Origin of the sequence: Pedobacter sp. P26, from assembly GCF_050632135.1 — a bacterium.
GTDB lineage: Bacteria > Bacteroidota > Bacteroidia > Sphingobacteriales > Sphingobacteriaceae > Pedobacter.
The window spans coordinates 57,672-115,342 of sequence record NZ_CP192574.1 but is presented as its reverse complement, the minus strand read 5'-3'; the positions used below and the strand labels follow the sequence as shown (position 1 = coordinate 115,342).

Sequence of the window (57,671 nt, the reverse complement as noted above, 5' to 3'; positions counted from 1 at the left end):
AACAAGACTGCAGCCAAAAACCTGTACAATCAACGAACATTTCTGACACGGGACCTGATCAATCAGTTTACATTGCTACAGGGTGAAAAAATTACCTATAGGGTACCATTAGGTTCAATCCTAAATTCAAGTAACAGTACTTTAGGTGTTCATTCTGCGAGGGCCCAGCTCAGTTACAACAAACAATGGAATAAACACAATATAACAGGGATAGCTGGTTTTGAAGTCCGGGATGGCAGCACCAAAAGTAACTACGACAGAACATATGGTTACGATGAAAATACACTTTCGATCTCGGGCGTAGATTACATTACCAATTTTACAAAGTACGGTAAACTTGGTACTGGAAGAATCCCCTTCAACACAGGGTTTACCCAGCTTGAAAACCGGTTTGTATCGATGTATGCCAATGCCGCATATACCTTTAAAGAGCGATATATCCTATCAGGGAGTATAAGAAGAGATGCCTCCAATATTTTCGGCGCCAGTACCAATAATAAATGGAAGCCCTTATGGTCATCCGGATTTGCTTGGGAAATCAGCAGGGAAGGATTTTATAGTATCGGTTTTTTACCTATGCTAAAGCTACGGGCCACCTATGGAGTCAGCGGCAATACCAACAACAGCATATCGTCCATCCCTATACTTTCTTATTCTTCAGGCGCGAACAATATCATCGCCAATTTACAGAATGCGACAATCCTCTCAGGCGGGAACCCCAACCTGACCTGGGAATCTGTTAGAACATTGAACTTAGGTTTAGATTTTTCTATGACCCAGAGCAGGGTTTCCGGAAGCATTGAATGGTATAGCAAGAGAACTGACGATCTCATCGCGGGCCAGCTTATAGATCCGACAACCGGTTTTGGGGGTATTTCTTCGAATAGTGGCGGAATGTTGGGCGAGGGGGTGGATATCACCCTTAATACGCTTAATTTAAATGGAGCCTTCAAGTGGAGTACAACACTGCTTTTCAGCAGGGCTTCTGCCAAAATCACAAAAATCAAGAACGATGTGTCAAAGCGCCAGGGCCTCGACTATGCCCTGGGGGACGGCTCATTGATCCTGCAGGCACAAGATACGAATCCTTATGCATTATGGGCTTTCAAATGGGGTGGTCTCGATAGTAAAACAGGTAATCCCATCGGTTATCTCAACAGCGAGGCCAGTCAAGACTATACAGCTATTCTGAACGGCACACTTGTAGAGGACCTGGTTTACAAAGGCACTGCGCTTCCCCTTATTTCGGTTCCCTACGAAACAGTTTCAATTATAAGAATTTTGGTCTCGCCATTAACATGACTTATAAAATGGGGTATTATTTCAGAAAAAAAACCATTTCTTACTATAACCTTTACAACAATGGTGCTTCCTCTCCGGAATTTTCTAAAAGATGGCAAGTGCCGGGCGACGAGTTAAAGACTAATATCCCTTCAATGATATATCCGGCCATCCCGGCAAGAGACTCATTTTATCAGGGCTCAGAGGCCTCGGTATTAAATGGCAACCATATCCGTATTCAGGACATCAGTTTGAGCTATGATATGGCACTGAAAAGAAAAAGTGCCTTTCCGGCAAACAGTATATCATTTTATATATACATCAATAATGTCGGTATCCTGTGGCGGGCAAATAAAGAGGGGCTTGATCCCGACTACAACAATGAGAACGCTGCATTCCCTTTACCAAGAAGTATATCAGCAGGATTAAAAATAAATCTTTTATAAAATGAAAGCAACATATTTGATTTTACTAGTGTCAATCGCAATGAGCTTGGCTTCGTGTAAAAGTTCCTTGATGAAAAACCGGACAGAAGCCTTTCAACCCCTGATAAACTGCAGGACCTCCAGGCACTGTTGGACGGGGCCGCGAGAATGAACAGGGCCGCAATCGCCCCTATGAATGCAAGCGATGAGTTTTATTTGCAACCTACTGTTTGGACAGCATTGCCAAAGCAATTTGATAAGGACTGCTATGTCTGGTCCCCTGAAACACAGAATGACCAGGACTGGGAGGCACTTTATATTATTGTATATTATGCAAATACGATTCTGGACAATATTGATCGCGCTGGTAAAAACGGAACAGCCGCTGAATACAACAGCATAAAAGGTTCAGCATTGTTTTTCAGGGCCCATGCATATTATCAGCTTTCACAGACCTTTGCAGCACAGTTTGACCCTAACACAGCAGAAAGCACTAAAGGTATTGTGTTACGAGGGAATTCAGACTTTTCAATACCTTCGAAAAGGTCCACCATAAAGGAAACCTTTGAACAGATATTAGGGGACTTAAACGAGGCTAAAACCCTTTTGCCTATTGATGTACTTTATAAAACAAGAGTGAACAGGGCCAGTGCCTTTGCGCTGATGGCAAGGACATATCTTGTTATGGGCGACTATGACAACGCGCTGAACAATGCATCATCTGCTCTGGAATTAAATAACCGATTGCTAGACTTCAATACCCTGGATGCTAGAGCTACTGCGCCTTTGCCTCTGTTCAATGATGAAGTAGTATTTTACTGTAATACCAATCTACCCCTAGTCTCAGTTTCTAGCAGAGCCATAATTGACACGGCCTTATACAGGAGCTATCAAGATAATGATCTTCGAAAATCTGTCTATTTTTCATCTAATGGTAAGGGGGGATACTTTTTCAAGGGAAGTCTAAACGGCTCTACCTCCAATACTTTCAATGGAATTGCAAATGATGAGCTTTATCTAATTAAAGCTGAATGTGAAGCCAGGACGGGCAATGTACCTGAATCAATGAGAACACTTAACACCCTGATTCGAAAAAGGTTCAAAACGGGAAGCTTTACGGATTTCTCGGCCGAAACCAGTGACGAAGCACTCCAGCTGATCCTCGCCGAACGTAAAAAAGAGCTTATTTACAGAGGATTACGATTCTCGGATATTAGACGTTTAAATATGAAAGGTGCCGCGATATTTCTCACTAGAAACCTGGATGGTAAAATTTATAGGTTGGAACCTAATGATAAAAGATTTACTTGGCTCATCCCTCAGAAAGTTATCAGTTTAACTGATCTTGAACAGAATGAGCGTTAATAAAACTAAATAGGGTACCGTAAACTTACAGTACCCTATTTACTCCTATAAATTACCTATCTTATTTAGTCCACTTTGAAGTGTACACTTTCGCTTTGCTCAGGAAAAGTGGTCGGAGATGGAGTTCCCGGATTCTCAGCTGCCAAAAGGGCGTTTAAATCTGTTTGACTTAAGCCGGTTGTTGGATCCTGAGATGGATTCTCTATATAAATCTCACATAACGAAACATCTCCGCTACATCCACCACCACTAGGATTTCGGGTATAGCTTGCCGCTGAGTTTTGACTTCCAGACGGATTATAACTAAACCAGGTTGCGTCGTATTTTTTTGCTGGTTTAAATGCAAAAGTCAAACCCATGATTGCTACAAGAGCAAATGTAAACATAGCTCCAAGCCATGTTTTTTAGTATTAAATGATTTGGTATACATACCGTTATTGTTTAAATTTAAAATGATTTAATTATGGTCGCCCTTGTGGCGGGCATTCCGAAAAGGACTGTTCAGCTTTGGACAGCCTTTTTCCTTTCAGCAGGCCTTACGGCCTCGCCGGGAACAGCGCATATTTTCGAACATGTGGAAAATAAACAACTACTCTCTTTTGGGCATGGTATTTATTGGGCTCACTTAATGCAGGCGAACCTAATTTTGCCTCTACATTAGATAAAAATTTAGTAATCATTTTAAGGATTAGCGTTGCAAGCATAGAAGGGTCAGTTCGGAAAATTATTTCCGATATCCGATCAATCCATGTAGCTACCCTTAAAGTTTTCATAATTCCTGTTTTTGCCTAACATTTACCCTTTTACAACAACCTGGCTGTTGCATGCCCATTCTAAAAATATACGCGCGTATCGCTGCGACTGCGTCCCCTGTATAAAGTCCGGTCAAAACTTGCGAGCACCTGCCGGTTTCCGCACCAATAACCTAATCAACTTCTGGGCAGATTATCTTAGCGCTTTGTACTTAACGCCCGGGAAGGGCGGCTGAAAACAGGTGCTACCCACCATATTTCAATATTTTTTCCCAAATCAATGGGGGCTGTTTTCTTTTTTGGAACGTCGTCTTTTCTCTTGCTCAAGCTTTTTGAGGAGCTCTTCCCTCTTAGCGGCACAAATAATGACACTCTCACGTTCGCGCTGATAGTGCATGACCTGTTTATTACCTTCACGAGCCAGTGTTTCCAGTCGCAGGTCCGTTATCTGATCCTCGCATGTGCAATTTTTCTGAGGAAATAGTGCTGCCAGTCCAACCCCAATGACAACTGCGATAATGCCAAAAAGGCTTTGATAAACTTCTCCGCGTTCCGGCTTTTTAAATCTCATCCAAAGAAATTTATACTCTTTTTTTCAGGGCCTGACGGCTGTTCATTGAAATCATTGTTCATTGCCTATCGGATTACTTGAATAAATTTAGGCCTATCCTTTCAGAAAAATAGAGACAAAAAGAACGTTTTTCCGTCAACTGCACCAAATTCGGAGGTGAACTGTCCCTTACTTTGATGAATTGATCCCAATGACTGGCCATTAAAAAGGTCTTTTTGTATTTTTATGAAACTAATAAGACAGTTTATGCATAGCAAGAAATCAGATGGCAAAAATCTTCCAGATTATTTCAGCTTTGGCTGGATGATGCTGATCTCGCTATGCATAACGCTTTGTTTAAACTGGCCAACAATGAACTCACGGTTTTGGCATACCTTCATCCAAGATTGGTATCACATTGCATGTGCAAATACATTTGCAACCGTTTTCATCATGATAACCTTTACCAATATTTTCACAAGTTATCTGGATTCAAAGTGGCTCTGGGAGAATGATTTATGGAAACGGCTTGTTTTTCAGATTCTATTAGGATTTATGGCACCTATACTGATCTGTTATTTTTTCAGTTGGGTTTCTTTTTATTTCCTCAACGTCAATATCAGCTCAACAAGGTATATCCGGAATATGTCCAGCTTACTTGTGCTCATCTGTATCATGATCAATCTCCTGCATATGGTGTATTATTATATACATAGATCTTCAGAATGGCTAAGTAATAACCTTGGAAAACCAAAACCAGCGCCAGTTTTGTATCTATTTATCCCTGATGGGAAGGGAGAGAAGAAAATTGCAACCGCAGCTATTGCCTATATATATGTAGAAAACGGGACAACCTATATCCAGCATCATAATAGTGAACTTGATGTATGTTTTATAGCTTTAGACAGTCTCTATAAAAAACTAGACGAAGCATCCTTTTTCAAAGCAACAAGAAGTTATATTGTCTCTTCTGCGGCAGTAGATAGTTATGTAAAGATTCCACACAAAGGCCTTAAAGTAAGACTACGACCAGAAACCCCAGAACCTATAAACGTCAGCCGTTCAAAAGCCCCTCGATTTATAGACTGGTTAAAAACCGACTCTTAGTAAAGTTTTTAAACACACAGTCCAGGTAAATCTGTTGTTTAAAATGACTAAGACTTTTAATCGGGCCTAGCTGTACCAATCATTTTGTTTGGATTACCAACCAAAAGGGATAAGATTTTTTCAGTAGAAGCAAAAAGCAAACGAAGGGAAGGCCCAAGGGTGGGGTTTGCAGGCCGCAATTGTGTGGAGGGCAATCCAACTGATTCTTACTGATTTAGTTTCCAAGAAGTTTTTGCTTTATCCTATCACCGCTGCATACCCTGACCATGCTTTCTTGACTTTTTACGCCTTCTCTTTTCAGCTTCTTCAACAGTATCAGCCGCAATGTCGGGAATATAAATAGGCGCTATCAATACCTCTAAAAAGTCTCCAACAGATTTACCTGTTACTTGCAACATATCTCCAACAGAAGAAAACAATCCTTTAGCTACATCACGAGCAAGATCATTGGCTACCGATCTACTTTGATAGCTTTTTGCAGCACCCTCCAGCAGAACATCCAGCTGCTCCCTTTGCTGCAAAGTACCGTTTTTTAATATATTGGCATAGGCCAGCGTATCTTTCAGGTTTCGCTCAAAGCCAAACTGCTCATCAAACAAACGCTCACCACATTGCTTAAAAGTCATCCGGTCGAACTGCCCCATTTTTTTAGAGTGCTCAGCATTTCGTCCTTTCGAACTGTTCATGGGACTGAGCTTTATTCTATTGGTGATATCCCTGCGGCTGACGATCACTTGTATATGCAGCTGGTTTCCACTCTTTTTTTCTCCACGCTTCCGGCTACCATCTTTAACCGCTGCATCCTTATGGCTATAATACCGGTTATGCTCCACTTTGCCAAACCAGAGCAGACCCTTATTGCTGTTTATCCCAGGGCGTCTGAAGTTCTTTGCATATTCATCCATTACTTTCTCTGCATATGTTTTCAGCACATTTTTCATAGCAGGATCCCCAACCGATTTCCTTAAATGCTCCAGTTCCTTTTGGCTTGGGCTGATGTTGATCAGGAAAAACTTGGCCTCATGTCGCCCCAGTTTTGCATTGTTTCCATCCAGTGCCCGGCGTACTTCATAGGCCTCCACATCCTGACGGCTTCCATTGAACCATAGTTCCGGCTGCTTTAGGTCCTCAGTCCGGTTCTCCTTTTCCAGGTAATTTACCAGCCCTCCACTGCTGCCCTTGTTACTCGCTTCCTTATTGTCCGTAATATTGATATACATGTTTATAAAAGATCAATCTGGTTTCTGGTTATCCTGGCCAGGCCCTCTTTCTCCCTAGCTGAAGTCATCATACCAAAGGCATCCCTGCTTTTGATGTAAGTGCCGAGTATATAGTGAAACTGCTTTTTAAGCTGCTCCCTCGTCGATAGTTTCACCAGGATGCTTTTGAGTATCTCATTTGTATTCAATAGTTTGCTGCTGTAATTCTTTCCAGCCGATAAAAGTTCACCTTGCCCACTGACCAGGGTAATGTTCTTTTTCTCCAATTCCCTTAAAAGATTATTGATATCCTGTTGGTTACCCGTCATCCGATCCACCTCTCTTTTTATCGGAATAAGCAGGTCATTTTCCTGGGACCTAATAAAACCAATGTAATCCTTGTGCTGTTTGAGCAGTGTATTCTTTAATAGCTCATCATTGATATCAAGCGGATCTTTCTTACTCCGAAAGAAGTAATCTACCATCTGCGCAAAAACCAACCGGTTCGGGCGGCCAAGCTTTTGCGCGATCCTGTCCATTTTGAGCGCGGTCTGCGTATTATATTTTATAGTTCTTAAAGTTTCCATTTCAGCTTTTCCTTGTTCGTTAAGTAACTTGTTATGTATATCGCTATATATATTACCCTATAGATATACAGCTATTTATGCATATACATATCTGTATATGCCAAACCCTCACCAGGGTTCCTTTTCATTTAATCTTACCGCGGCCAGCGGCCAAGAGAACCCCTGGAGGGTTCTCCAAACAGCCTTTACGCTAGCGTAAGGCTAAGATGGTGAGGCTCTGCCCAACCACCGCTTGCTCCTTTTTTCTGGAAATGAAAAAGGACCTTATGCATGTTGCTTTAACCCCTCAAAGTTTTTTAGTGGAGACCGATCCCAACAGATCTCTCATAAGAATTATTCAAAAAAACTATTTTAAAATGCTCAAATTATTATGTTACACTCACAAAATCCATAGTCATCTTGAAGATAAATTGCAGCTCAACACAGCTTCGTCTTCCAGGTTCCAGGATACCCGGCTTCCAAGAAAAGGATTATAGGAAGGGCTATAAAAGATATACCCAAAAGCCTGAAGCTCACCAATACACTTGTGATAAGTTGAGGTCGAATAGATCTTGGATGAGCGCATCAGCTTGCTCCGGCTGACCTGAAAAGGGTGATTCAACCCAGAATTTTCCGAGGCAAAGATCAGCGCAGCCAAAAGGCTCACGTGAAACGCCGAAAGCCTTTGATCCGCCTGAATCCGACATTTGAGATAATCAAGGTTTTTATTTATGTTCCTCATGTGCCTCCCCCCGAAATAATCGTTTGACAACCGCATTCTCAGGCGTACCATTCCCCAGGATCCGCCTAATATCCTCACGACTAAAATATACAATGCGGCCAATTTTGGTAAAGGGTAGTTTGCCGCTCACCCTTAGATGCAAAAGGGTACCGGCAGAAATTTTCATCAGTTTCCTAACCTCAGAACTTTTGAGGTACTCATCAGGCGTTGCCATTTGGAGCGGAACAATTTTTTTGATCTCTTCGATCAGATCGCTTTTTAGTTCAAGCAGATCACTTTTGGTAACCAGGTCTAAATTCATGTCTCTTAAAATTTAATGATCAATGCTCTCCAGCTAGCTATAACAATAAGCTATCTATTTGGAGATTTCACATCAAAAGTGAGAACAGAAACATGTAATCAGATGCCCAATGGAAGTGTTTGGGCATAACTGCGCTTTAAAATAGGCTAATGTCGATTAACAGGTTTAACCGGAACGATATCAAAAGCTCGATCCTTATCAGATATGAAAATATATTTAGAAGAGTCTTCAGAAGAAAAATAATTCTGGGCGGTCGCCAATGGTATTGACTTATCTCCATGTACAAAATTCTTGGCAATCATTTTATACCAAGGGCTGAAACCTTGAGTGCTCAATAACCTTTTCTCATTTGGCAGCATAAGCTTTTGTAATTGGCGCATGAGATCCATAAATGCCGCTAAATTCCCGCTGTTAATTACTATTTTTTCACTCGCCTCATACTGCAGGATTTCATCGAGCTGAGCCTGTAAACCTGTCAGATTTCTTTTAAGTTGCGCAATTTCTGCATCCCTTTGACTCAGCATCTTTTCTGTCGAAGTGTTTACATTCCATTCATCAATGGTATTTAAAAATCCTTGGAAGGCTTCTAATTTATCGAGATTCGCCGAGTGAATCTCATATACGGATCTGAACGGATCCTTAGCTGAATAAAAAGTAATTCTTCTTTGAATGCTACGGTTTACTTTACGAAAGAAAGCTTCCTTTCCATCCGGATTCTGTTGTAGATAATGATTCTGGTGAAAATCGTAAAAGGCTCGGTATTGGCAATCGGGCAGGCTATAAAGTTTTAGAGCAAAGAAATTATCCTCTAATTTTCTGTTAGGGAATATTGGATTACCGATCTCATATGGGTGTGGAGAAAAGTCAAATCTCCCCCGAAATTTAAAAAAATGTTCTGCCATGGTAAATATTAAGTGATCTGTTCCATCGCTAATCTGAGAGGGAAAAACTATCAAATACTTTCAATATACAAGTCTTTAAAATAACATACAAGCACTTTTGGATCAGTCAGACGATTAGAAAATTGACTTGGCGTTGGATAATACCATATCTCAAAAAATAAATACGAACAAATACTATTATTCGATTTTTTAACTTGAATTGCATATGTGTATGTTGATGCTATGATATTTAAGGTCAATTCCAAGGAAGCATTTCGAATGACGAATATTGATTAATTGTTAAAGGGTATTCATCCAGGTCTTTAAAATAGCCCAATTCCATTATGCACGCATTTTTTATCTCGTTAGAACGGTTGTATTTAGGCGGCTCAAAATCAACTTCTGCCATGATTAAATCCTCACTAGTCAAGGAAATATTCAAAGTATTAATAAATGTATCACAAAATCGCATAATCATGTTTTGAACCTCGGAATTATCAAAAAAATCTAAATCACCAGAGTCCATGTAAATCACCGCATTTACTGAGTTATACGGCCTCATGATGCCAGATTTTGCCCCCTCATACCTAGCAACAATAGGTATTGTTAGTATAGTTTTAGGTGAATATTTTGTGTCGTAACGACGCATTACATTGAACAGTGACATGAGTTTATCAAACTCTTCCTGGTCTGTATTTTTTACCCATAATGGTTTTCCTGTGCTAATCGTATATCCGATGTTACCCCTGTCGATTTCATAAATCGTTCCCACCTTATGATCTTTTTTTATATCCAGTGAGTAGTGGTGCATATGGAGTTAGCATTTGATAATATAGATCACCGTCTATACTTACTACTCGGTGCATAGTGACCCGTAAATCTTTTTCTTCGTTATAGTGTTCAGCAAGAGAACCACCTAAAATATCGATAAATACGGAACACAAGGATTTTGTCTTTTTTGACAAATGATGCCGTCTCCCCGTTTCTTTGAAATAAGTGTTAAAATCATCCTTTCCCCAATTGGGTTTTATTATTCCATGAGCAGCGCTTTTATTCTGAATTTCAGCAAGTTCACTCAATCGCGTTGCCTCATTTTCCGTAAAATTGGCACGCATAATCACTTTTTCCTTATCGGTACCAACTCTGGGTATCATTTTTCTTGGAGCACCAATAGGCTTTCCTCCAGATTTTGGATCATTTGGATTAAGATTTGTTCCGTAAGAAAATTTTTTAAACGAAAATAAGACATATGCTATAAATGCGTTGATAAAAGATATCTTACTGTAATCAAGTATCTTATGAAAATCATCCTTTAATCCAAAAAGATATACATTGACAGATGCATCAAGTTTCGTGAACAACTTTTGCCTATTGTATTCATCGATGATATATTCAAATTCACTTGCAGGGATCTCCATGAATTCATTTTCATACAGGTCTTCTATTAATACTCTACTTTTTATGCGTTTATCACGAATTTTCACCAATTTTTGGAATAGTTTCCTGCCGGCAGGATTCGCATGTAAAATTTCCAAAAAAGATTCGTAAGAAAAATCTCTAATCAGGATGTTGAATAAATCTATCAGCGCGCCATCGCCTGTACCCTGAATAATGTAATTGCATTTAGAAAGGTCATCTTGTTTGATTGATGTATCACGCCAATAGGATTCAGATCTATTATCTTCAGATATTAGCTTTTCGATCCCATATCCAATTGCATAGATGATCATGTCGGCTCGCTTGTGAATAACCTGATCCCCATACCGACTTACTGTAGTCCCGTTGATTTCAAATTTCTTTCCGGTATCTCTTTCCTTGACTTGCAATTCTTTAACATTACAGTACTCCACATAAGAATTTGATGCCAATTCGAGCGCTTCTTTTCTGATATCACCAAATTCTTTTTTTATAAATCTAACAACATTCGCTGCCGTATCGTGATGCCAGTTTAGGATTGGAAGGTTAGTCCTTGTTTGTGTGGAATGTTTTTCCGGCCAATCATATAAATAGGGATGAATGTCTCTGATGTTACACCCTGCTTGAATGTTGAGTGTTTGAGATCCTTCTTCAATAAGTATTACTTTGCACTTGGATTTTAATGACGCAGCAGCAAATGTCAGGCCTGCAATCCCTCCACCAATTATTGCAATAGTGAATTCTTCTTCACCTTCGGGAATCTTCTTGGTCTTTTTCAATGCGTCAAAGATGTTCAACGCTCTAATCTGTTGTTTGTAAAAAGTTATACCACTTTCAAAAATGCCAATGATGTATTTATAATCACTGATTCTAAATAGTTCGAGGTAATCTTGAGGCTTATTTGGTTCGGATTTGGTCATTAAACTTAGGTTATACATAGATAGTTATTTTTAATAAAAAATAAAAACCTATTTTCCTTTAAGAGAACCTGTTATCTTACGTTTATATTTTACGCTCCCATACCATCACTATCTGCTTAAATGCTGGATGTTCTATGTGTTTGAAACCAGCTTCTTCAGCTGCACGGATTGAACCAATATTCGATTTACGTGTATGCATGTACACTTTATCTAGTGCACTTTCGAGGCAAGCGAGTTCATATGCATATCGTCCAATATGACGTCCTTGAAATTGTTTATTAATAAAGATGTCCAGAGAAGGGTGGTTCCCTAACACTTCATTTTCCTTGAAGTCAATGTAAATTTTCCCAACACGCTTGTTTCCAAGCATTATATGCCAGTATTTCCCCCTTATGTGGTCATGCAAATTCTGACCGCTCCCCTGTTTCAGATAAACATCACTTGCTTTGACCGGATCATGAATTTGTTTATTGGTCATTTTCTTTGAATTTAAGGTCAATGATTGCAGTTGCTTCGTCCCAAAATTCTACTGGAAAAAACCCTGGCGATAACGCAATAGAAACGTTTTCCAATTGAGATCTTGGAATGGATCTTAAAATACATCCGAAAACTTCAGAGACCTGATCTAAGACACGCTCTTTTTTTGGATCATGAATTACACTGTGCATTTGCCAATCCGAGTCCCCATCAAACCTATTGTTAAAGTAATCCATATCGACATGCAAAATAACCGGAACGTCTGTAGGAATATCAGCCATAAATGTCGTCAAATCTGCCGTCGGATAGTACATTTTGCTATTTTCTGTTTGATCTTCAAAAATCATATTGGGCCGATCGCATTCCGGGCAAAGCAGGTCATCCTTCTCAAAATCTATTTTGATGCCTCCAACTTGATAAGCTGTAGCCATCCGGTGGGTTGGTAAAAGGTGCCTGAATTCGATATTCGGAATATGATGGAAGAAAATTGGCATAAAACTCCCAACAGCAATTGCTCCACTTTCTATTGCGGATATAATCGATTCCGGCTTGCTCATTGATACCGGTTTTCCGGTCAAAGGATCAAAATAACTATTAGTTCCTTTTGCAAACAAAAGTGGCGACATACAATCACGGTGGTCATCTACATGAAGTATAATTACCTTTTTGACATCTTTACCTTTCTGCACTTTTGCATCAAGCCATTTAGACCATGCATGTAGGGTCCAGTTATCATTAAGAGAAAATTGGTAGAAAGGCTTTTCCTGAACAGCGTATGGTATGCCGCCAACTGTCAGCTTGTTGCCCCACCATTTTAGACCATCCTCTAATTTCTCATCAATGTAATATAATTCATTCTTTGGCCAGGTTAAATGAATGTCAACCATTTCCCCTATAAAATCTAATCGATATTCCTTACCGGAAAAATAGTCCGCTATCATTTGATGCCGGTCATCGGTTGATTCAGGAAGTTGTTGTAAGGGAAGGGTTATTTTCATACTGTAGCGTTAAGTATCTTGTTTGTAATATACTTAAGATATTCCTTCCGTATGCGGTCAAGTCACATTTTTCAACAACATCGAAACCTGTTTGCAACTGTCCTCTCACACGTTTGGTTTCAGTTTGTGCTTTTATTTGAACTTCTTTGTCTGGGCTGTGTTTTAAAAACATCCAAAAATCAAGTAGCTCGACAAAGACAAATAGGGCATGGAATAATCCGGAAGGGGGTCTTAATTCTTCCCTCCAGGGTGATGCTACCAATGGGTAGTCCGAATTGACAATAGGAGCCACTCGTTGAAGCATATAGAGCTTCTGATGCCGATGTTCATGTATAATGGAATCTGAGAGATCTTCCGGAGCGATCATGTGGTTTCCTCGCATCAGTTGAACATATAAGGCGCCTGGGACGCTGTTGTCACTAAACGATACTACCTTGTCCGGATGCGCGCTCAAATCACGTATATATTGAACCTCCGGTGAAATCAAATGCATTTCCTTGATTAACAAAGGCTTCCATTCTAAAATTAAAGCCAGAGCTCTTTGTAGTGTATCAATACCTGCATCCGAAATATTTTTGTTTTCAAAATAAATTTTATCGCCAAACGGCGCTCTAAGCCACACGCTTTCATTTTGAACTTTCGGCCAATCTATATTATTATCTTTTGTCAAAGAAGCGATTTCACTAATATAATAGGGATCCGGTAAAATAGTCTGCCCTGATATATCGTGAACCTGAATCCCTGACATATCTTTTTGCATTACGTCCGTCCATGTTACTACTTCAGGTCGAATTACAATCTCTCCTAGTTCATTTGGACTCAAACAATTTAGATGTTTAATAGGTTCGGCTAATATTGAAATATGGATATTATCAATTACTGATCTAAATTTCGCAGTTTGAGCTTGGATAAAATCCCCTCGAACTATTTGTAAAGCAGAATTATCTTCACTTACAGATTCATATTCTGGCAATAGGTCAAGTGGAAAATAGGTTGAAGAACTTTCTTGATGGTCAATCTCACTCTGTATCTGCTCCATAACACGCTTATTGGCATGTTCAATCAACCCTTTGAGTTCGCGACAATAAATGCTCGGATTCTGAAATCCGTTTTCGCTAAAACGATGAGCAACAGCGCCACCTCCGCAGATATCAACAACAGAACAAGCTTGACAGATTTCAGTTAGGCCCTCTTTTCGTAACAAAGCGCGGTGTTTTGCAACCTGCTTTGACTTAAGTGCTTCCTCAATGTCATTAAAATACACACTGCCATTTATAAGGTCCGTACCCTCGCCGGTAATCTTTAGCACATCAAGGTCATGATAGCTTCCGTCGGTCTCTATAGTAATCAGACTGACGTCACCCAATCCGAAGCCGTCAGTTTCACTTGGCACTCCCATCAATGAGGCTAAGATCGCATCAAACGTTCTTATTTTCATACTTGGGTAATTATCAAACCAAGTATCGAAGCAGGTAAGGAGCCAGTTTAAGTATCTATTCGGATTTTTATTGATACCTGGAGGAACGGTTGCGTAATTAGCATCTGGTAACAAAAAATCAAGCTGTGGAATACTGCGCTGAGCAAAAAAATCTAATACTTCCTTCGGATCGTTATCTGCGTCGATCACGGCAATTACACCCGAAAATACCTTGGGATATTTTTCTAAAAGGGTTAAGGCCTGTTCTGTTCCCGCATAACTCGACAAACCCCTGTGGTCAAGACGATGACGGTCATTTGCATCAGCAGGGCCATCAAGACTTAACGAAACTTGAATGTCGGCATCCTGAAATTTTAAAATGTCATCTTCTTTAAGTAGTACGCCATTTGTTTGGAGCGAGAATTCAACAATAACATCAGGAAGCGAATTCTTTAATGACTTTGCATGAGCAACCAATTTGTCTGTTGACATTAGTAGCGGCTCTCCTCCGTGGTAAACAATTGCTATCCGATCTAATCTTTTGTGTATCGCATATTCTTGGATACGTTGAGTAGTCTTTTCGAGCGTGTTGTCTGACATGAGTTTTGGCTGCGACTTCCAGCTTTGGTCCAAGTGGTTGTACATGTAGCAATAATCACAATTGATATTGCAACGCGACGCAACCTTGAGTAAAAAGCAACGGATAGTAAAGTCGGTCAATAACTCAGGCATATAAAGTTTGGTTTAGGATTAAGAGAGACCAAAGTATTATGTCCTCTTAGCAATCAAAATTAAGAACGGTTATGGCGATGGTGCATGCGGTCGTAAGCGGTAATTGCTTGTACCCCTGAAGCCTGCATCATTTTAGCGCGCATACGGCTTAAAGCAGGATGTTCTGGGGTGATTTGCTTCAATTTTGGCATTAACTCTTGATTGGATGGCTGCTGAGACGCAGCAACTAATTGGTTTTCCATAATTTTTATTTATATTTTTTTAAAAATAGCAATATTGTATTTGAAACTGAAATAAAATTTTAATGACTCTTCAATATACTAAGATTATATCTATTTAATCAAATCTCGCAGATAATTATCGATTTCATATTTGATAACCGTCGGATTGTTGTCAATTGCTGCAAAAACATCCGTCAAAAAAACGCCAGGCGTGTTTTGCATTTCTTTTTTACTCCGGTTAGGAATCAAGGAGAGAAAAAATTGAGTTAGGTTGTCCCCTTGCATGTCCTTATTGCCATTCAGCGTTCGACCAACATGAATCGGCAGGATATAAAAAAGTCCTATGATATGGAGTATTCTAGCGAAAACGGGCTCACTAAAACTTACTACATCGACGTTTTGAAGATTCACTGCATCATTGTTTTCCATCCATAAAATCTCCCACCCACTTTCTCTGGGAAAACCAGCGGTAGCAAAATGCATTGAGGGATTTTCAACGATTTTTCGTTCTGAATGATATGCTTTAATCGATCCTATATTCCTTTTTTCTGCCCCCGTAATTTGTCCTTTCAAAAACAACCTTGTAGTTTCCGCAAAGATTTCGTTTCCGTTCGAAGTGTATTCCCTTGTGTGGCCTCCCCATTTTATATAATCACTCAGCCAATAGGCTACTACTTTGTCGTCAACAATATAGTCTTGTAATTTTAGAAACAGTTTCTCATAATGAGCATCTGTTTTTTCCAAGAGATCAATGTAGTTATTATTCTCATGTCTAAACTCAGGCGTGTAATCGACGCAAGCTTCAACCAGAAAGTTTTTCCCATACTTTTCGGCCGCTGCTTTCATTGATTCAACATAGAAGTATGGATAAATAGTGTCGGCATCTACCTGTAAGATCACAACATTGCTAATATTGATACCAATTTCACCGCAAACAAAAATAGCATGTTGATTTCCGCTTTTTCTAGCAGGAATAAACCCTTTTTCTTTTTCAAAAATAATAAAGACATGATTTGGAGGTGATGAGTTTTGAATTTCCTGGGCGACCTTCCTAGTGGAATCCGTGGAATTGTTATCAACGATAATTAGAAATGCCGATAAATTATAACATAACTCTCCAAGGCCAAAACCAAGCGAATTGCAAGCTTCGACCATACTTGCTTCTTCATTTAAGCACGGCATTACAATCACAATTTGAGAGTTCATCGATTCAGAGTTTGATTGAGTAAATTACGAAGGAAAACTCATAAATCAAATTACACTTGTAATTGGTTCATTTCAAAATGCTGTGTTTTCCTGGTGTTATGCTTTGCTAGCTTGGAGAAAAGGATGGGATATCCTGTTGGACTACGCTAAAGTGAGGGCTCGCGGGAGAGAAGAAATTTGAGGCTGGTGATCCTATGCGTTCGGAGGGAAAGGGACAATTTAGGCAGTTGCCCGGCAATCAAATTCGCGTACAGTTTGGCCCGAAAGGGGCTGACCAATTTAGGGTTCTTCCCCAATTTTGGTGGTCAATAATTTTATTTAATGGACACAATACATGTATTAAGTAGTACCCAAATCCGTAAATTGAGGGTAATGATTATTTAAGAAATGACTCGGCTTTTTCGGGTCGAAAGGAAATCGCCAATTGTTGTTTGCGTGAGAAAATAACTGTATCGGGAGCATCCTAGCCAATGCATTTTGTTTAGTAAGTTAGAGTACTCAGCGGAAAAAACCACCAAAATTGGGGAAGAACCAATTTAGTTGAAATATACAGAATTGATTATCTAATAAGTGAGTTGCAGTTTGACCCTATATGTAATTATGTTAGATTCAATAACAAACGGGAAAATTGTATTTATAATTTAGAAGAATTTATGATGAGATTAGAGTGTTTGAATTTAAGGGGAAGTTATTAGATAGAATATTTGAGTGCTATTTTATACCAATCGGTAGTGAAATATATTTAGTATTCGCATATAAAGGATATGAATTTGTTATCAATTTGGCTGGTTCCAGCATTGAAGGTTACAAAAATTGGCTAATCCTAAACAATGATATCAGCCCACTAAGTTTAAAACCTGATTCACCAAAATTTGATTAGAATAATATTGTCAAAGTAATTCTCTTATATTTAAAGAAATAAGATTAACTAAATGTTCAAAAATATTGCTTTCGTTGGAGGGATTCATGGTGTTGGAAAAAGTACCATTTGTAAAAAAATTTGTGACGAGCTAAACATCACCTATCTTTCCGCAAGCGATGTGCTTAAATGGAAAGCCATTAAGAAGAATTATAAGGATAAAAAAGTCGAAGATATACCATATACTCAAAATCAACTTATACTTGGATTAAAAGGTTTAATAAAAGATAATCAATATTACTTATTAGATGGACACTTTTGTTTATGGGATAAGCAAAATAATATCTCCAAGATTCCAAAAGAAGTATTTCAAGAGATTAATCCTCTATGCCTAAGTGTTGTGATTGATGAGGTATCGGAAATAAAGAACAGGTTAGAAAGACGAGATAACTTGCCCTATGTCTACACAAAACTAGAAGAAATGCAACTAAGTGAAATTGAACACGCCAAAACCATTGCAAGCCACCTTAAGACCTCTTTTTTCTAGTAAGACATAACGATTATTCAGAAATTAAAAAATGTCTAAAATTAACACTTAATAAATAAACACATCCGACGCTCTCAATGGAAAACACCTTTTTTTATGCAGTAATAAGGACGACAAGATCAAATTCGAACGCTTTCACATTTGTACTTGGGAATTTAGCAGCAATAAAACGCTAATTGAATTTGGAGGAGAAATAAACAAAAGCTCTATTCAAGGCATGGACATCTTGCATTTAGAACTATTTATTCCTTGGCTTAGTAATGGCACTAAAATAACAGATTTATACAAACAGCTTTGCGAGACCACAAATAGCCGATTTATTTTTAATGATTCAGTTAATGGTAGTGATAACTTAGATGGTGGAGCAAATAAATTGGGCATTATTCATAAATTTCAGAGCCGTGACCCATTATGTATAGTTCCTTTCACCTCTAGTATTGAAATAGGTAAAAAATTGATCATTACTGTGGATTTAAAGCCTTATAATAATTATACTAGCGAAAAGCCCAATATCTATTTTAGGTTTTGTATCCAACTTAAGGGAGTTTATTTATCGGCCCGAAAACTAGGAATTAATAAGTCAACTATTATCTACGATATAAAAATAAACGAAAAGAGAAATATACCTTTAAATCAATTGCATGATTTCGCAGATAAAGAGTTTTGTGAAATAGAAGATTGTTTCAGCTTTAATATTTTACCAAGTAGTTACGATATGGTGTTCCCAGATTCGTCATTAAAAAATGTGCGGACCCTTGAGCATAATTCGTTCACAAGTTATCTTGGGGAAATTATAGATATCCCAAAAGATGAATTGATGGTGGTTTTTAATAAAAGAAAAGAAACCTTTACTTTTTTTCTATTTATACCCAAGAAAGAATCGGTCCGGCACAATTTGCTGCCGCTATCCTCATAAATATTATTTGTGGAGTGCTCTTATTTGTTCCGTCTTATAGAAAATCATTCGATCCCGAAATCGCACTTAAAGATGTTTGGTGTAATCTCCCTTTAGAAATATACATATCATTATCATTCGCTATTTTAACATTAGGTTATTTTATGTGGCTGACATGTGTTCACTACACTAAAGCATTTTTTTCGTGGACTAACAAAATATTTAGAAAAAAATGAAAGCACTCTTAGACACAAACATCATAATTCATAGGGAAGCGGGGCGAGCATCTAACCAAGACATTGGAATATTATTTAAATGGTTGGATAAAGCAAAATATCAAAAATGTATACACCCAGCCACCGTTCATGAGATAAACAAAAATCCGAATAAATCCACAGTAGATGCATTTAATATAAAGATGGAAAGCTATGAACTACTACAAACTATTGCGCCGATGTCTCCTCTAGTCGCAATGAGTTCACAAAAGTTTGATGTCAATGAAAACGATAAGATCGATTCCATTTTATTGAATGAAGTTTTTAATGATAGAGTTGATTTATTAATATCGGAAGACAAAAAAATTCATAGGAAAGCACTAGAACTGAAAATTTCAGACAGAGTTTATTCAATAAATTCGTTTTTAGAAAAAATATATGCTGAAAATCCAGAATTAGTTGAATATAAGGTTTTAAGTGTAGAGCAAAAATTATTTGGGGACCTAGATTTAACTGATCCCTTTTTTGATACGCTCCGTGAAGATTATACTGGTTTTGATAAATGGTTTAATGGGAAGGCAAATGAAAAGGCATACGTTACCTTTAATAAAGAAAACAATAAAATCCTTTCATTTCTTTACATTAAAAAAGAAGACGAAACTGAGTTGTATTCAAGCTTTTTACCGTCTTTTACTCCAAAGAAAAGATTAAAAGTTGGAACATTTAAGGTTGTAAGCAACGGAGTTAGACTTGGTGAAAGGTTTCTTAAAATCATCTTTGATAATGCTTTATTACAAAAGGTTGAGGAGATATATGTTACCATATTTGATAAAAGAGATGAGCAGAGAAGACTTATATCATTATTAGAAGAGTGGGGATTTAAGGCATTTGGTCAAAAGGGGAGTGATAATGAATTGGTTTATGTAAGAGATTTTAAACCCAGTTTCAATCTGAAAAAACTTAAAGAAACCTATCCATTTGTCGGATTAGAAAAAGATATTTTTTTAGTGCCTATTTACCCAGAATACCATACTGAATTAATGCCCGATTCTATTTTGCATACTGAGGCAAAGGCAAATTTCATTGATAATGAACCTCACAGAAATTCGATTGGTAAAGTTTACATCTCTAGATCAAGAGAAAAAGATATCAAAACTGGAGATATTCTCGTTTTCTATAGGACTGGTGGATTTTATAAAAGTGTTGTAACAACAATTGCAATAGTTGACAGTGTTTATTTTAATTTTGAAGGGGAAGATGATTTCATAACTAAATGTAGAAAAAGGAGCGTCTTTACGGACGACAAACTTAAAGAATATTGGAATTACAATGTGAGAAATCGCCCTTTCTTGGTAAACTTTTTATATGTTTACTCATTCCCAAATAGAATTAATTTAAAGAGGTTAATTGAACTCGGAGTGATAAAGGATTTGGAAAGTGTACCTAGAGGATTTCAAAAAATAACTAAAGAAATGTTAATCAACATATTAAAAGATACAAATAGCGATGAGAGTATTATTGTCAATTAAACCAGAATACGCCTATAAGATATTTGAGGGGACCAAGAAATTTGAATTTAGAAAGATTAGATTTAAAAATCCCAATATTAAAACAGTAGTTGTTTATGCATCATCTCCTGTACAAAAGGTAATTGGAGAATTTGAAATAGAAGATATATTAAGTTTTGATCCAGATAGAATATGGCGTATAACTGAAAAATATTCGGGCATTTCTGAAGCTTTTTTTATGAATATTTTGCAAATAGAGAAATTGCGCACGCAATCAAAATTAAAAGTACAACCATCTATTCAAAACCTCTCTCTATCAAAGATGATTTTAATGCTTATCCCCCGCAATCTTTTATCTATTTGTAATTGAATAAAAAGATTATTTCAGGAATATGACTAGTTGTATTTTTTGTCAAAAAAATTTTCTAATATTTCCACAGGTGTTGAGCATATAGTTCCTCAATCACTAGGTAACATTAATCATATTTTACCAAAGGGTTTAGCCTGCGATTCCTGTAATAATTATTTTGCCGTTAAGATCGAAAAGCCATTATTAGCAAGGCCATATTTTCGAAATTTGTGACATCGTAATTGGAATCCGAATAACAAACAGGATACCTTTTAAAAAGGTTTTAATCCTTCACAAAGAAGGAGGTTGGATAGATTTGTATGTTCATCTAATAAAATTGAGTTCGTAGAACTAGCATAGGCATTTCTGTATTTTGCAAAATATCCTTTTGGGAAAAAGTATATTGCGAAATGTAAAATCCGAATTTACTAGGCTCGAACACAAATTGTGCATAAAAACAGATTTATCAATGGCGCTTCCATGACGAACTCAAACTGGAAATATAGAGATGTAAAGTTTTAAACTTGAATATGTGCTTATATTTAGATGCATGTAAAAAGATAGTAGAAGCAAATAGCTCTTTTCAATTTGATTTTTTTAATTAATTATTGAATGAAATTTAGTCAAAAATCATGCAAATTATTTTAATGATCCACATATTTGTCACCGAAAGGAATTGGTATGCCAAAATTAGAGGAATTAAAGAGTCATCTTAAAAAAGGAGCGATCTACAAGAGGGATGAACTGCAAAAGTGGTCAAAATCCATAGACAGGCATCTTTCGGAACTTACAGGTGAGGGAACTTTGAAAAGAGTTGGTCCGGGGCTATATCACTTTCCAAAGAAAAATGCATTTGGTTTTGAACCACCGGCGGATGAGATGCTTATCAAGAAATTCTTGGACAATACCAACTTTCTGATTACTTCTTTTAATTATTTTAATGCCTTGGGTCTTGGGACTACCCAGTTGTATAATAAACAGATTGTTTACAACCACCTGCGTAGCGGAGATATCAAGTTGGCTAACAAATTGTTCACCTTTAGGAAAAAGTCGGCTTTTCCAACCAAGCCTACCAAGGAATTTTTAGTGGTTGACCTCATCAATAATTTAGATTCACTCGCTGAAAATCAGCCCAAGATACTTGAAAAGGCACTGAAAACAGCAATGAGCTTGGATCAAAAGTCTTTAGGATATGCCGCTGAAAAATATGGAAACCCAAAAACAAGAAAATTATTAGCAACGAACTAAGTAATTACCTAAGTTATATGAGTAGCAAGTTTCTTCACCAGCGAAAGGATTTTAAAAGCCTGATTAGTACATTGTCAGCTGAGACGGGTACACTTGATGCTTTAATAGAAAAGGACTATTGGATCATGCATGTACTTTATGGCATGAAAAATCTGGGCCTTGGTTTTGAACTAAAGGGACGAACCTCGCTATCGAAGGGCTTCAAGATCATCGACCGATTTTCAGAGGATATTTTCAAGCCTATGCAGACTGCTCCTAATCGCATCAGCACCACCAAAGACCAAAAAGTCGGTTGGAAAAAATAGCTTTCCGCGTTTATTCTTAATTATCTTGTTAAATACCTGATTATGTGCAGAATATTTCATGATAAAATTATTTTTTTGTCACAAATTCATGAAATATTTGTGACAGTTTCTACTACCTTTTTTGGCTCAATTCGCGATTCGCGAATTGAAAATCTTTTAAATTGAACGCTTGAGATAAGATCGTGAAATACCCACTATATGCTGCCTAATTCAAAGCTTTGCTGGTTTAGTTGTTATCAAAGATGTCGTTATAGATTTTCTCCATTTCCGCAAACTCTCCCTCAGTGATTTCCTCAAAATTTTTCTTCCTGCGTTTTGGGAAAACACCCTTATTTTGATGTAAGAAGATAATAACTTCGTTTAATCTTCTATCAGGCATGTCTATTAGGTTTTGCAGTTCCCGCTTTAACTCATCATACCGTTCTAAAAAATGAAGTTCTTCAGATAGGTCCTGCTTAATTGTCGCCTGTATAGTCGTAGCAAGATAAGCACATTGTTGAGTTAGATCAGGGTATCGAAAATACGCATTGACTTCCTTGGGATTAGTGATTATTATTTCTCCTCGTTCGTCCCGTTTGAACTTTAGTCTCTGCATTAAAGGTTTGGAATAATTCTCTAACGCTGCATCATAATCTCTCATATTGTTGACCATATGCGCAGATACAGGTATGATTAACCCATGCTCCGAAAGTCCATCACGTGTCAGCATATCATGAATTAAAAACCTATGGATTCTTCCGTTTCCATCCTCAAATGGATGAATAAATACAAACCCAAACGCGATGATAGCCGCCCTCACTACAGCAGGCCCACCAGTTGTTTTTTCTTCCAACTCAATTAGACCCTCCATCATAGATTTAACCATATCAGGCGGAGGACATATATAATGGTAAATTTCCTCCATGCGATAGTTCGTTTGCCCAACAAAGTTCTGAAAATTTCGGAAACCTTTTTGAGCATAGCGTTGATCGACAATGGCATTTTGCAATTCAGTTAGGCTTTTGACATCAAGCACTTCAGCGCTCGGAGCAGTTCCAGCTTTATATAAAATGGCTATAAAGCGGTCGATTCTTTCAGGCGACGGCTTTTCACTCTCTATTTCGTATGAGGACTTGGTTTCTTTCCTATATAAATATTGGGTTGCCCTTTTAAAGACTTCAGGGGAAAACTCTTCTTTTAATTCTTCAATCTCTGCTCTATAATCAATATCTAATACATCCTCTATGGCCTTTGTACGACGGACAATCGGGCAGAATTTTCGCCCCCTAAGAGGTTATCATTAATTCTCCATCTGCTATTCTTGATCTGCTTTCCTGTAACATACTGTTCTTCATCCAATAAATTCACGTAGTTGCCGCTGGGTTCAGCAGTAAGGTCAAGTTGTTTACCAGTCAACCATTCATAAAGAAACCCCAGCTTCCTGCTGTATTTACCTGAAGGGCTAGCTGAAATAAACTTATCCAGTTCTTTTCGATCTGCACGTGCAAATACCGCACTTAATAAATCAAGATTAACATCCTCATATTTTAGAAGAAACTCTAGATGGCTCGGTACCGTATTGCCCCCAGGAGCATATTTCGACCCAAACTGCTGATCTATGGTACCATCAGCTGCCATCTCTATCTTATTTTGAGTTCCGATAAAAGACCGTTTCGTTACTCCGTATCCTTCCAGGTTCAAATGCTCTTTTAACCATTCACTGCCTACTTTGTTCCTTGCCATTTTTTTCAGTAAAACGTTTATTATTTCAGTAAATTTAATAAAATACCAATATGATTCAGTAAAACAAATACAAAATCAATAAAATTAGTATGAAAGAGTTTCCATTAAGTAAAACAAATCTAGTCTTCGTAAAACGAATAAAACAAATTAGCTATTGAGTAAAACTGATTACAAACAAGTAAAACAGGTATATTTAAGATTTCTATAAGTAAAACAATTACACAGACCAAACTTACGCATGAGGTTAACAACGCTTTATCTGATATTTAATTCCAAAATCCGTTTGTTTTAACCAAATATCACCATTTTTCTCCTGAACCTGAAGCGTCGACGAACTCATTCCGTTAGTGCTACTCGACCAGTAACCTTAATGTTATTTTGCTTAATGGTAAGGTTTATAATGGAAGGGCCATTTACGTAACCCTTAATGATAACAGCTAAGCTCTCATTAGGTGCACAACACCAACAATGAAACCCATGTTGGACGAACCGGGTACCGGCCACCCAACTATTGCGCATTCATAAAGTTTTAGAGGAACTTTCAACGTTGTTATCCTTAAAAAAAGATACAATACTTTTCGATTTTATGACTGCAAATATTTATCTGTACAAATACACTGCTTTTGTCAATATTAGCAGTATATTTTCAAGTAATCAAATGCTGTCTTTTTAAAAGGATCGGATCATAATCGGATCGTATCGGTCCATATCGGATCAGAATCTAATCATTTGCCTTTCAACTAGCGAAATCCCAATCTTGATCGAACTGACCGACATCAATGTCGGTCAGTTGTAATACCATATTTTAAAATTTCTTAATCTGATTGTTACTTGAATCAAATACATCAGAAATGATTTAAGGTTGACAAGACAAATTACAACCAATTTCCGTTTACATTGAAAGCAATTTATCTAAATAGCTTCATAACTTTCATATCACCAGTATTTTCTTCTTCCTTATCTCGGTCTAAAAGCTTCTCCTGTAATGCAGACATCTCAGTACTAACTTTAGTATCGATCACCTTCGCATAATGCTGCGTTGTTTTCAAGCTGTTATGCCCAAGCATCTGGGATACGGTCTCAATCGGAACACCATTTGAAAGCGTAATAGTCGTCGCGAAAGTATGACGAGCCAGATGATAAGTGAGTACTTTAGTGATGGTACAAAGATCGGCGATTTCTTTCAGGTAACCATTCATGCGTTGATTAGTGAGCACTGGCAACGCCACTTTTCTCCATCGGCATATCCTGTGGTTTTTATATCTGTCAAGAATTACTTTTGCCTCATCCAACAAGGGGATGTGACAGGGTGTTTCCGTTTTCTGCCGTTTGATGAATATCCATAAATTACCATCATCACCTTTTGTGATCTGATCCGACCGAAGCTGCTTCACATCAATATAAGAAAGGCCTGTATAACAACTGAAAATAAAAATGTCACGAACGATATTTAAGCGCTCAAGTGGAAAGTCCCTGTTTTTGATCCGATCCAACTCTTCCATATTTAGAAAAGTCCTTGCCTTAGCTTTAGCCGTATTTCGATAATTTAAAAATGGATTCCCTACTATCCATCCGGCACCCAGGCAATACAGCATGATTTTTTTCAGGTGAACAATGTATTTCCGAGCAGACATTGCATTATTTCCCCGGTCAATTCTAAGAAATAGCTCATAATCGGTGATAAATTTAAAATCCACCTTTTTGATGTTAATGTCCTGAACCTCATATTTGAGCTGAAGAAATTGTTTAACATGTCTGATGGAACTTTGATAGGTTTGAAACGTAGCATAACTGTATCCTTTACCAATCAGTTTTTCCATATTGTCATTGTGCTTCTGGTAAACTCTTAGCAGGCTATGGTTAGACGTATTCTTTCCGGTAAGATGATCCCTCAAGACTACCGCTGTCACCTCATCTTCCTTTTCAACAAGAGAGGTATGAAACCTTCGAACTTTTGAGGCCAGCGTGTCCAGATAATCATTAAGTTCCCGGATCTCCTCGCGCAGGCCAGTGCCTTTTCCTTTAAGCGCGGACCAGAAGCTGGGAACAATTTCCCTGCCGACAGAATATTCCGAATGTTTTCCTTTCACGGTAATCCGTAAATAGATGGGCATCATCTCGCCCTTGATAAAATTTTTCGGTCTTTTCAGATAAAATAAAAGATGAAAATTGTAACTCATAATGATACATTTAAAATTAAACAAATGTACATTTGAGCCAGTGAGTCATCAAGATGTTCGTCAGTCGAACGAGCTGTAAATCAATATCTTACAAAATAATCCGGCACCCGAACATTTCGGAATAATTCTGGCTTTGATGTTTCGATCAATCCACTGATCTACAGTACCTTACAAAAAATCGTCAGTTTTCGACTCACTAAAATTAACCATTCAGAATGGTCGAAAACGAGTCTTAATGTAGTCATAAAAACCAAAACAAAGTCTTGAAAATCAACGATTTGCGCGACAATGTTCTGGTTTGAATCTAAGGAAGTGGTCCCGACGAGAATCGAACTCATATCTAAAGTTTAGGAAACTTCTATTCTATCCGTTGAACTACGGGACCATTTTGTTGCGCAAATATAGTAAAAGTTTTGTCGCAAGAGAATTCATTTTAATAAGGATTTCCCACCAAGAATTGCATTTAATAATTAATTAGAAAGGTTATCTTTCGGGATTATTAGGCATTAGCCGCATTGATAAAAACTGTACTACTCACCATAATAAATCATTTCAATAACTTAATCTTTGTATTATCAAATTGATTGAGAACATGAAACTAACAAAAAATAAAATCCTGATTACAGGAGGCGCAACTGGGATTGGTTTTGGATTAGCTGAAAGGTTTATCCAGGAAAACAACACCGTAATTATTTGCGGACGAAGAGAAGCGGCTTTGAAGGAAGCGGCAGAAAAACTACCTTCGGTTATTACCAAAGTATGCGACCTATCTGATGAAAAGAGCAGAGTTGAGCTGTACAACTGGATTGCTGAAAATCATAGCGATTTAAACGTACTGGTAAACAATGCGGGCATCCAAAGCTGGATGAACATTGGTGATGATGATTTTTATGAGAAAGCAAATCACGAAATTACCACCAATGTTTTAGCACCACTACACTTAACAAAACTGTTTAGTAATCTGGATGCGCTGGATACAATTATTAATGTAACCTCCGGACTGGCATTTGTGCCTTTATCTACCATACCGGTTTACTGTGGTACCAAAGCATTTATGCGTTCTTTTACACTTTCTTTACGCCATAGCCTTAAAGATTCGAAAATAGAAGTGATTGAGATGATTCCGCCAGCCTTAAACACTGATTTGGGAGGAAAAGGAATCCACGATGCACACCCTCCCGTGAGTGAGTTTGTAGCATCGGTAGTTGAACAGATGAAAGAAGGTAAAACAGAACTGACTTTCGGTACAAGCAGCGACCGGGCAAAAGCGAATAATGATGCAATAACCGATTATTTTAACCGAATGAACCCCTAACGAGAGAAAGTAAGTTTACATCGCATCAGGATAAATAATAATAAAAGCCATTTGAAATTAATCAAATGGCTTTATATTTTAGTGCAGGTAAACACTACCTGATTACACTACCTTCCTGAAACTTTTCTACAGGTGCTACAAAAGTGAGTTTTCCTTCAGCATTTTCGGCCATTAAAATCATGCCTTGCGATAGAATCCCTTTGATTTCGCGTGGAGCAAGATTTATGATCATACTTACCTGTTTACCTACAATATCTTCAGGTTTGTAATATTCAGCGATGCCAGAAACCACGGTTCTTTCATCAATGCCTGTATTTACCGTTAACTTCAACAGCTTTTTGGTTTTCTCTACCTTTTCTGCTGCTACAATAGTGGCTACACGGATATCCATTGCCGAAAAATCGTCAAACTGGATATTTTCTTTTGCCGGAACAGCAACCACATTATTAGCAGCATTACTGGCTTTACTTTGATTTAATTTCTCGATCTGGAAGTCGATTTCTGCATCTTCAATTTTATCAAATAAGAGCACAGCTTCTCCAATATCGTGACCACGTTTTAACAGGCTAACAGTACCAGCATCATCCCAATCATGGCCGCCATTTTTAAGCATCTTCATTAATTTTTCTGCTGTAAAAGGCATAAAAGGTTCGATCAGGATCTGAATATTGGCCGCTATTTGAAGTGCAATATGCAAGATCGTTCTAACACGGTCTTCATCGGTTTTAATGAGTTTCCATGGCTCGGTTTCGGCCAGGTACTTATTCCCTAAACGGGCAACATTCATTACTTCTGATAATGCCTCTCTAAAACGGTAGTTTTCTATAGATGCAGAAATTTTTGCCGGGTAACCGGCCAATTCGTCAATAACAGCCTGGTCTACCTCAGCAATTTCCATACAGGTTGGTACCGAACCGCCAAAGTATTTATGTGTAAGCACCACCACCCGGTTTACAAAATTCCCAAGTATAGCTACCAGTTCATTGTTGTTTCTTGCCTGAAAATCTTTCCAGGTAAAATCATTGTCTTTAGTCTCGGGAGCTGTTGCTGTTAATACATAACGCAATACATCTTGTTTTCCTTCAAACTCTCTTAAATATTCATTTAACCAAACTGCCCAGTTTTTAGAAGTCGATATTTTTTGTCCTTCCAGGTTTAAGAATTCGTTTGCGGGCACATTATCAGCCAAGGTATATTCACCGTGTGCCATTAACATGGCAGGGAAAATAATGCAATGGAAAACAATATTATCTTTACCAATAAAGTGGACCAACTTGGTTTCGTCGCTTTTCCAGTATTCTTCCCAACCACATTTATCGTTTTCGTAACTGCTGATGTAATATTCTTCGGCTTTAGGATTCCACACATCGAGCTTGGCATAGTTACACAGCTCTTTAGTTGCAGAAATATAACCAATAGGGGCATCAAACCACACATAAAGTACTTTACCTTCAGCATCGCGAAGTGGAACGCGTACACCCCAATCCAAATCTCTGGTCATTGCTCTTGGCTGTAAACCTGCATTTAACCAGCTTTGGCATTGGCCGTATACATTCGGGCGCCATTCTTTGTGGCTTTCGATATAGGTACGTAAACGGTCTTCATACTTATCCAGCGGCAGAAACCAGTTTTTAGTTTCTTTTAAAATGGGTTTATCGCCTGATAGGGTAGATTTTGGATTGATCAGATCGGTTGCATTGAGTGTAGAACCGCAATTTTCGCACTGATCGCCATAAGCATTTTCGTTACCGCATTTAGGGCAGGTACCTGTAATATAACGATCGGCCAGAAATTGTTTCGCAGTGGCATCGTAATATTGCTCGGTAACCTCTTCCGTAAAAACACCTTTATCGTAAAGGGTTTCGAAGAAATCAGCAGCCGTTTGGTGATGGGTAAGCGATGAGGTACGGTGATAGATATCGAAAGATACACCAAACTCTTTAAAAGAATCGCCAATAATTTTATGGTACTTATCTACCACTTCCTGGGGTGTAATTCCTTCTCTTTTGGCTTTTAAAGTAATTGGCACACCATTTTCGTCAGATCCACAGATGAATTTTACATCGCGTTTATTCGATCTTAAATAACGGGCATAAATATCTGCAGGGATGTAAACACCAGCCAGATGCCCAATATGAACTGGTCCATTGGTATATGGAAGCGCTGCAGTTACGGTATATCTTTTTATTTTACTATTATCCAAAACAATTTTTATTAATTTGGCAAAGATAAGTGTTTTGAAGATGATTAAGCAGCCCCGTATTTAAAAAAAGGAGATAAGATTGCGCTGGTATGTCCGGCAAAGAAATTACCCAAACCTATAGACCATGCCATAGCACGATTAGAAAGCTGGGGTTTGGAGGTGATTATTGGCGATAGTGTATACGCAAGTCACCACCAATTTGCGGGAAGTGATGCTTTAAGGACCAAAGATATTCAGCGCTTTATAGATGATTCATCTATAAAAGCCATCATTTCTGGCCGCGGGGGTTATGGCACCATCCGGATTATTGATGATCTGGACTTTACGGAGTTTAACAAAAATCCTAAATGGTTTGTAGGCTTCAGTGATATTACCGTCCTGCTATCACATCTGATTGCGCAATGCAATAGCCAGTGCATACACGCACAAATGCCTTATACATTTGAGGAATCTACACCAGAAGCTTTACTTTCTTTACAGAGGGCATTATTTGGTGAAAAACAGGCCTATTTTTATCAAAGTTCGTTTAAGAACAGGGCAGGAGAGGCAACAGGAATTTTGATTGGTGGAAATTTAAGTTTGCTCACCATGGTACAGGGCTCGGTTTCGGAAATGGATTTTACCGACAAAATACTCTTTTTGGAGGATGTTGGCGAGCAGGAATATGGTATAGATCGTATGTTGCGTATGTTGAAAAGAGCGGGTAAGCTACATGCTTTAAAGGGCTTGATTATTGGTGCCTTTAATGAAATTGAAGAAGAAAAAATCTCTTTCGGGCAAACCGCTGATGAGGTAATTTGGGACATTGTTAAGGAATATGATTATCCAGTTTGTTTTAACTTCCCCACAGGGCATATCGAAAACAACCTATGCATGACTTTAGGCGCTGAAGTAGCTTTATATGTAGAAACCAATAACGTTCAATTTAAATATTTATAAGATGGCAATTTTAGACAATTTAGGAAAATACCGCAATACAGGCTTGTTACTGATCCGTATTGGTTTAGGAATAATGTTTATTATTCATGGTTTCCCGAAACTTGCAGGCGGACCAAATGGCTGGACTGGTTTAGGCGGAAGCATGAAAGTAATCGGCATAGATTTTTTACCTGTATTTTGGGGCTTTATGGCTGCAGCTACCGAAACCTTTGGTGGTTTCCTGTTGATTGTAGGATTATTTTTCCGTCCGGCACTAATCTTATTAATCTTTACGATGATAATCGCAGCTTTGGTACATTTCGGCAAAGGAGATGGGTTAGGCGGTGCCAGCCACGCAATTGAGTTGGCTATTGTATTTTTCGGGTTGATTTTTATTGGCCCGGGGAAATATAGTGTAGATAAGAAGTAAGCTTAATTTTTTTCAATTTAAAAATAAAGGCCTGAAAATTTCAGGCCTTATTTTTATAAAATTATCCGGTAATGGTAATCGTAAAAAAGCGTTTTACCGTCTGTCCATTACCAAGGGTGGCCGTAACCGTTAAAACAACCGCCCCACTTGTACCAGAGGTAGGGAGTGGAGCATCAGCCGCACCACGTAAATCTTTTACCAGTTTATTAAAGGTATAAGAACCGCCACTTACTGTAGCGGTACCCAGATTGTTAATAACCGTACCTGTTGGCGTAGTAAATGAAAGTGTTTTCACATCTCCACTATAAGTAATTACAATATTTACAGTTCCTGTTCCTTTTATGGTAGGGGTAGCTGAAGCATAACTTGAATATGTACCCGATACCGTATTTAAATTACCATCAAAAGTAATGGTAGCGGCTGTATCAAGTGTTTCAGGTTGCTTTGGATCTTTTTTGCATGAGGCCAGGCCTAATATTGATGCAAATAATATGATTAAAATTCTTTTCATAGTTATAATTATTTATCCCAGAATACAGATTTTACAAATACTGAAGGTCGGGCTGGTGTGTTAGGATTGTAGCTTCTTTCGTTAAATGAATATGGCAATATGCGCGGAACGGATGTTGAAGGGGATACCGGAGATAATACAGGAAAACCTGTTCTTCTCCAGTCCGTCCAGGGCTCTATGGCAACCCCAAAGTTAGAAACAAACTTTTCCTCGATAATTTTTTGTAGCGCATCGCCTGTTGCCAAAGTTCCATTTGTTGAAGCCAGATAAGTAGCTAAACCGGCGGTTACAGCCGCAGCTTCTGTTCCATCTGAAAACTCAATCGCACTTGCAAATGACGCGTTTATACCTGCTTTATAATAAGTATCTGCTGTGGTTAAATCATTTCCTCCGTTTGTTCTGGCAAAATATTCAGCTAAAATCTGATTTTGCTCAGCAAATGTTAACATTCTTATTGGTGCTTCGCCAGAATATGTACCTGCTGAAAGTTTTCCTCGAAGGTAAGTGCTCATGCGCGAAAAGGAAGTACTTACCACTATATCACCATTTCCATTCGTGGCTCCAGCATAAGTAGCTCCCAGTAAGGTAAAAAATGAATTTCTCCTGCTATCGCTCTTGGCATTCATGATATCAACCAAAGTTTTACTCGGAAAAAACTGGTTTGGTCTTGATCCTTCAAATTGGTGAATAGGGTTGGTTTGATTGGCAGAACTTAAAAACCGCATTTGAAAATTGTCGGTATTTGCCCTTAACAGCTTATTGGTAGCTAATATAGCGGTTATACCCGTTTTAGCTCTTGTTGCATCTGCTGCCGTTCCATTGGTAGAAAAGTAGTGAATATACATTCTTAGTTTTAAAGCATTTCCAAAACGTTCCCATTTATCCATATCACCGCCATAAAATAAATCATCAGTTGCAGGTGCCAATAAAGATGCTTTTTTGATATCAGCAATACCTTCATCAATTAAGCTAAATACATTATCATAAATCGTTGACGATCCATCGAACTTTGGTTTTAGGTTTGCTTCATAACCAATGGCTTCTGTGTAGGGAAGATCTCCAAATGCATCAACATGCGTTTGATAAATGTATGCTTTTACCAATTCTGCAACACCTGCATATTTTGGACTTGTTGATTTGGTTTTTTCGATCACCTTTTGCAAATCAGCCAAAGTACCTGCAAAAGTAGCTTCCCAGGTATTATTGATATCACTTTCACCTATGGCATATTTATCATATTGCGTGGGTTGGGCTGCACCACCTCCCTGTGCTGCAAACTGCTGCACCCATAAGGAAGTGAAACGATGTATATCGGAGCCCATAGTAAATCCTAACCTACCTTGCGCAGCAGGTAAAACCAAACTTGCATCAGGATCTTTTAATCGTGTAGGATCATCATTAATGTCTACAAATTTTTTGCACGAGCTCAGTCCTGTTATGGCTAATGCCAATCCAAAAACTATTTTCTTTATATTAATTTTCATATTTAAACTCTCCTAATACTAAAATGATAATTTTAAAAAATCCACCATAGGTTCTTGTTTGAGGCTGGCCGTTATACTCAATCCCCTGTCCGTTACCCACACCCAAAAGGTTGTTCTCCGGATCTAAGTGATGGAAATTAGGCGCATACATCAATAGGTTTCTTCCTGTTAAACCAACATTAATCCCTTTTATAAAGCTTAGTTTGTTTAATAATTTGCCTGGGATGCGATAAGATAGCGTCGCTTCCCTTAACCTGATCCAGGAACCGTCAAAAACCGCATATTGCTGTGCTGCTGAAGAATACAAATCGCTATAGTATTGTTCGGCCGTAATTAAGGTATTGTTTGGCGTACCATCAGCATATACGGCATTGTGCACATATAAACGATCTCTGTTACCTGTTTCTGCAGCAACACCATATCTTCTTAAATCGGTAATTGTTCTCGAATAAATATCGCCGCCATAACGGATATCGGCAAATAAACTTAATGATAAACCTTTGTAAGAGAAGGCTGTATTTACACCACCCGTCCATTTTGGATTTGGATCACCAATCGGCTGTAATTCTGTGGTATTGATCTGGCCAGAGCTTAACCTACCATTTGCATCCACAACATCCTTACCATTAAGTTTTTTAAATACCTGACCGAATAGTGTTCCATACTGATATCCGGTAACAATGCGGCCCTGAGGATTGGTAAAACCACCGTTACCAATAAATGGTACACCCGGAGCCAGTTCTACCACTTCGTTTCTTCCTTTGGTAAAGTTTACAGATAAATCCCAGTTAAAGTTTGTCGATTTTACCGGTGTTCCACTGATCAACAACTCGATACCATGGGCTTTTAAGGTTCCGGCATTTAACAGGGTACTGCTAAAACCAGAAGAGGGCGCGCTAGGGACAGAAAATATAATGTCGGTACTTTTGGTGCTATAGTACGCAACATCGATACTTAATCTGTCTTTTAAAAGCTTAGCCTCTAAACCAACTTCTCTTGAAGCCGTAAATTCAGGTTTAATATTAATGTTACCAGCAGCATTTGAAAAAGTTTGACCATTTACCCCATTAAATGGAAAGATTAAATTTGGCCCAAAACCATCAGAAGGACCTGCAGTACCAAAATAGGTGCCTGTACTGTAAATTGGTGCTTCTCTACCTACTTTCGCGTAGTTAGCCCTGATTTTCAAATAAGTTAAAATATCATTTTGTTTTAACTGAGGGAAAGCCTCTGTTGCAATAAAACTGGCATCTAATTTAGGATAAAAATAACTTCTTTTATCAGGGGCAAAGGTTGAAGAAACATCTCTACGTCCTGTAAACGACAGATATACAAAAGATTTATAATCTAAACTAACATCGGCATACACTCCCACCAAACTTTGTTCTCGTATAGTTTGAAGCGGAACATAAGTCAAGGTATTAGAGATATTGTAGTTATGTGCTGCCTGTATGCCATTACCCGTAACTTGTAACTGATCTGTTCTTCTGTAGTTAATCTCGTTACCCAATAAAAATCTGGCGCCAAAGTCTTTTAAAAACCTTTTGCTGGCCACCAAATTGAAGTACGAACTTACCTCACGCCTGTTGGTAGTGTTATCTATAATGGAACCAGCCCTACTTGCCGATTGGTTATTGTTAGAAGATTTTTCATTAATAGTTTTCGATACATTGGTATATTGATCGATACCAATTTTATAATTAGCACTTAACCAGTCTGCTATTTTATAATCTAAACCAACATTACCAATAGCCCGGTCTATCTTTTGCTTATATAAAACATATTTAATTGACCATAGCGGATTATCTGTGCCTAAAACATTATAATAAGTATAACCCGCATTATTAACACGGTTGCTTGGTATATTATTTAAACCTGCTGCCGTTTCAAATGGATAATTTGCAAGGTTGTACGTTCTCGGCAAAGTCATACCATCAAATAACGGATTAGACCTTGCATTACCTGTAGGGGTACCTACAGAATTATTATGAATGTACTGAATCGAAGAACTAATGGTTAAATTTTTACTCAATTGTGTACTGGCATTAACGGTAAAGTTATTTTTAGCCAAAGTATTATTATCGATATACCCACTTTCTTTAAAATTTCCATAATTAAAGTAATAAGCCGTTTTTTCGGTACCACCAGAAAAAGTAACATTGTTCTGTAGATTATAACCTCCTTTAAATATATCCTTAACATTATCCGGATAAGCGGTAAGGGTTTCTGGGTTACCAAGGTAATTGGTAACTGTTTGGCCTGTTATTTTAGCCCCCCACGACATTTGCGAAAAAGAATCATATAATCCATTTGCACCCTGAGAATATTGATTTTGATAATCCGGTAAACGGTTAACCTCTATATAATTGTAGTTACTGCTTAATTCTACTTTTCCGGCCTGTCCTTTACTTCCTTTTTTAGTAGTTACAATTACCGCCCCGGCAACAGCCCTGGAGCCATAAAGTACGGCGGCAGCTGGTCCTTTCAAAATCGTTACCGACTCAATGTCATCCTGGTTTAGATCAATACCCCTGTTTGAATTTGTACTTCCCGTATTTACGGATTGGTCACCTCCACCATTATCAATTGGAATACCATCTAACACCCATAGCGGCTGGTTCGATCCGGTAAAAGTGGTGGCCTGCCTGATATTAATATTTGATGATGCTCCTGTTGCACCGCCGGTTGATAGAATTTTTACACCCGCTACTTTACCTGCTAAAGCATTTACCACATTGGTTGAACGACCAGCGGTTAATTTTGAGGCATCAATGGTAGTAGCTGCGTAACCTAAAGATTTGGCTTCTCTTTTTTGGCCTAATGCCGTTACCACAACTTCTGATAGTGACTTTGAATCTGTTTCTAAAGATGCATTTACAACGCTACCCCTGATGGCAATTTCTTGAATTGAATAGCCTACCGAAGAAAAAATTAGCACTTTGGCGCCAGCACTTACCTTGATGGAAAATTTACCTGCGGCATTTGTAGAAACGCCAGAGTTTGACGCGTCTTTAATTCGTACACTTACGCCAGGGAGCGGTAATCCATCTTCCTGAGCCGTAACTGTTCCAGTGATTGTTCGGTCTTGCGCTATTGCTGAGGTGGCAATAAATAGCAATATGAACAAACTTTGTAGAAGTTTTTTCATAAAAAAGTTTAGTTTAGTTAATAATAATACAATATAGAATTTAGTATTTTGTAATACAAATTTTACGATTTAATTTTCAGTCATCGATCAAAGTGCTTATCATATAGATGACAAGCTACTTGTTATAAAAAAAGATCGCTATTATTTGCATATAAATTTGCCAGCTACATAATTAAATTGGGTATTGTATTTTCAGATTGATTTTTTTGGTCATCGTGTGGATAAGAAGTATCCTGAACATGATATTACGACAAAAGCCATCATTATGCTGGCTTTTGTCGTAAATAAAATTCACAGTTAAATTAATTGGGAACGGCCAACTTATTATTTTGAATCTCGGTTGCAGAAATTGGCCAGATATAACCAGCAGTATTGAATGGAATAGCTGGAGCAGTACCTTGAGGACCACTTTTTGCTACGAAACCCGCACCTAACCTCATCACATCCGGAGATCTGAAACCTTCACCCAAAAGCTCAATTCTTCTTTCGGTAAGGATGGTATTTTTTAAGTTAGCAGGTAATAAATCGGTCGCAGGAAACACATATGTTGGATTTGAACGTTGCCTAACAGCTGTTAACAGTGAAATAGAACGTACCGGATCAGAAACTACGGTCGCCTCCGCCAGGTTTAGTAATACCTCTGCATATCTAATTACCGGGACGTAATCAGTATATGGCGATGGTTTTTTAAACTTAGTTAAATAGGTGTTTGCGCCCACTGCGCTGGTAAGTGTCTTCCTGGCATCAACTGATGCTGCGGCAAATGCAGCATTACCAAATATCCCTGCAGTATTCAAGTAATATTCCTGATTACCACCGGCACTTTCAATATTATAATAATAAGCCAATTGGTTTTGTGTTCCAGGTGCATCAAGATCAGACATAGGAAAAGTTAAAAGGGCTTCAGGTCCAATATAACTTCCACCAAATACCGTTGCAATATTGGTTTCTAATTTGTTGGCTACACCGGTTGATGCGACAAAAGGAGCTGTAGCACTAACAATTTTATTGGCTTCAGTTACAACTAATGGCAAATTACCCATTGATAGATATACCCTGGTTTTTAATGCAATTGCTGTATTTCTAGACGCTCTGGTTGCAACTAATGTCAAAGCCAGGTCTGGTTCAGCTTCATCTAAATCTTTTAAAATTTGGGCATATACCTCTGCTACGGTGCTTCTTTTTAAATCGTTGCCAGTTAAATCTTTTTCAGCCCTAAGTCTTAATGGCACACCTAAACTAGATCCATTATCTGTAATGTAAGGTTTGGCATAAAGCTGCAATAAACTGTAGTAAGAAAGCGCACGCATTACTTTAGCCTCAGCAATGTACTGTTTTGCCACTGCTGGAGTAAGTAAAGCTGCATTAGCATTAATCCCTTCCATTACCAGATTTGCCCTATTAATAGCGGCATACATCGCCCCCCATAAACCTGTAACCTCGCTTGTATTTGACGTTACGTTAAATCTCCATGTTTCTAAATTGGTTACCCCATTTGGCTTGTTTACGATAAAATCTTCTCCCCTAATATCGTTATAAATAAGGTAGCGGCCGCCATAAAAGTTACCGCTCTTAACTCCGGCATAAACACCACGAAGTTCAGAAAGGATACGATCAGGGCTAGAAAAAGCCTCTTCAGTTGGCAATGAGGTTTTTGGAGCTGTATTTAAGAAATCCTTTTTACACGAAGTAGTAAACAGCAATGGCGCAGCTATAAAAAGGTATTTTATTTTATTATTTATATTAATCTTCATGACTGTCTATTTTTAAAATCCAACATTGATACCAAACGTAAATGTTCTTGCAGATGGAACTGAGTTTCGATCTACCCCTGGCGCTAAACTACCACTGTTACCAGCTGCCGTAGAGTTTCCGTTAACAGAAACCTCGGGATCTGGTCCTGGATAATCAGAAATAATCCAAAGATTACTTGATTGTGCATAAACCCTTACATTAGAAATCCCGTATTTATTCAAAAGTGATTTTGGCAAAGTATAACCTATTGCCAGATTACGAACTTTTAAGAAGTTACCAGAAAATACATTCTGCGACTGTGCAAAGGCCGAACCATTTGATACATTATCCCCATAAACAACCCTAGGAATATCGGTAATCTGACCAGGCGTAGTCCACCTGTTCATCATACCTGCTTCATTGTTCCAGAAACGTTGATCGCGAAGCCCTGCTAAAGAGCCATAATAAACCTTGTTACCTCCGGAGAACGTTAAACCTAAAGTTAAATCGAAAGCTTTATAACGAAAGTTATTATCTAAGCCACCAAACCATTTTGGAATAGCCTGTCCAGTTATCGTTGCATCTAGAGCAGCATCAATTGCCGGCGCATTTGTACCTGCATTTGGCCCCTCTAAGTATTGATAACGTGCTGCTGCTGCTCTCTGGAAGCTAAATCTTAATTTTTGTCCAAATCTATTCACAAAAATTCGTTCACCAGTAGCTGGGTCCACACCTGCGGTTGGTACAGTGTAAATTGATCCAATTGGATAACCGACACGGGTAATATTAGCCGTTTCCAACTGGGTTACACCAAAAAGATCGGCATCGTTATTACCTAATGCAGTTACCTCATTTTTCAGAGTACTGAAAGTAAATGAAGTAGACCACGTAAAATTATCAGTATCAAAGTTTCTTGAATTAACAGCAAATTCAAACCCTTTGTTATACATTTTACCTACGTTTGTTGTAATTGCATTGTTTGGTATCCCTTTCGAGGGTGCCTGAGGGGCATTTTGAATTAGATTATCTATGTTATTGTGGTAATAATCAACATCTAGTGTGAAACGGCCTCCTAAAAACTCCAGGTTCACACCAATATCAGCTTTTTTACTGGTTTCCCAGGTTAAATTAGGATTTCCCGCTTGAGAAAAAGACAACGCTGCATCTGAACCGTACAACCCTGGACTATATAAAAACAATGCCGGATAATTACCAATATTGATATTACCAACTTCGCCATAACTACCTCGAATTTTAAAGCGGGTTAAAATTTTACTGATCCCTGAATTTTTGTAAAAAGATTCTTCTGAAAGGGCCCATCCGGCAGAAGCACCGCCAAAGTTACCATATTTGTTTCCTGCTGATAAACCAGAGTATCCATCACGGCGGAAAGACCCTGTGATGTAATATTTCTTTTTGTAATCATAGTTAACACTACCGAAAAATGAACGGAAAGCATTATCGAATTGTATTAAATTAGCCGGTGTAATTGCCCCAAACGATCCTTGATAAACCTCAATGAACGGATCGATAACATTTTGGCGTGTTGCACCATAACCATACGACTTAGTATACTGATCTTCTGCACCGATAAAACCACCAATAGTATGATCGCCAAAAGTATTGGAATAATTTAAAGTATTCGACCAGTTCCATCGGCTATTTTTAACATAATTACTGGTTGCGCCGCCATTGTATGCAAATCCATCTCCCTGCAATCTGTTTACAAAAACATTATTATCAAGTTTTAAATTATCAATGCTATAATTGGTTTTAAATGTTAAACCCTTTAACAACTGAACAGAGACATACCCGTTTGCAATTAATCGATCGCTTTCTGAGGTATTTTTATCAAGATTTACCAAAACAGCTGCGTTAGGATAATTTGATGCAATTAGGTTTGCCCCTAAACCTATGGCTGAACCGGCAACATTATATGAGCCATCTTCATTATATGGTGAAACGTTTGGAGGAAGTACAATAGCTAATCGACCTAAACCACCAGTATTAAATGATGAACCTGGAAGAGACCCCGTATTTGGCGCCCGGTTCAACGTGTTACTATACGAGAAGTTGGTACCGATAGTCACATTTTTGAATAATTTATGATCAAGATTTACACGTCCATTTTTTCTTTCAAATGAGTTATTGATAATGAAACCTTCCTGATTACTGTATCCTAAAGAAACAAAATAAGATGTTTTATCTGTTGCTCCGGAAAAATTCAATGCATGATTTTGAGAGGTCGCGGTTCTGTAAGCATAGTCGTACCAGTTGGTTTCTACCTGGGTACCATCCGTTTTTGTTTGCAAAAAGAATGCAGGTGCTAAACCAATGTTAGTTCTTGCCTCATTCTTAATTTGTACATACTCGGCTGCATTTAACAAAGGGTTTAGATTCTGTGCTTTGGATGTACCAACCCAGCCCTCATAATTTACCTTTGTTGATCCTTGTTTACCTTTTTTAGTTGTGATTACCACAACCCCATTGGCTGCCCTCGAACCATAAATGGCTGATGATGCGGCATCTTTTAAGATATCAATCGATTCGATATCTGCAGGGTTAATGTCTCCTAAGGCATTTCCAGCGGCACTATTTGTTGATTGATCGCCCGTGAATACCGGAATACCATCTACAATAATTAGCGGATAAGAACTTAAAGAGATGGAATTTACTCCACGCACCCTAAAAACCGGAGGATTATTTAGCAATCCGTTTGGCTGAATAATATTCACACCCGCAGCCTTACCAGCTAACGCTTGTTCGAAACTCTGTACGGGTTGGTTTTTTAATTTTTCTCCGCTCACACTCGCTATTGATCCGGTAACATCCTTTTTTGACTGTGTAGTATAACCTGTTACCACTACATCAGATAGTGTTTTAGAATCGCTTTGCAGTTGTATGTTAATTACATTACTACCGCCGATGGCTTTGGTTTGACTTAAGAAACCAATATAGGAGAATTCTAGAGTGGTAGCTTTGTTTGCGACTTTAAGGGAATATCTACCATCCGCACCAGTAGTGGTTCCGCCTGATGCACCTTTAATTTTAACACTTACGCCAGGGAGCGGTAATCCATCTTCCTGAGCCGTAACTGTTCCAGTGATTGTTCGGTCTCGCGCTATTGCTGAGGTGGCAATAAATAGCAATATGAACAAACTTTGTAGAAGTTTTTTCATAAAAAAGTTTAGTTTAGTTAATAATAATACAATATAGAATTTAGTATTTTGTAATACAAATTTTACAATAAAAATTTTATTTTTTATTAAATCGAGCTAAACAAACTGATTATTAGAAAAAAATGCGTAATCCTGCCATGTATACCTTACCTGCAACTAATGTGGTTCTCGAAAGCTGCATTTTTAGTTTGATATTTACCTGGGATTGGCTTATAGACATTTTGTGCCCATTATTTATTCTATGTTGATACTGCTCCGGTTGCAATAAATAGCATAGAAAGAACAATCTCTACACGAGTTTTTCATAAAAGTTAGTCTAGTTTCGGTTAATAACACAATATAGCAATTAGAAAAGCTAGATGCAAATCTCAAAAAGCAAGAAAAATTATTTTTTTTAATAAAAACTAATCAAAAAGCTTGTTTTTGACTTCCATTCACAATCTAAGCGCAATAAACTGATATGGCCTTCATTAATAAAGGGAAAAATTCATCCAAAAAGATACAATTAGATTAGAACTTTATTTAAAAGAGAGAATCACTTAAAAAAAATCTTATAGCGCAAACATTTCTTTGATAATAACCTCTTCGACTATGAATTGAGGATAACATTGTAATGATGCGGCAAATGCTTACATCTAAATTTCTGGCCTTCCAATATTAACAAGAAAGAGGCCGCGATTACACGCTAAATTCACTGATATTTACTTTATAGTTGATGAATTTCACAAGAATTCCGTCAAAACCAAAAAAACTTAATTTTAGAAAAGGTCTGCAGAAATTCTCCTAATGACTGAAAGCGGAGTAATCGGTATCATGCTGCCATTCCAAATTATCAACCATTGGCCATGTTCCTTAAAACCTGTTCTGCCGTTTCATGCACAGGAATCTCATTTATAGATTCTACCCTGATCAGGATCTGCAAAAACAATCGCATCAAGGCAAAAAAGGCATTTAAGTGAACTATAGAAGTTGGAAAATCTACAATGAGCTGGCCTACTGTATCTAGATTAACCTGATCATCAACGGCAGGGGAGAAATCTTGAATTTCGTCATCAGCCGAGGAAAAAATGAAAGACAAAGGCCTCTGAAGAGGGAAGGTTTTCTAAAAAATATCTGGAAAACGCTTTGCGGACAAGTGCCACATATCTAATCAGTTTTCGAAATCCTGTTTATTGATGGTGTACACCTGTTGAGGGCATCCGCAACAAAATAAAAAACTACCTGATGAATAACAGTTACAGGCATTTTAATAATCGAACTCAGGTTTTTATTATGTTTCTGTTTAATAGGTCAAGTTTTTATTCCCTGCTTCCCTCAGATTCCTACTCACGGAGCACGCCCTTGCTTTAAGTTAACATCCCCTCGATCAAGGCGCTTTCAGGCCTTCTGCCCTAGAGTTTGCGCCCGTTCTGGGCAAAAAAATAGCAACCGGAACAAACCGGTTGCTATTTATATGTTTATTTCTAATTTAGACGTTTAAGACCAAATTGATATTTCCAATATCAAACCATAGAAATTATTTATCCCACCAAACTGGTGTATAAATCACAATATTTCCTGGGAAGTTTAGATTTGAAGTTGATTCTGCACTTGAATAAAGCAACCTTAAAGGTGTTCTACCTGCGCCAATATTTGAACCAACAGAGGTGATAAGAAAATCTGGGTATCCTGTTCTTCTATATTCTGACCAAGCCTCAAAGCCTTGTGTTCCGCACATTGCATAATATTTCTGGGTAATAATAACTTTCACTAAAGCCTCAGAAGTTGTTGCTGCACTTAGTGCCGCCTGACCATCTGGTGCAGCTGCAAAATATGCGTCAGCATCATTAGCTGTCAATCCTGTAGCAACGAAACTCGCTCTTACTCCAGTTGTTAATAAATTAGAAACCGTACCACTTGCATAATTTCTAGCTACTGCTTCTGCTTGCAAAAATGCTGACTCAGATGCAGAAATCAATTTTACAGGAGCAGTTGCAGAGCCACTGTTCGCTGCGTTACCACCAGTTAAGGTAGAGGGAATAGAAACAACTTTAGCAACACCAGATGCAGCAAAGCTACCTTGTACTATAGAGTTCAAAGTGGTTTGTCCATCAACCAGATCATAAAACTTTGGTAACCTTTTATCGGAGTTTCTGGTAAACGCATTTACTGCAGTTGAACTGGCTACTAAATTCTGAACTTTACCTAAAGCTAACATTTCATTGTAAAGTGGATTTTCATTACCACCAATACTAGAGTATTTAATTGCTGCATCCTTAGCTAAAAACGTTGGATTGGTAGCATATAACGCTCTTATTCCTGCCTCAGCTTTTGCTGGATCAGCTTTTACAATTCTAAGGTATGCCCTAAGTTTTAGCGTGTTGGCAAACGCTTGCCAGCTTGGAATATCTCCTTGGAAAATAATATCTTGTGCACCTGGAGAAGTTGATGAAACCTTTAATAAAGCAACACCTTTATCGATATAATTGAAGATACTATCATACACAAGCGCTTGTGAATCATATTTTGGCGAACCATAAAGGCTAGGATTTAAAGCCTGAGATAGCGGCACATCGCCAAAAGCATCAGTGGTAAGCTGGTAAGAATAAGCTTTAAGGATGTAAGCCATGCCTTTCATGTATTCTAAGCTTGAACCTTTACTGTTGATAATCAGATTACAGTTAATTAATGCATTCCGATATAGTGTTAACCAAGGTCTGTCAAATGCAGTATTGGCCAGGTTATATTGATCAATTGTTTTATACTGTGAACTGTTTGGACTCTGTGTCCAGTATTGGCTCCACATACCTCCATAAACCTGGAAACTGTTACCAACAATCTGCCCTACTGCAGCCTCTACAGTTGGAAGCAATAAAGATGGTTCCGCAGTATCCGGGTTATTTGGATTTGCATTGATATCCAAAAATTTCTTACATCCTGATATACTCAGTATGCCAACAAGTAATATCAGCAAAAGCGTATATTTTGATTTTTGTATTTTCGTTTTCATATTGAACTACTTTAATTTGTTAAAATGTAACTTTAAGGTTGATACCATAATTACGAACCGATGGCTGCGCAGTAAAGTCAAATCCTTGAGTATTTCCAGCACCTGCTGAGTTAATTTCTGGGTCAGCAAACTGATTCTCACTAGCTGTCCACATAAATAAATTATTTCCATAAAGACCTACGGCTATAGAACTGAATGGCAGGCGTTTAAGCTGAGCTTTGTTAAAGGCATAAGAAAGACTAGCAGAACGTAATTTTACGAAAGAGCCATCAACTATACCAAAGCCCGCTGGTAAGCTACCACCATAATAATCTTGTTTAACATAACCCACAGTTGTATTTGGAACGAATGCCCCGGAAGCGTCCTGATAAACAGAATTAGGCCAGATTTCTCCAAATCTATTTCCACCGGTTTCTGCGGAAGCACCGACAAAGGCTAACGTTGATCTTGTTCTAGAATAGAATTTCCCACCTTGTTTAGTATCAAACAGGACATTCAAAGACAATTGTTTATACCTAATACTAGTACCCCATGAAGCCTGATATTTAGGATTGTAATTGCCCAGATATTCTGCTTTAGAAGTACTCAACGGCATACCTGTTGTTTTGTCAACAACAGTTCTTCCCTGATCATCTTTTAATGTAGTAACACCATAAAACTCACCGTATGGTTTACCTACCGCAGCAACGATCGACATTCCAGAGAATCCACCCACTACAAACTGATCAATCCCAGGCATTAGTGAAACTACTTTGTTGTTGTTTTTAGTAAATGATCCGTATAAACCCCACTCAAAATCAGCAGATTTTAATACAGTTCCTCTTAAGCTTAACTCCACACCTTTATTTTGAACTTCACCCGCGTTAACTACGCTGAATCCGTAACCTGTTGAGTTAGGAATCGGAATGGCCAAAATCTGATTTTTAGAATTGCTTTTGTAATAACTTGCATCTATCGTGATCCTGTTATTTAAGAAGCCTAAATCTGCACCAATTTCAAAAGCTGTGGTAATTTCAGGCTTAAGATTTACATTACCTAAGGTTGAACCTGGTGTTAAGGCGGCAACGTTACCAAAAGGAAAGACCGTGCTTCCAAAACTACCGTTTATAGTCGTTTTTCCATAAGTAGATAGCAACTGATAAGGATCGGTATCATTACCCACCTGAGCCCAGCTTGATCTTAATTTCCCATAGTTTAAAACACTTGATACAGGCGAGTCTTTAAGTAATTCGGTAAAAACGAAAGAGCCACTTACACTTGGGTAAAAGAATGAATTATTACTTTTTGGTAATGTTGAAGACCAGTCATTTCTTGCTGTAGCCTCTAAAAACAAGAAATTTTTATAAGATAAGTTCAAATCGGCATAAAGACCAATTAGTCTTCTTTTTGATAAATTATCTGCAATAATGTTTATCGGCCCATTACTGTTTGACAAATTGTACCACCCTGGAACTACTAAACCACCAGATGTGTTGGTAGCAGAACTAAGTGTATTTGTTCCTCTTTGTCTGATGTTATTACCCACCATTAACGATCCCTCAAAATCCTCGTTAAATTTATGTTTAGCGGTAACCATAAAATCATGAACCAATTCGGTAACATTATATTGATCTATTTGATAGGCACCAACATTGGTTCTGGTATTATTCCCTGCATATTCTGCAGTTTGATCTATGTCAACAAAGCTATATTTAGGAGATATTGTTCTTCTTCTGTCCGAATAGGTATCAATACCAACTCTTTCCTGAATATCCAGCCATTTTAATGGTTTATAATTTAAATTAAAGTTACCTGTAACTCTGCTCACATCATCGTAGTTTGCAAAATTTTCTAGTACCCAGTATGGATTTTGAGTGTAAGTTCCGTAATATCCATAAGAATTAGGATGTGGAATACCTGCCGCATCGGTATAACCGTAACCATAATATTTATTATTTAAATCTCTTAATGCAGGTAAATCAATATCCCTGGCAGTTTGTAACACATTATTAAAAACAGAAGCAGCGCCTTGACCACCTCCAACTTGATTAGCATCAATTCTATTATAATTGAAAGATATTCCAGCCGTAAGTTTGTCAGCTAAATCAGCTGTTCCATTAAATCTAACGCCGTATTTATTATATTTATCTTTGTTGGTTGGAAATACTCCATCAGAACTAAGTGCATTAATGCCTAAATAGAAGGTAGTGCTTTTTCCACCACCAGAGATACTGACACTATTATCTGTTGCAAAGCCTGTATCAAAGAAATCCCGGACATTATTTGGAAGAGCAGAGTAAGGTTTTGTTAATCTAACACCGTCAATTTGTTGTCCCCATCCCTGAACAACTCCAGTAAATGGAGCACCCCAGCTTCCGTTTTCTTTAAGATCGGTTACAAACGTAGCAGATTTTCCATCTGGAGCAACAACATCGTAATAACCTTGACCATACTCATTTTGAAGATCAGGTAGTTTAACTACGTTTGAAAAAGTATTAGAGGTAGTAAAAGTGATGGTTGCTTTTTCTTTTGATCCTTTTTTGGTTGTAATGATCAAAGCACCATTGGATGCCCTAGAACCATAAAGTGCAGCGGCAGCAGGGCCTTTTAGCACTGTTACAGACTCGATATCATCAGCAGCTAAATCATTACCACGGTTACCAAAATCAACACTCGACAATACTGAAGCTCCACCAATAACACTTGAGTTATCAATAGGAACCCCATCAACCACTATTAACGCCTGGTTAGATCCAGAAATAGACGACCCACCTCGTAGTACAACTCTCGCCGAACTTCCTGGAGTATTCGAAGTAGAAGTAACGTTAACACCAGCCACTTTACCTGCTAGAGAACTAATTGCACTTGGGCTTCCACCAGAAGTTAATTCAGTATTGTTTAAAGTTGGAGCAGAATAACCTAAGCTTCTTTTATCTCTTGAAATGGAGTTTGCCGTCACGACAACATCACTTAGTACCTTCGAATCGGATACCAAAACTACATTAATTGAATTTGAAGTGCCAACAGCTTTAGTCTCCGCAATGTAACCTATATAAGAGAATTCTAATGTTGTTGTACCTGTAGCAATTTTAATGGAATACTTTCCATTAGCATCTGTAATGGTACCTGCTTGGGTACCTTTTACTTTTACGCTTACTCCAGGTATCGGCAGCTTGTCGTCTGAAGAAGTTACCGTACCAGTAATTGTTCTGTCTTGAGCCATTGCAGCAGATGCAACAAACAAAAGTATGAACAAACTTTGTAGAAGTTTTTTCATGAAATTTAAATTAGTTAATGATTATTTAATTAAGCTGCTAATATAATAGAGCTGAGAAACAATTTAACAAAATTTAACAAATTCACAATATAATGACTTTGTTTTGACAATAATATTGTCTTATTAAAAAGGCTGTTTTGGGGAAATTTTCTACAGAACATCGAAAATTTTCGATTAATTAGTAATATTTTAACTCTTTATAAGCCGAATTTATCCTTTAACGATCATAAAAATTATTATATGGATCTAAAAAAACTGTGCCAAAAAATCAATATTATGTAAAATATACAACTATTACCAAAAAAAGAGACTGCCCTTTTAGCGACAGCCTCTTGATTTTAACAAATTGCTCATTAACGAGCTCTATAATAACACGTTATTTAAAGAAGGTCTTCCAAAAATCCAGTTTTATGATAACCCATTATTTAGTTGGGTTAAAGTTAATGATCGTCTCCAACAAACTTGGTGCGGTGGTAACCCTTAAGGTGATAAACCGTTCCTGGATCATCCGAAAATTCAACATCCAATGCGATAGCATCAGTTGTTGCTTTAGATGATGGCCCTACGGCTCCATTTGGCGTTACTTTTCCGTTGGTTACTGTGAAAGTTGGAGGAGTAGAATATTCATATGTCCCTACATTAACAACTTTTTGTCCAGTAAAGGTTTTGTTATCCAGATTTACACTCACCTTACCAAAAACAGTATTGTCAGCATCACCCTTTAAATTTGTAAAATTTAACCACATTTGGCTTAATGAATTATCAGCTGTATTATAGGTAGAAATGCCATAATAATCACCTTCACCATCAATCTGCACCCACCATTCGCCAGACAGATCTTGTACTGATGTACCACCAACAGGTTCGTCCTTTTTACAAGCAGATATGCTTAGTACAAAAAGGGTTAGTATATAAAAATATTTTTTCATCATTTTATAATTATTGTTTAACAAAGGTTCTAACTGCCGTACCATAACCTGGATTCTCTACTGCCCAAGAATAATTGCCAGAAACTAAATTTTTACTTTCTGTATTTGATCCCCAGGGACCGCTATCGGTATTTTGTTGTGGAATGTCAATTACGCTGCCTGTAGGGTTTATTGCAATTACATTAACGGCTGTGCCAGTTGGTGCACCGCCTGGATTATTCACCAGGTAGGCGCCAGGTGCTAATTTGGTCCATTTTGAAATGGCTCCTGTAGCAGCTCTTAAATAATCCCCTGAAAAATCGTTAGCTAAAGCATCGGCTTTAGTATCGTAAACCACAACCGATCTGGTTGTTGTGGCCGAAAAACCATCGGTATTTGTAGCCGCATAGGTAATTAAATATACACCTGCATTAGCTGTATTTGGTAATCCCGTAACTTTCACTTCGATGTTGCTTGCACCTGCCGCAGCTGTTGCGCCTGCATCAGTATAGGTTGCACCTTTTGCTACTGCTACATATTTATCACCTTTCATGGTAATTATTGGGAACACCGTTATTTTAGAAATACCTACATAACCTTCCGGATAATCAAAGGACTCTTTTTTGCAAGAGCTATAAGTCATGCTTATAACCCCCAATATGATTATTGTTAAATATCTTTTCATCTCTTTATCAATTATAAACACTATTTACCCCACCAAACTTTTGTTGTAATTGGCACCTCTGCAGGCGTGTTGCTATTTCTATCTCTTGATGATGCAGGAAATACCAAACGTTTAGGGAACAAACCAGCAGTAACACCATTTTTTGAATATACCCATTGACCTGCCAAATAATTATCATCAGTAGAATATACAGTACTTATTCTAGGATAACCGGTACGCTCCTGCTCAAAAAAGGCTTCCAGGCTATGTGAGCCTGCAAAAGAGGCCCATTTCTGAACAACAATCTGTTCTAATTTTTGCTCAAAAGTACCTGTTGAATACACCAAATATGGAGCAGGAATTGTTCCTACAGCTAATCCAACTTGTGCAAAAGCTTCTTTAACACCATTTTGGTACATTGCCGCAGCACCCGTTCCTCCAAAATAACGTTCTAAAGCCTCGGCCTGCATCCAATAAGATTCTGCAGCAGAAATAAACCAAACCGGATCTTTTGCTGTTTGTGCAAAAACGGTTGCGCCTGCATAGGTAGGCTGTTCAATTGCAGTAGCAGTATAATCACCTTGATTCATGGGTACCGGGTTAGCTGTTCCAAAATAATAATTAACCCTTGGATCACTGTTTTCCACCAACCAGCTGGTAAAGGTTTTACTTGCCCTTAAATTGGTGGTAGTATTTAAACGACGAACGTTGTATTCATAAAAAGGATTACTGTTATCAGGTGCATCCTGAAATGTAGCAATGCCTGCGCCGGTAGTTAAAAAGTTTGCACCATCAGTATACAGTTTAGTAATGCCGGCCTGTGCTTCCGCAGGTTTTGCATTAACCATCCTCAAATACATTTTCAACTTCAGGGTGTTTGCAAATTTAGTCCAAAGGTCCATATCACCACCAAAAAGAAAATCTGTTTTTATCTGGTCGCTATTTAATGGAGTGCTTAAATAATCTTTGGCCAGGGCTGCATTTATTTCAGCAAGCAAACCTACATAAACGGTATAACCATCATCAAATTTTGGCTGCAGGTTATCAAGGCCCTTTAATGCTTCCGTGTACGGAACTTTATCGTACAAATCTACTAATACCTGATAGGTATAAGCTTTCATTACCGTGGCCATTAAATTATAACGCCAATCACTTCTGGCTACAGCTAAATTTATAGCCAATTGATAATCGGCCAAAGCACCAGAAAACAGTTCATTATAACTGCCATTCAAATCGTTACGCGTTAGCGCATAAGCATCAATGGTTTTGTACTGGTTTGATGCATTTGCCTGCGTGTAATACTGCGACCATATACCGCCAAGAATAGTAAGTTCACCACCAACACGTCCTGCTGTAGAAGCCACTGCCGAAGGAAATAATACTTCAGGGGTTGTGGTTTCAATTAGGGGGTTATTTGGACTTACATTAATATCAAGTGTTTTCTTACATCCAAAAGCAAGAAACACTATTGCTGATAACATCAGCGCTTTATATTTTATATGATTATTTTTCATTACGAGGGAGATTAAAATGAAACTTTTAATGATGCGCCAAAGAACCTAACCGGAGGAGCAGTTCTAAACTCACCAAATTCACTTCCTAAATCATTTCCAAAGTTAGAAACCTCTGGATCGATGGTCTTGTTTGTTTTAGCCAGCCAGGTGATTAAATTTCTTCCAAAAACAGACACACTTGCTCTTTGTGCACCTACTTTACCCACAATAGATTTAGGCAGATTATAACTTAAAGTAGCTTCTCTTAATTTTAGAAAAGACCTGTCTAAAATACGGTTGGCATAAGCATCGGCCTTGTTTGATGTGGTGTAATAGAAATCATCTGTATTGGCTTCTGTTATTGGAGCGGTATTTTCTACATAAGTACCATCTGCTAATTTCTGAACCGAATTAGGAACAATAAAAGGACGGCGGTCGTTATAAGTCGTTTTTGCATCAGCACCTACGAAGTTCAATAAATCAGCCGTTCCAGAATAGAACACACCACCTTTATGCCAGTCTAAGGTAAATGAAAGTGAAAAGTCTTTATAACGAAACTGATTATTTAATCCCATTACGAAATCAGGAAGTGTAGTGCCAAAGCTTACATTTTCAGAAGAGTATACAGGATAGCCGTTTTTATCTACAATTACCTGTCCACTTGGGCTATAAGTTCGTGTAGGAGCTTCAATAATACCCAGTGGCTGACCAACACGGGCTACAAATTGTGCATCGTAAGCCGAATTTAAAACTACTTTATCTAATCCGATCGGAAGTTCGGTTACTTTACTGTTTTCTTTTGTAAAGGTATAATTTAAGGTCCAGTCTATATCTGTTGTTTTAATCGGTTTGATATTTACAGCAAGTTCTATACCCTTATTACGAACCGAACCAAAGTTTACGATGTAAGAAGAATAACCTGTTGCCGGATCGATAGGCAATGGAATAATCTGATCTTTTCGTAATTTATTATAATAAGTTGCATCAATGCCGATACGGTCTTTTAAGAACCTGATCTCTGCACCTAACTCTACCTCTTTAACGCGCTCAGGCTTGAAATTATTGCTGTTCAACTGGTTAGAAATCGAATAACCCGCCACCCCGAAAAGAGGGAAAGTCAAGGTTCCAAAACCCAACGGAGATGATGTTCTGTTAGCGGTATTAAATACACGGTAAGGATCGGTATCACTACCTGTTTCACCGTAACTCGCTCTTAATTTTAAAAAGCTGATTGGTGTTTTAGTTAAATCGATAGCCTGAGAAGCAATGAAAGCTAAACTGGAAGCAGGGTAGAAGTAATTGTTATTGCTCTGAGGAAGTGTTGACGACCAGTCGTTTCTTCCTGTTAAGGTTAAATACAAATATTTGTTATAACCTAGGGTTGCAGAGGCATAGGCACCGAATAAACGGCGGTGAGATTCTGCATTGGTTGATGTTGGTTTATTTGCAGAGTTATTGATCTGATAAAAACCTGGTATCGCTAAATCTTCAATACGGGTGCTTAATATTCTTGAACCACGATCATTATAATTCACCCCAATTAAACCATCTAAATCGAAATGACTATTTAATTCCTTATTAAATAAGGCATTAAATTTTGTATCGTATTCAAAAGTTTTTACAGATCCTTCGACTACATCACCAGCATCCTTTGCTCTCGCAGACCCCTCGATGTTACCGCCAGCATTATAACTGCCTACACTTGGTGCATTTTTATTATGCCAGATTTTGCTTATAGCATTATCAACATCAGCACCTTGCTGGAATTGAAAACTTAACCAATCTGTTGCTTTATAATTTAAATTAATGTTACCATACAAACGATCACTCTTGTACCTACTTCCATTTTCGTAAAGGGCATAATAAGGGTTTTCTGCATACGGGGTAAAATAATTATCTACATTAAAAAATTTGTTTTTATAATCCTGAAAGTCTTTAATCGGAATATCTCCGGGGATCTGTAGTATTTCTTCGTAAAATGAAGATCCGATACCTGAATCACCACCACCTTGATTGATAAATTTAGTGGTTTTACCAACATAGTTTAAAGAGGCATCAGCGGTGAAATTTCCGTACTTGGTTGATCCCTTTAAGGTAAAATTATTTCTTTTGTAAGAATCGTTGTCTGATGGAAGATAACCATCGCTATAAATATTACCATAAGAAAAATAAGCCGTACTATTCTCATTTCCTCCGCTTAATGCGATATTGTTATTTAATTCGATACCTGTAGTTAATGCATCCCTCACATTGTTTTTAATGAAAGAGTAAGGTTTCAACAACTGAGAGTTATCAACTATAGCACCCCAGGTCCTTAACTGTCCGTCATATTTTGGGCCCCAGTTACCGTTTTCAGAAGGAATATAAGTACCATCCCAACCTTGCCCAAACTGATCCTGTGGCTTATAAATAGAGGCAACATTAGTTAAGGTAGTTGAGGTAGAAAGGTCTACCTTCAACTTACCAGCAGCTCCTTTTTTAGTGGTTACAATTAAAATACCATTCGATCCGCGAGAACCATATAATGCTGTTGCTGCAGAACCCTTTAAAATACTGATGCTTTCGATGTTGTTAGGATCAATGTCGTTTGCATTGTTACCAAAATCATAATTGTCATTGGAACCTGCAGTTGAGTTATCCAAAGGCACGCCATCCACAACATACAAGGGCTGGTTACTGCCGGTTATTGAAGAATAGCCCCTTAAAATAACCTTGGTTGATCCACCCGGTGCACCAGAAGTATTAGAAATGTTTACTCCTGCAACCTTACCCTGCAAACCACCAAATAAACTTGCTGGTGCAGAAGCATTAACTTCAGCTGATTTAAAAGTGCTCTGGGAATACCCTAAGGTTTTTGTAGCCTTATTAACTCCTAACGCTGTTACCACAACCTCGCCTAAGGCTTTAGAATCAGTAGCTAGAACAGCATTAATCACACTCGAGCTTCCGATTGGGCGAGTTTGAGTTGCAAATCCAATTGATGAGAACTCGATTGTTTTGGCATTTGATGAAACTTTGATGGAGAACTTTCCATTCGCATCAGTAGAGGTACCACCAGCGGTCCCCTGAATTTTTACGCTTACGCCAGGAATTGGTAGCTTGTCTTCTGAAGACGTAACTGTTCCTGTGATTGTTCGATCCTGTGCCATTGCGCTCACCGCGAAAAACAGGACAATGAACAAACTCTGTAGAAGTTTTTTCATAGTAAATAGGTTAGTTAATGTGTAAATAAAGCACTAAATTAGAGTTAGTTAATTCTTGAAGCAAATTTATTTTAACCTTTTTTAACTTGCAGCTCCCTAAGCCCCCTTAAGGCCTATTTCTTAACCGTAACTTTTTTGCTAATCATAAATTTGACTAAAAAATTACTAACTACAGCTCATTTTTAAAGTGCTGTTTTAATAAACTGACAAAAATTATATTCCTGAATAAGGTTTTTCTCTACCAAGAGTTTCTAAAAAAGGATATCAGCCAAATAAACTACTTGGCCACGCCCGAAATCTTGTACACCGATAAGGAGACCAGTTTTAAGCTCTTCTCTTGCTTTTGTACCCACTGCACCGGCAATGAACTTTTGTAATTTTATTTAAACATGCATTCAAACCTTTAACCAAAGGCTCATAGAGCTTATGGTCTGTTTTTAAGTTATAACAGGTTTTACGTTGGCCATAAGAAGAGGGGGGACTTGAATCAAGATTGATCCGATAAATTCCAGCCGGCATTGTGGTTTCGAAATCGTCTTTAACGATTAATCCATATATATTTATAAGAACCTACGCTTTATATTATAAGTGTAAATCAGTTATCAGAATTTGAGGCTCTAATAAAATTTAGCCAAAACCGCAATCGGCTGCAGGAAAATTTTCTCCATCAGGCTCCCGAATAAATAAGGGGCTGCCCAAAAAGATCGGACAGCCCCTTTAACTTCTTATAAATTAAATTATAGAAAGTGCTTCTAAAACGGGGGTAATATAACAGAACCTCTTAAAAGTGCATTTCTACTATCAAAACGTCATTTCATTTCTAAAATTTATCCCAGAATAATTTTGTGGTTACAACATCTCCTCCAATTGCACCAGAAGCCTGACTATAATTACTGCCATTTAATTGCTGTTCATTGCTTGGATAGCTAAGTCTGTTTGGAAAACCAGATTTAGCTCCTACTGGTGCAGTAATTTTTGGAAAATCCAATCTTCTTAACTCTGTCCAACAATTAAAAGGCCTGTTGTAAAGAGCGATCCATTTTTGGACCCCTATTTTTTCTCTCCATGTACCAGATGCCGTTGTATAGGAAACCTGTGGATTTGCCAGATAAGCGGATGCTTGTGTAGCAGTACCTCCCCAATATAAAATCGATGCCGTAATCGCATTATTATAATGCGTTTCTGCATTACCGCTAACAGCATATCCTCTTTCAGCAGCTTCTGCTCTGTTAAATTCAGTTTCTGCATAATCCATCAGCAAAGTTTGCGCATCAGGAGCATAAACCTTAGGTCCAGGTTTAGAAACAGCAGATATCGTATTTACCTGCCCAACTATACCGCCAACATAGGCACCGTTTGCATTGGTACCAAAATACTGTGGCAAACGAGGGTCTGCCAGCGCTAACAATTTGTCTACCAAATCTTTTGCGCCCACATAATCACCACGCCCACCTGTTACAATATCAACAAAAAGTGGATTTTGGTTTGGTGCACCTGCCAGATATTTAAATGCTGCATTATCCACATCAGCAGAAATTGCACCTGCATCTGATGCTTCGACAGCAGCTTTGGCAATTGCATTCTCTGCATCAGCTAAAATTAAAGCTTGTTGCATCCGCAAAGAATTACCAAATTTTATCCATTTTGAAATATTACCCTGAAAAACAAGGTCCTCACTTGAAGAAAACCCTGCACTTGCGGTATTGAGTTGGGCAATGTCAGTATTTAGCCTTTTCAATAGCTCTAACGAAATCGTTTTCGCATCATCATATTTCGGAAAAAGATTTTGTTGATCTAATGCCTGGCTATAAGGAACGTTGCCAAAAGTATTAACCAGTGTACTAAAGGCCAACACCTGCATGATATCAATAATTGCCAGTTGATTCGATTTTATACCAGCGTTTAACGTACTGTTAGCCTTTATGATGTTTGATGATTCGGTTAAATTTTGGAGCACTTCTCTATACATCGTAGTCCACCACGCTTGAGGAATATTTCTGGTACCGAAGTCGTACTGGGTTTCATCCTGATACGTTACCATTGCCCATTGACTTGTAGTGAATCTGAAAACATTGTTGTTAACACTAGCACTCGTGACAACATCGCTGTAAGATTTGGTTGCGAATGAAAACAAAGTCGCAGCAGGAACCTCCGATGGCCTTTTGGTATCAATATTAAGTGATGTAATATTCTTTTTACAAGCTGCGAAAGAAACGAGCATTGCAAAAAATATGATTGATTTTTTCATTTTATTATCGATTTAATTAGAATGATAGCTTTGCATTAATCCCTATTGTTCTGGTTGTTGGGTATGCACCACTTTGTATCCCCTGCGCATTTCCGGAAGACAAATTCTCTTCCGGATCTGAATAAGGGAGATTTTTATGTATAATCCATAAATTTCTTCCAAAAACAGAAAGATCAATCCCTTTAACGGGGCCCCATTTTGAAATCATGGCTTTAGGAAAAGAATAAGTTAATGTAGCTTCTCTTAATTTTACATAACTGGCATCGTATGAAAATGCAGATTGCGGAAGGGTAGGAGAATTGGCATCTATCACGACACGTTTAGTATTAACCTGACCGTCTTCTGTTACGCCATCCAAAATAACACCTCCGCTGTTTCCACTATTGGTTACCGGATTCCTTACCGGATTACCCAGATCGTTTAAACCAACTGTATTTGGTAAAATACCGGTATAAGTAGCATAAAATTGGTCTAATGACCAAACATTGCCCCCGGAACGGACGTCAATTAAAAATCCTAAGGATACGTTTTTGTATTTAAAGCTATTATAAATACCCCCAATCCATTTTGGGTTAATATTGCCGATAACGTTAGTTGTACTAGATGTTATTTTATAATATCCATCTGCACCAATAATTTTTTGTCCGTTTGCGTTATAAACATAATCTTTGCCCTGAATGGTGCCATACGGCTGACCTAAAGTAGCATTAACACTTATACCTGCCTGAAAGCTAGCCAACTGCAAGTTTTTGCTATCATTATACAATTCCAAGACCTTACTGTTGTTTTTTGTCCAGTTGATGTTAATATTCCAGGAAAAATCTTGTGTTTTAATTGGTGAACCATACAATGAAACCTCGACACCATTATTTCTTATCACACCGGCATTAACATAGGTATTGGTAAAACCTGTTGCAGCAGAAACCGCAACGGGTATAATTTGATTTTTTGTTTTTGTCAGGTAATATGAAGCATCAAAACCGATGCGGTTATCCAAAAATGCCATATCTAAACCAATCTCGCTGCTTTCTGTCTTTTCGGGTTTTAATGAAGGATTATTTGTAGTAAAAGGATATGCAAATAAAATGCTTGATCCAAATAGATTTTGAGAGGTATAAACATTTTTGGTACTTCCCCAAGGGGCATCGTTTCCAACTGTGGCATAGTTGACACGTAATTTTCCGGATGATATCCAGTCAACTTTATCCTTTAGTTGCTTAGAAAACAACCAGCTGCCAGCAACCGAATAATAGTTATATGCATTTCCGCCTTCTGGCAAAGTAGAAGATTTATCTCTTCTAAAAGTACCTTCTAATGTTAAAGATTCATTATAGGTCAGTGTGGCTCCACCAAAAAATCCGTCAACTTCTTTAGGCTGATAGTTTTCTATAGGGGCTGCTACAGCACCAACAGAATTAGAAATACTATAAAGCCCTGGCACAATAAGTCCACCATTTGTTGTGGAAAAAACGCTATTCAACAAACTCTTTCTGATATTACCTCCAAGCAATGCTTTCAAATTCAGGTCCTTCGTTACATTTTTATCAAAGTTTGCAATAAGGTCAAAATTTGTTTCGTTGAACGACCTGTCCGTGCGGGCATAA

At 37.9% G+C, this 57,671-nt stretch carries 46 protein-coding genes and 1 tRNA gene (2 of these 47 cut by a window edge); 15 read left to right on the top strand and 32 right to left on the bottom strand.

Annotated elements, in window-relative coordinates; translation table 11 throughout:
- The 3 genes from ACQ86H_RS00570 to ACQ86H_RS00560 form a co-directional block, all read left to right on the top strand.
- Nucleotides 1-1,302 carry the 3' portion of a SusC/RagA family TonB-linked outer membrane protein gene (locus tag ACQ86H_RS00570; protein ID WP_431293498.1) on the top strand. It extends 1,458 nt beyond the left edge of the window, so the window shows 1,302 of its 2,760 coding nt (coding positions 1,459-2,760); its start codon lies beyond the left edge, outside the window; the stop codon is at nt 1,300-1,302.
- An 8-nt stretch (nt 1,303-1,310) separates the two neighbouring features.
- Nucleotides 1,311-1,727 (top strand): hypothetical protein, encoded by a 417-nt coding sequence (locus ACQ86H_RS00565; protein ID WP_431293497.1) that lies wholly within the window; start codon nt 1,311-1,313, stop codon nt 1,725-1,727.
- Between the two features lie 108 nt (nt 1,728-1,835).
- The gene (locus ACQ86H_RS00560; RefSeq protein WP_431295503.1) at nt 1,836-3,071 is read left to right on the top strand and encodes a RagB/SusD family nutrient uptake outer membrane protein; all 1,236 of its coding nucleotides are present in this window, start codon (nt 1,836-1,838) and stop codon (nt 3,069-3,071) included.
- A gap of 65 nt (nt 3,072-3,136) precedes the next feature.
- On the opposite strand, the gene ACQ86H_RS00555 is transcribed toward ACQ86H_RS00560, so the two are convergent.
- From ACQ86H_RS00555 to ACQ86H_RS00545, 3 genes are all read right to left on the bottom strand, one after another.
- The gene (locus ACQ86H_RS00555; protein ID WP_431293496.1) at nt 3,137-3,457 is read right to left on the bottom strand and encodes a hypothetical protein; all 321 of its coding nucleotides are present in this window, start codon (nt 3,455-3,457) and stop codon (nt 3,137-3,139) included.
- A 150-nt stretch (nt 3,458-3,607) separates the two neighbouring features.
- Nucleotides 3,608-3,844 carry a hypothetical protein gene (locus tag ACQ86H_RS00550; RefSeq protein WP_431293495.1) on the bottom strand — a complete coding sequence of 79 codons (237 nt, stop codon included), beginning with the start codon at nt 3,842-3,844 and terminating at the stop codon, nt 3,608-3,610.
- 256 nt (nt 3,845-4,100) lie between these two features.
- Nucleotides 4,101-4,394 carry a hypothetical protein gene (locus ACQ86H_RS00545; RefSeq protein ID WP_431293494.1) on the bottom strand — a complete coding sequence of 98 codons (294 nt, stop codon included), beginning with the start codon at nt 4,392-4,394 and terminating at the stop codon, nt 4,101-4,103.
- Nucleotides 4,395-4,640: 246 nt separating this feature from the next.
- Between ACQ86H_RS00545 and ACQ86H_RS00540 the strand changes: the two genes are divergently transcribed.
- Entirely contained in the window at nt 4,641-5,480 is an 840-nt protein-coding gene (locus ACQ86H_RS00540; RefSeq protein ID WP_431293493.1) for a LytR/AlgR family response regulator transcription factor, read from the top strand.
- A gap of 245 nt (nt 5,481-5,725) precedes the next feature.
- On the opposite strand, the gene ACQ86H_RS00535 is transcribed toward ACQ86H_RS00540, so the two are convergent.
- From ACQ86H_RS00535 to ACQ86H_RS00485, 11 genes are all read right to left on the bottom strand, one after another.
- On the bottom strand, nt 5,726-6,700 hold the full coding sequence (locus ACQ86H_RS00535) for a DUF5712 family protein (RefSeq protein WP_431293492.1): 975 nt from the start codon (nt 6,698-6,700) through the stop codon (nt 5,726-5,728).
- 2 nt (nt 6,701-6,702) lie between these two features.
- Nucleotides 6,703-7,266 (bottom strand): BfmA/BtgA family mobilization protein, encoded by a 564-nt coding sequence (locus ACQ86H_RS00530; protein WP_431293491.1) that lies wholly within the window; start codon nt 7,264-7,266, stop codon nt 6,703-6,705.
- A 704-nt stretch (nt 7,267-7,970) separates the two neighbouring features.
- Nucleotides 7,971-8,288 (bottom strand): helix-turn-helix domain-containing protein, encoded by a 318-nt coding sequence (locus tag ACQ86H_RS00525; protein ID WP_431293490.1) that lies wholly within the window; start codon nt 8,286-8,288, stop codon nt 7,971-7,973.
- A 146-nt stretch (nt 8,289-8,434) separates the two neighbouring features.
- Nucleotides 8,435-9,190, bottom strand: coding sequence for a hypothetical protein (locus tag ACQ86H_RS00520; RefSeq protein WP_431293489.1), 756 nt, complete (start codon nt 9,188-9,190; stop codon nt 8,435-8,437).
- A gap of 235 nt (nt 9,191-9,425) precedes the next feature.
- Nucleotides 9,426-9,941: a hypothetical protein gene (locus tag ACQ86H_RS00515; RefSeq protein WP_431293488.1), complete on the bottom strand. Its 516-nt coding sequence runs from the start codon at nt 9,939-9,941 to the stop codon at nt 9,426-9,428.
- A 1-nt stretch (nt 9,942) separates the two neighbouring features.
- Nucleotides 9,943-11,505: an FAD-binding protein gene (locus ACQ86H_RS00510; RefSeq protein ID WP_431293487.1), complete on the bottom strand. Its 1,563-nt coding sequence runs from the start codon at nt 11,503-11,505 to the stop codon at nt 9,943-9,945.
- An 82-nt stretch (nt 11,506-11,587) separates the two neighbouring features.
- Nucleotides 11,588-11,983: a GNAT family N-acetyltransferase gene (locus ACQ86H_RS00505; protein WP_431293486.1), complete on the bottom strand. Its 396-nt coding sequence runs from the start codon at nt 11,981-11,983 to the stop codon at nt 11,588-11,590.
- Nucleotides 11,973-12,980 (bottom strand): hypothetical protein, encoded by a 1,008-nt coding sequence (locus ACQ86H_RS00500; RefSeq protein ID WP_431293485.1) that lies wholly within the window; start codon nt 12,978-12,980, stop codon nt 11,973-11,975. The genes ACQ86H_RS00505 and ACQ86H_RS00500 overlap by 11 nt, the downstream gene beginning before the upstream one ends.
- Complete coding sequence (locus ACQ86H_RS00495; protein WP_431295502.1) at nt 12,946-15,042, bottom strand: FxsB family cyclophane-forming radical SAM/SPASM peptide maturase; 2,097 nt, start codon at nt 15,040-15,042, stop codon at nt 12,946-12,948. Before ACQ86H_RS00495 ends, ACQ86H_RS00500 begins: the two co-directional genes overlap by 35 nt.
- Before the next feature lie 146 nt (nt 15,043-15,188).
- The gene (yhhA, locus tag ACQ86H_RS00490; protein ID WP_431293484.1) at nt 15,189-15,371 is read right to left on the bottom strand and encodes a YhhA family cyclophane-containing RiPP; all 183 of its coding nucleotides are present in this window, start codon (nt 15,369-15,371) and stop codon (nt 15,189-15,191) included.
- Between the two features lie 90 nt (nt 15,372-15,461).
- Entirely contained in the window at nt 15,462-16,556 is a 1,095-nt protein-coding gene (locus ACQ86H_RS00485; protein ID WP_431293483.1) for a glycosyltransferase family 2 protein, read from the bottom strand.
- A 932-nt stretch (nt 16,557-17,488) separates the two neighbouring features.
- On the opposite strand from ACQ86H_RS00485, the gene ACQ86H_RS00480 reads away from it, so the two are divergent.
- The 7 genes from ACQ86H_RS00480 (at nt 17,489) to ACQ86H_RS00450 (ending at nt 22,482) form a co-directional block, all read left to right on the top strand.
- Nucleotides 17,489-17,962 carry an ATP-binding protein gene (locus ACQ86H_RS00480; RefSeq protein ID WP_431293482.1) on the top strand — a complete coding sequence of 158 codons (474 nt, stop codon included), beginning with the start codon at nt 17,489-17,491 and terminating at the stop codon, nt 17,960-17,962.
- A 226-nt stretch (nt 17,963-18,188) separates the two neighbouring features.
- Nucleotides 18,189-18,878, top strand: coding sequence for a hypothetical protein (locus ACQ86H_RS00475; protein ID WP_431293481.1), 690 nt, complete (start codon nt 18,189-18,191; stop codon nt 18,876-18,878).
- Nucleotides 18,879-19,089: 211 nt separating this feature from the next.
- Nucleotides 19,090-20,601, top strand: coding sequence for a PIN domain-containing protein (locus ACQ86H_RS00470; RefSeq protein ID WP_431293480.1), 1,512 nt, complete (start codon nt 19,090-19,092; stop codon nt 20,599-20,601).
- Entirely contained in the window at nt 20,579-20,950 is a 372-nt protein-coding gene (locus ACQ86H_RS00465; protein WP_431293479.1) for an ASCH domain-containing protein, read from the top strand. The genes ACQ86H_RS00470 and ACQ86H_RS00465 overlap by 23 nt, the downstream gene beginning before the upstream one ends.
- A 30-nt stretch (nt 20,951-20,980) precedes the next feature.
- Nucleotides 20,981-21,163 carry an HNH endonuclease gene (locus ACQ86H_RS00460; protein WP_431293478.1) on the top strand — a complete coding sequence of 61 codons (183 nt, stop codon included), beginning with the start codon at nt 20,981-20,983 and terminating at the stop codon, nt 21,161-21,163.
- 447 nt (nt 21,164-21,610) lie between these two features.
- Nucleotides 21,611-22,177: a hypothetical protein gene (locus ACQ86H_RS00455; protein ID WP_431293477.1), complete on the top strand. Its 567-nt coding sequence runs from the start codon at nt 21,611-21,613 to the stop codon at nt 22,175-22,177.
- 17 nt (nt 22,178-22,194) lie between these two features.
- Entirely contained in the window at nt 22,195-22,482 is a 288-nt protein-coding gene (locus tag ACQ86H_RS00450) for a hypothetical protein (protein ID WP_431293476.1), read from the top strand.
- Nucleotides 22,483-22,708: 226 nt separating this feature from the next.
- Here the strand turns inward: ACQ86H_RS00450 and ACQ86H_RS00445 are convergent, their stop codons facing one another.
- The 4 genes from ACQ86H_RS00445 to ACQ86H_RS00430 all read right to left on the bottom strand — a co-directional run bounded on the left by ACQ86H_RS00445 (nt 22,709) and on the right by ACQ86H_RS00430 (nt 26,769).
- Nucleotides 22,709-23,470: a Fic family protein gene (locus tag ACQ86H_RS00445; RefSeq protein ID WP_431293475.1), complete on the bottom strand. Its 762-nt coding sequence runs from the start codon at nt 23,468-23,470 to the stop codon at nt 22,709-22,711.
- Between the two features lie 233 nt (nt 23,471-23,703).
- Nucleotides 23,704-24,204: a hypothetical protein gene (locus ACQ86H_RS00440; RefSeq protein ID WP_431293474.1), complete on the bottom strand. Its 501-nt coding sequence runs from the start codon at nt 24,202-24,204 to the stop codon at nt 23,704-23,706.
- Nucleotides 24,205-25,112: 908 nt separating this feature from the next.
- Nucleotides 25,113-26,384, bottom strand: a complete 1,272-nt coding sequence (locus tag ACQ86H_RS00435) for a site-specific integrase (RefSeq protein ID WP_431293473.1) — start codon at nt 26,382-26,384, stop codon at nt 25,113-25,115.
- 313 nt (nt 26,385-26,697) lie between these two features.
- Nucleotides 26,698-26,769: transfer RNA gene (locus ACQ86H_RS00430), tRNA-Arg, on the bottom strand.
- A gap of 207 nt (nt 26,770-26,976) precedes the next feature.
- Here ACQ86H_RS00430 and ACQ86H_RS00425 point away from each other — a divergent pair.
- Nucleotides 26,977-27,699, top strand: coding sequence for an SDR family oxidoreductase (locus ACQ86H_RS00425; protein ID WP_138819118.1), 723 nt, complete (start codon nt 26,977-26,979; stop codon nt 27,697-27,699).
- A gap of 94 nt (nt 27,700-27,793) precedes the next feature.
- Here ACQ86H_RS00425 and metG read toward each other — a convergent pair whose 3' ends face one another.
- On the bottom strand, nt 27,794-29,902 hold the full coding sequence (gene metG, locus ACQ86H_RS00420; protein WP_138819119.1) for a methionine--tRNA ligase: 2,109 nt from the start codon (nt 29,900-29,902) through the stop codon (nt 27,794-27,796).
- Nucleotides 29,903-29,980: 78 nt separating this feature from the next.
- Here metG and ACQ86H_RS00415 point away from each other — a divergent pair, with 78 nt between their 5' ends.
- Both ACQ86H_RS00415 and ACQ86H_RS00410 read left to right on the top strand, forming a co-directional pair.
- Nucleotides 29,981-30,841, top strand: a complete 861-nt coding sequence (locus ACQ86H_RS00415; RefSeq protein WP_431295501.1) for a S66 peptidase family protein — start codon at nt 29,981-29,983, stop codon at nt 30,839-30,841.
- Between the two features lies 1 nt (nt 30,842).
- The gene (locus ACQ86H_RS00410; RefSeq protein WP_138819121.1) at nt 30,843-31,250 is read left to right on the top strand and encodes a DoxX family protein; all 408 of its coding nucleotides are present in this window, start codon (nt 30,843-30,845) and stop codon (nt 31,248-31,250) included.
- A 61-nt stretch (nt 31,251-31,311) separates the two neighbouring features.
- Here the strand turns inward: ACQ86H_RS00410 and ACQ86H_RS00405 are convergent, their stop codons facing one another.
- The 5 genes from ACQ86H_RS00405 to ACQ86H_RS00385 all read right to left on the bottom strand — a co-directional run bounded on the left by ACQ86H_RS00405 (nt 31,312) and on the right by ACQ86H_RS00385 (nt 41,306).
- Nucleotides 31,312-31,761 (bottom strand): hypothetical protein, encoded by a 450-nt coding sequence (locus ACQ86H_RS00405; RefSeq protein ID WP_431293472.1) that lies wholly within the window; start codon nt 31,759-31,761, stop codon nt 31,312-31,314.
- Between the two features lie 8 nt (nt 31,762-31,769).
- Nucleotides 31,770-33,245, bottom strand: coding sequence for a SusD/RagB family nutrient-binding outer membrane lipoprotein (locus tag ACQ86H_RS00400; protein WP_431293471.1), 1,476 nt, complete (start codon nt 33,243-33,245; stop codon nt 31,770-31,772).
- Nucleotides 33,235-36,393 (bottom strand): SusC/RagA family TonB-linked outer membrane protein, encoded by a 3,159-nt coding sequence (locus ACQ86H_RS00395; RefSeq protein ID WP_431293470.1) that lies wholly within the window; start codon nt 36,391-36,393, stop codon nt 33,235-33,237. The genes ACQ86H_RS00400 and ACQ86H_RS00395 overlap by 11 nt, the downstream gene beginning before the upstream one ends.
- Nucleotides 36,394-36,695: 302 nt before the next feature.
- Nucleotides 36,696-38,147 (bottom strand): RagB/SusD family nutrient uptake outer membrane protein, encoded by a 1,452-nt coding sequence (locus tag ACQ86H_RS00390; RefSeq protein ID WP_138819125.1) that lies wholly within the window; start codon nt 38,145-38,147, stop codon nt 36,696-36,698.
- A 12-nt stretch (nt 38,148-38,159) separates the two neighbouring features.
- Entirely contained in the window at nt 38,160-41,306 is a 3,147-nt protein-coding gene (locus ACQ86H_RS00385; RefSeq protein WP_431293469.1) for a SusC/RagA family TonB-linked outer membrane protein, read from the bottom strand.
- Nucleotides 41,307-42,151: 845 nt separating this feature from the next.
- Between ACQ86H_RS00385 and ACQ86H_RS00380 the strand changes: the two genes are divergently transcribed.
- Nucleotides 42,152-42,265 (top strand): transposase, encoded by a 114-nt coding sequence (locus ACQ86H_RS00380; RefSeq protein ID WP_431293468.1) that lies wholly within the window; start codon nt 42,152-42,154, stop codon nt 42,263-42,265.
- Between the two features lie 557 nt (nt 42,266-42,822).
- Here the strand turns inward: ACQ86H_RS00380 and ACQ86H_RS00375 are convergent.
- The 8 genes from ACQ86H_RS00375 to ACQ86H_RS00340 all read right to left on the bottom strand — a co-directional run.
- Nucleotides 42,823-44,295 (bottom strand): SusD/RagB family nutrient-binding outer membrane lipoprotein, encoded by a 1,473-nt coding sequence (locus ACQ86H_RS00375; RefSeq protein ID WP_431293467.1) that lies wholly within the window; start codon nt 44,293-44,295, stop codon nt 42,823-42,825.
- A gap of 19 nt (nt 44,296-44,314) precedes the next feature.
- Complete coding sequence (locus tag ACQ86H_RS00370; RefSeq protein WP_431293466.1) at nt 44,315-47,551, bottom strand: SusC/RagA family TonB-linked outer membrane protein; 3,237 nt, start codon at nt 47,549-47,551, stop codon at nt 44,315-44,317.
- A 440-nt stretch (nt 47,552-47,991) separates the two neighbouring features.
- Nucleotides 47,992-48,483, bottom strand: a complete 492-nt coding sequence (locus ACQ86H_RS00365; RefSeq protein WP_431293465.1) for a lipid-binding protein — start codon at nt 48,481-48,483, stop codon at nt 47,992-47,994.
- 7 nt (nt 48,484-48,490) lie between these two features.
- A complete protein-coding gene (locus ACQ86H_RS00360; RefSeq protein WP_431293464.1) occupies nt 48,491-49,144 on the bottom strand; it encodes an immunoglobulin-like domain-containing protein in 654 nt (217 codons plus the stop codon).
- A gap of 20 nt (nt 49,145-49,164) precedes the next feature.
- The gene (locus tag ACQ86H_RS00355) at nt 49,165-50,637 is read right to left on the bottom strand and encodes a SusD/RagB family nutrient-binding outer membrane lipoprotein (protein WP_431293463.1); all 1,473 of its coding nucleotides are present in this window, start codon (nt 50,635-50,637) and stop codon (nt 49,165-49,167) included.
- An 11-nt stretch (nt 50,638-50,648) separates the two neighbouring features.
- Nucleotides 50,649-53,819: a SusC/RagA family TonB-linked outer membrane protein gene (locus tag ACQ86H_RS00350; protein WP_431293462.1), complete on the bottom strand. Its 3,171-nt coding sequence runs from the start codon at nt 53,817-53,819 to the stop codon at nt 50,649-50,651.
- Between the two features lie 820 nt (nt 53,820-54,639).
- Nucleotides 54,640-56,067, bottom strand: a complete 1,428-nt coding sequence (locus ACQ86H_RS00345) for a SusD/RagB family nutrient-binding outer membrane lipoprotein (protein WP_138819134.1) — start codon at nt 56,065-56,067, stop codon at nt 54,640-54,642.
- Between the two features lie 16 nt (nt 56,068-56,083).
- Nucleotides 56,084-57,671, bottom strand: partial view of a TonB-dependent receptor domain-containing protein gene (locus tag ACQ86H_RS00340; RefSeq protein ID WP_431293461.1) — the 3' portion only. Its footprint extends 266 nt past the window's final position; the window shows 1,588 of its 1,854 coding nt (coding positions 267-1,854); its start codon lies beyond the right edge, outside the window; it ends in the stop codon at nt 56,084-56,086.

Excerpts from the sequence above, each read along its gene's own strand:
- ACQ86H_RS00565 (WP_431293497.1), top strand. The coding sequence starts at position 1,311 with ATGGGGTATTATTTCAGAAAAAAAACCATTTCTTACTATAACCTTTAC.
- ACQ86H_RS00555 (WP_431293496.1), bottom strand. The coding sequence starts at position 3,457 with ATGTTTACATTTGCTCTTGTAGCAATCATGGGTTTGACTTTTGCATTT.
- ACQ86H_RS00550 (WP_431293495.1), bottom strand. The coding sequence starts at position 3,844 with ATGAAAACTTTAAGGGTAGCTACATGGATTGATCGGATATCGGAAATA.
- ACQ86H_RS00545 (WP_431293494.1), bottom strand. The coding sequence starts at position 4,394 with ATGAGATTTAAAAAGCCGGAACGCGGAGAAGTTTATCAAAGCCTTTTT.
- ACQ86H_RS00540 (WP_431293493.1), top strand. The coding sequence starts at position 4,641 with ATGCATAGCAAGAAATCAGATGGCAAAAATCTTCCAGATTATTTCAGC.
- ACQ86H_RS00535 (WP_431293492.1), bottom strand. The coding sequence starts at position 6,700 with ATGTATATCAATATTACGGACAATAAGGAAGCGAGTAACAAGGGCAGC.
- ACQ86H_RS00530 (WP_431293491.1), bottom strand. The coding sequence starts at position 7,266 with ATGGAAACTTTAAGAACTATAAAATATAATACGCAGACCGCGCTCAAA.
- ACQ86H_RS00525 (WP_431293490.1), bottom strand. The coding sequence starts at position 8,288 with ATGAATTTAGACCTGGTTACCAAAAGTGATCTGCTTGAACTAAAAAGC.
- ACQ86H_RS00520 (WP_431293489.1), bottom strand. The coding sequence starts at position 9,190 with ATGGCAGAACATTTTTTTAAATTTCGGGGGAGATTTGACTTTTCTCCA.
- ACQ86H_RS00510 (WP_431293487.1), bottom strand. The coding sequence starts at position 11,505 with ATGACCAAATCCGAACCAAATAAGCCTCAAGATTACCTCGAACTATTT.
- ACQ86H_RS00505 (WP_431293486.1), bottom strand. The coding sequence starts at position 11,983 with ATGACCAATAAACAAATTCATGATCCGGTCAAAGCAAGTGATGTTTAT.
- ACQ86H_RS00500 (WP_431293485.1), bottom strand. The coding sequence starts at position 12,980 with ATGAAAATAACCCTTCCCTTACAACAACTTCCTGAATCAACCGATGAC.
- ACQ86H_RS00495 (WP_431295502.1), bottom strand. The coding sequence starts at position 15,042 with ATGTACAACCACTTGGACCAAAGCTGGAAGTCGCAGCCAAAACTCATG.
- yhhA (WP_431293484.1), bottom strand. The coding sequence starts at position 15,371 with ATGGAAAACCAATTAGTTGCTGCGTCTCAGCAGCCATCCAATCAAGAG.
- ACQ86H_RS00485 (WP_431293483.1), bottom strand. The coding sequence starts at position 16,556 with ATGAACTCTCAAATTGTGATTGTAATGCCGTGCTTAAATGAAGAAGCA.
- ACQ86H_RS00480 (WP_431293482.1), top strand. The coding sequence starts at position 17,489 with ATGTTCAAAAATATTGCTTTCGTTGGAGGGATTCATGGTGTTGGAAAA.
- ACQ86H_RS00470 (WP_431293480.1), top strand. The coding sequence starts at position 19,090 with ATGAAAGCACTCTTAGACACAAACATCATAATTCATAGGGAAGCGGGG.
- ACQ86H_RS00465 (WP_431293479.1), top strand. The coding sequence starts at position 20,579 with ATGAGAGTATTATTGTCAATTAAACCAGAATACGCCTATAAGATATTT.
- ACQ86H_RS00455 (WP_431293477.1), top strand. The coding sequence starts at position 21,611 with ATGCCAAAATTAGAGGAATTAAAGAGTCATCTTAAAAAAGGAGCGATC.
- ACQ86H_RS00450 (WP_431293476.1), top strand. The coding sequence starts at position 22,195 with ATGAGTAGCAAGTTTCTTCACCAGCGAAAGGATTTTAAAAGCCTGATT.
- ACQ86H_RS00440 (WP_431293474.1), bottom strand. The coding sequence starts at position 24,204 with ATGGCAAGGAACAAAGTAGGCAGTGAATGGTTAAAAGAGCATTTGAAC.
- ACQ86H_RS00435 (WP_431293473.1), bottom strand. The coding sequence starts at position 26,384 with ATGAGTTACAATTTTCATCTTTTATTTTATCTGAAAAGACCGAAAAAT.
- ACQ86H_RS00425 (WP_138819118.1), top strand. The coding sequence starts at position 26,977 with ATGAAACTAACAAAAAATAAAATCCTGATTACAGGAGGCGCAACTGGG.
- ACQ86H_RS00410 (WP_138819121.1), top strand. The coding sequence starts at position 30,843 with ATGGCAATTTTAGACAATTTAGGAAAATACCGCAATACAGGCTTGTTA.
- ACQ86H_RS00405 (WP_431293472.1), bottom strand. The coding sequence starts at position 31,761 with ATGAAAAGAATTTTAATCATATTATTTGCATCAATATTAGGCCTGGCC.
- ACQ86H_RS00400 (WP_431293471.1), bottom strand. The coding sequence starts at position 33,245 with ATGAAAATTAATATAAAGAAAATAGTTTTTGGATTGGCATTAGCCATA.
- ACQ86H_RS00395 (WP_431293470.1), bottom strand. The coding sequence starts at position 36,393 with ATGAAAAAACTTCTACAAAGTTTGTTCATATTGCTATTTATTGCCACC.
- ACQ86H_RS00390 (WP_138819125.1), bottom strand. The coding sequence starts at position 38,147 with ATGAAGATTAATATAAATAATAAAATAAAATACCTTTTTATAGCTGCG.
- ACQ86H_RS00385 (WP_431293469.1), bottom strand. The coding sequence starts at position 41,306 with ATGAAAAAACTTCTACAAAGTTTGTTCATATTGCTATTTATTGCCACC.
- ACQ86H_RS00380 (WP_431293468.1), top strand. The coding sequence starts at position 42,152 with ATGTTCCTTAAAACCTGTTCTGCCGTTTCATGCACAGGAATCTCATTT.
- ACQ86H_RS00375 (WP_431293467.1), bottom strand. The coding sequence starts at position 44,295 with ATGAAAACGAAAATACAAAAATCAAAATATACGCTTTTGCTGATATTA.
- ACQ86H_RS00370 (WP_431293466.1), bottom strand. The coding sequence starts at position 47,551 with ATGAAAAAACTTCTACAAAGTTTGTTCATACTTTTGTTTGTTGCATCT.
- ACQ86H_RS00365 (WP_431293465.1), bottom strand. The coding sequence starts at position 48,483 with ATGATGAAAAAATATTTTTATATACTAACCCTTTTTGTACTAAGCATA.
- ACQ86H_RS00360 (WP_431293464.1), bottom strand. The coding sequence starts at position 49,144 with ATGAAAAGATATTTAACAATAATCATATTGGGGGTTATAAGCATGACT.
- ACQ86H_RS00355 (WP_431293463.1), bottom strand. The coding sequence starts at position 50,637 with ATGAAAAATAATCATATAAAATATAAAGCGCTGATGTTATCAGCAATA.
- ACQ86H_RS00350 (WP_431293462.1), bottom strand. The coding sequence starts at position 53,819 with ATGAAAAAACTTCTACAGAGTTTGTTCATTGTCCTGTTTTTCGCGGTG.
- ACQ86H_RS00345 (WP_138819134.1), bottom strand. The coding sequence starts at position 56,067 with ATGAAAAAATCAATCATATTTTTTGCAATGCTCGTTTCTTTCGCAGCT.